56 protein-coding genes, 2 pseudogenes and 1 riboswitch (2 of these 59 only partly in view) are annotated in these 54,101 nt (G+C 71.4%); of the genes and pseudogenes, 32 read left to right on the top strand and 26 right to left on the bottom strand.

What is annotated here, in order from left to right; all coding sequences use genetic code 11:
• Both ACIQZN_RS17585 and ACIQZN_RS17590 read right to left on the bottom strand, forming a co-directional pair.
• Positions 1–651: the 5' portion of an allophanate hydrolase subunit 1 gene (locus ACIQZN_RS17585; RefSeq protein ID WP_403994487.1), read on the bottom strand. Its footprint begins 18 nt before the window's first position; the window shows 651 of its 669 coding nt (coding positions 1–651); the start codon lies at positions 649–651; its stop codon lies off the left edge, out of view.
• Between the two features lie 32 nt (positions 652–683).
• A complete protein-coding gene (locus ACIQZN_RS17590) occupies positions 684–1,433 on the bottom strand; it encodes a LamB/YcsF family protein (protein WP_403994490.1) in 750 nt (249 codons plus the stop codon).
• A 173-nt stretch (positions 1,434–1,606) separates the two neighbouring features.
• Here ACIQZN_RS17590 and ACIQZN_RS17595 point away from each other — a divergent pair, with 173 nt between their 5' ends.
• The 6 genes from ACIQZN_RS17595 (at position 1,607) to ACIQZN_RS17620 (ending at position 7,297) form a co-directional block, all read left to right on the top strand.
• Positions 1,607–2,332 (top strand): GntR family transcriptional regulator, encoded by a 726-nt coding sequence (locus ACIQZN_RS17595; protein ID WP_403994062.1) that lies wholly within the window; start codon positions 1,607–1,609, stop codon positions 2,330–2,332.
• A 157-nt stretch (positions 2,333–2,489) separates the two neighbouring features.
• Complete coding sequence (locus tag ACIQZN_RS17600; protein WP_164629779.1) at positions 2,490–3,221, top strand: DUF969 domain-containing protein; 732 nt, start codon at positions 2,490–2,492, stop codon at positions 3,219–3,221.
• Positions 3,218–4,186, top strand: a complete 969-nt coding sequence (locus tag ACIQZN_RS17605; RefSeq protein WP_403994065.1) for a DUF979 domain-containing protein — start codon at positions 3,218–3,220, stop codon at positions 4,184–4,186. Before ACIQZN_RS17600 ends, ACIQZN_RS17605 begins: the two co-directional genes overlap by 4 nt.
• Before the next feature lie 67 nt (positions 4,187–4,253).
• Positions 4,254–5,282, top strand: coding sequence for a DUF2891 domain-containing protein (locus ACIQZN_RS17610; RefSeq protein WP_403994068.1), 1,029 nt, complete (start codon positions 4,254–4,256; stop codon positions 5,280–5,282).
• A gap of 29 nt (positions 5,283–5,311) precedes the next feature.
• Positions 5,312–5,959: a hypothetical protein gene (locus tag ACIQZN_RS17615; RefSeq protein ID WP_403994071.1), complete on the top strand. Its 648-nt coding sequence runs from the start codon at positions 5,312–5,314 to the stop codon at positions 5,957–5,959.
• Between the two features lie 105 nt (positions 5,960–6,064).
• Positions 6,065–7,297, top strand: coding sequence for a Cmx/CmrA family chloramphenicol efflux MFS transporter (locus ACIQZN_RS17620; protein ID WP_403994074.1), 1,233 nt, complete (start codon positions 6,065–6,067; stop codon positions 7,295–7,297).
• A gap of 12 nt (positions 7,298–7,309) precedes the next feature.
• Here the strand turns inward: ACIQZN_RS17620 and ACIQZN_RS17625 are convergent, their stop codons facing one another.
• Entirely contained in the window at positions 7,310–7,579 is a 270-nt protein-coding gene (locus ACIQZN_RS17625; protein WP_403994077.1) for a DUF4031 domain-containing protein, read from the bottom strand.
• Between the two features lie 4 nt (positions 7,580–7,583).
• On the bottom strand, positions 7,584–7,976 hold the full coding sequence (locus tag ACIQZN_RS17630; protein WP_164629784.1) for a hypothetical protein: 393 nt from the start codon (positions 7,974–7,976) through the stop codon (positions 7,584–7,586).
• A gap of 98 nt (positions 7,977–8,074) precedes the next feature.
• Between ACIQZN_RS17630 and ACIQZN_RS17635 the strand changes: the two genes are divergently transcribed.
• The 4 genes from ACIQZN_RS17635 (at position 8,075) to ACIQZN_RS17650 (ending at position 13,666) form a co-directional block, all read left to right on the top strand.
• On the top strand, positions 8,075–8,992 hold the full coding sequence (locus tag ACIQZN_RS17635) for a MurR/RpiR family transcriptional regulator (RefSeq protein WP_403994080.1): 918 nt from the start codon (positions 8,075–8,077) through the stop codon (positions 8,990–8,992).
• A gap of 81 nt (positions 8,993–9,073) precedes the next feature.
• Positions 9,074–10,030, top strand: a complete 957-nt coding sequence (gene murQ, locus ACIQZN_RS17640) for an N-acetylmuramic acid 6-phosphate etherase (protein ID WP_403994083.1) — start codon at positions 9,074–9,076, stop codon at positions 10,028–10,030.
• Between the two features lie 208 nt (positions 10,031–10,238).
• Positions 10,239–11,765 (top strand): PTS transporter subunit EIIC, encoded by a 1,527-nt coding sequence (locus tag ACIQZN_RS17645; protein ID WP_403994085.1) that lies wholly within the window; start codon positions 10,239–10,241, stop codon positions 11,763–11,765.
• A 329-nt stretch (positions 11,766–12,094) separates the two neighbouring features.
• Entirely contained in the window at positions 12,095–13,666 is a 1,572-nt protein-coding gene (locus ACIQZN_RS17650) for an FG-GAP repeat domain-containing protein (RefSeq protein ID WP_403994088.1), read from the top strand.
• A gap of 158 nt (positions 13,667–13,824) precedes the next feature.
• Here ACIQZN_RS17650 and ACIQZN_RS17655 read toward each other — a convergent pair whose 3' ends face one another.
• From ACIQZN_RS17655 to ACIQZN_RS17670, 4 genes are read right to left on the bottom strand one after another with little or no spacing between them, the layout of a single operon-like run.
• Positions 13,825–14,640, bottom strand: a complete 816-nt coding sequence (locus tag ACIQZN_RS17655; protein WP_403994091.1) for an inositol monophosphatase family protein — start codon at positions 14,638–14,640, stop codon at positions 13,825–13,827.
• A gap of 9 nt (positions 14,641–14,649) precedes the next feature.
• Positions 14,650–15,060, bottom strand: a complete 411-nt coding sequence (locus tag ACIQZN_RS17660; protein WP_403994093.1) for an amidase — start codon at positions 15,058–15,060, stop codon at positions 14,650–14,652.
• 2 nt (positions 15,061–15,062) lie between these two features.
• Entirely contained in the window at positions 15,063–15,302 is a 240-nt protein-coding gene (locus ACIQZN_RS17665) for a hypothetical protein (protein WP_073964713.1), read from the bottom strand.
• The gene (locus ACIQZN_RS17670) at positions 15,299–15,535 is read right to left on the bottom strand and encodes a hypothetical protein (RefSeq protein WP_161212111.1); all 237 of its coding nucleotides are present in this window, start codon (positions 15,533–15,535) and stop codon (positions 15,299–15,301) included. Before ACIQZN_RS17670 ends, ACIQZN_RS17665 begins: the two co-directional genes overlap by 4 nt.
• Before the next feature lie 113 nt (positions 15,536–15,648).
• Between ACIQZN_RS17670 and ACIQZN_RS17675 the strand changes: the two genes are divergently transcribed.
• The 5 genes and pseudogenes from ACIQZN_RS17675 to ACIQZN_RS17695 all read left to right on the top strand — a co-directional run bounded on the left by ACIQZN_RS17675 (position 15,649) and on the right by ACIQZN_RS17695 (position 18,559).
• Positions 15,649–16,491, top strand: a complete 843-nt coding sequence (locus ACIQZN_RS17675; protein ID WP_403994098.1) for a Scr1 family TA system antitoxin-like transcriptional regulator — start codon at positions 15,649–15,651, stop codon at positions 16,489–16,491.
• Positions 16,472–16,738 (top strand): DUF397 domain-containing protein, encoded by a 267-nt coding sequence (locus ACIQZN_RS17680; protein WP_403994101.1) that lies wholly within the window; start codon positions 16,472–16,474, stop codon positions 16,736–16,738. Before ACIQZN_RS17675 ends, ACIQZN_RS17680 begins: the two co-directional genes overlap by 20 nt.
• Positions 16,739–16,822: 84 nt before the next feature.
• Positions 16,823–17,755, top strand: a complete 933-nt coding sequence (locus ACIQZN_RS17685) for an erythromycin esterase family protein (RefSeq protein ID WP_403994104.1) — start codon at positions 16,823–16,825, stop codon at positions 17,753–17,755.
• A gap of 24 nt (positions 17,756–17,779) precedes the next feature.
• Positions 17,780–17,980, top strand: a pseudogene (locus tag ACIQZN_RS17690) (MerR family transcriptional regulator); the annotation flags it as partial.
• 147 nt (positions 17,981–18,127) lie between these two features.
• A complete protein-coding gene (locus ACIQZN_RS17695) occupies positions 18,128–18,559 on the top strand; it encodes a hypothetical protein (protein ID WP_403994107.1) in 432 nt (143 codons plus the stop codon).
• 13 nt (positions 18,560–18,572) lie between these two features.
• On the opposite strand, the gene ACIQZN_RS17700 is transcribed toward ACIQZN_RS17695, so the two are convergent.
• Positions 18,573–19,448 (bottom strand): IS5 family transposase, encoded by an 876-nt coding sequence (locus ACIQZN_RS17700; RefSeq protein ID WP_403994110.1) that lies wholly within the window; start codon positions 19,446–19,448, stop codon positions 18,573–18,575.
• A 118-nt stretch (positions 19,449–19,566) separates the two neighbouring features.
• On the opposite strand from ACIQZN_RS17700, the gene ACIQZN_RS17705 reads away from it, so the two are divergent.
• Complete coding sequence (locus ACIQZN_RS17705) at positions 19,567–20,208, top strand: maleylpyruvate isomerase N-terminal domain-containing protein (protein WP_403994112.1); 642 nt, start codon at positions 19,567–19,569, stop codon at positions 20,206–20,208.
• A gap of 19 nt (positions 20,209–20,227) precedes the next feature.
• On the opposite strand, the gene ACIQZN_RS17710 is transcribed toward ACIQZN_RS17705, so the two are convergent.
• Positions 20,228–21,004 (bottom strand): MBL fold metallo-hydrolase, encoded by a 777-nt coding sequence (locus tag ACIQZN_RS17710; protein WP_403994115.1) that lies wholly within the window; start codon positions 21,002–21,004, stop codon positions 20,228–20,230.
• Positions 21,005–21,074: 70 nt separating this feature from the next.
• Here ACIQZN_RS17710 and ACIQZN_RS17715 point away from each other — a divergent pair, with 70 nt between their 5' ends.
• Both ACIQZN_RS17715 and ACIQZN_RS17720 read left to right on the top strand, forming a co-directional pair.
• Positions 21,075–21,737, top strand: a complete 663-nt coding sequence (locus ACIQZN_RS17715) for a TetR/AcrR family transcriptional regulator (RefSeq protein WP_403994118.1) — start codon at positions 21,075–21,077, stop codon at positions 21,735–21,737.
• Positions 21,738–21,909: 172 nt separating this feature from the next.
• Positions 21,910–23,307 (top strand): MFS transporter, encoded by a 1,398-nt coding sequence (locus ACIQZN_RS17720; RefSeq protein WP_403994121.1) that lies wholly within the window; start codon positions 21,910–21,912, stop codon positions 23,305–23,307.
• A 28-nt stretch (positions 23,308–23,335) separates the two neighbouring features.
• Here the strand turns inward: ACIQZN_RS17720 and ACIQZN_RS17725 are convergent, their stop codons facing one another.
• The gene (locus ACIQZN_RS17725) at positions 23,336–23,968 is read right to left on the bottom strand and encodes a TetR/AcrR family transcriptional regulator (RefSeq protein WP_403994124.1); all 633 of its coding nucleotides are present in this window, start codon (positions 23,966–23,968) and stop codon (positions 23,336–23,338) included.
• Between the two features lie 88 nt (positions 23,969–24,056).
• Here ACIQZN_RS17725 and ACIQZN_RS17730 point away from each other — a divergent pair, with 88 nt between their 5' ends.
• Both ACIQZN_RS17730 and ACIQZN_RS17735 read left to right on the top strand, forming a co-directional pair.
• Positions 24,057–24,734 carry an SGNH/GDSL hydrolase family protein gene (locus tag ACIQZN_RS17730; RefSeq protein ID WP_403994127.1) on the top strand — a complete coding sequence of 226 codons (678 nt, stop codon included), beginning with the start codon at positions 24,057–24,059 and terminating at the stop codon, positions 24,732–24,734.
• A gap of 279 nt (positions 24,735–25,013) precedes the next feature.
• The gene (locus ACIQZN_RS17735) at positions 25,014–25,853 is read left to right on the top strand and encodes a hypothetical protein (protein WP_403994130.1); all 840 of its coding nucleotides are present in this window, start codon (positions 25,014–25,016) and stop codon (positions 25,851–25,853) included.
• 4 nt (positions 25,854–25,857) lie between these two features.
• On the opposite strand, the gene ACIQZN_RS17740 is transcribed toward ACIQZN_RS17735, so the two are convergent.
• Together ACIQZN_RS17740 and ACIQZN_RS17745 are read right to left on the bottom strand one after the other, a co-directional pair.
• Positions 25,858–26,874 (bottom strand): PP2C family protein-serine/threonine phosphatase, encoded by a 1,017-nt coding sequence (locus ACIQZN_RS17740; RefSeq protein ID WP_403994133.1) that lies wholly within the window; start codon positions 26,872–26,874, stop codon positions 25,858–25,860.
• Positions 26,875–27,064: 190 nt separating this feature from the next.
• A pseudogene (locus tag ACIQZN_RS17745) lies at positions 27,065–27,271 on the bottom strand (DUF664 domain-containing protein); the annotation flags it as partial.
• A gap of 36 nt (positions 27,272–27,307) precedes the next feature.
• On the opposite strand from ACIQZN_RS17745, the gene ACIQZN_RS17750 reads away from it, so the two are divergent.
• Positions 27,308–27,550 (top strand): type II toxin-antitoxin system VapB family antitoxin, encoded by a 243-nt coding sequence (locus ACIQZN_RS17750; protein WP_403994136.1) that lies wholly within the window; start codon positions 27,308–27,310, stop codon positions 27,548–27,550.
• Positions 27,550–27,969, top strand: coding sequence for a PIN domain nuclease (locus tag ACIQZN_RS17755; protein WP_403994139.1), 420 nt, complete (start codon positions 27,550–27,552; stop codon positions 27,967–27,969). The genes ACIQZN_RS17750 and ACIQZN_RS17755 overlap by 1 nt, the downstream gene beginning before the upstream one ends.
• A gap of 18 nt (positions 27,970–27,987) precedes the next feature.
• Here ACIQZN_RS17755 and ACIQZN_RS17760 read toward each other — a convergent pair whose 3' ends face one another.
• Positions 27,988–28,311 carry an ArsR/SmtB family transcription factor gene (locus ACIQZN_RS17760; protein ID WP_403994142.1) on the bottom strand — a complete coding sequence of 108 codons (324 nt, stop codon included), beginning with the start codon at positions 28,309–28,311 and terminating at the stop codon, positions 27,988–27,990.
• A 149-nt stretch (positions 28,312–28,460) separates the two neighbouring features.
• Here ACIQZN_RS17760 and ACIQZN_RS17765 point away from each other — a divergent pair, with 149 nt between their 5' ends.
• Positions 28,461–29,867, top strand: a complete 1,407-nt coding sequence (locus ACIQZN_RS17765) for an MFS transporter (protein ID WP_403994145.1) — start codon at positions 28,461–28,463, stop codon at positions 29,865–29,867.
• 33 nt (positions 29,868–29,900) lie between these two features.
• Here the strand turns inward: ACIQZN_RS17765 and ACIQZN_RS17770 are convergent, their stop codons facing one another.
• Both ACIQZN_RS17770 and ACIQZN_RS17775 read right to left on the bottom strand, forming a co-directional pair.
• On the bottom strand, positions 29,901–30,533 hold the full coding sequence (locus ACIQZN_RS17770; RefSeq protein WP_403994148.1) for a 1,4-alpha-glucan branching protein: 633 nt from the start codon (positions 30,531–30,533) through the stop codon (positions 29,901–29,903).
• A gap of 187 nt (positions 30,534–30,720) precedes the next feature.
• Positions 30,721–32,781 carry a glycosyl hydrolase family 28-related protein gene (locus ACIQZN_RS17775; protein ID WP_403994150.1) on the bottom strand — a complete coding sequence of 687 codons (2,061 nt, stop codon included), beginning with the start codon at positions 32,779–32,781 and terminating at the stop codon, positions 30,721–30,723.
• Positions 32,782–33,163: 382 nt separating this feature from the next.
• Between ACIQZN_RS17775 and ACIQZN_RS17780 the strand changes: the two genes are divergently transcribed.
• A complete protein-coding gene (locus ACIQZN_RS17780) occupies positions 33,164–34,084 on the top strand; it encodes an SGNH/GDSL hydrolase family protein (RefSeq protein WP_403994153.1) in 921 nt (306 codons plus the stop codon).
• A 27-nt stretch (positions 34,085–34,111) separates the two neighbouring features.
• Here ACIQZN_RS17780 and ACIQZN_RS17785 read toward each other — a convergent pair whose 3' ends face one another.
• Positions 34,112–35,809 (bottom strand): CocE/NonD family hydrolase, encoded by a 1,698-nt coding sequence (locus ACIQZN_RS17785; protein WP_403994156.1) that lies wholly within the window; start codon positions 35,807–35,809, stop codon positions 34,112–34,114.
• A gap of 125 nt (positions 35,810–35,934) precedes the next feature.
• Between ACIQZN_RS17785 and ACIQZN_RS17790 the strand changes: the two genes are divergently transcribed.
• Positions 35,935–36,645, top strand: coding sequence for a TetR/AcrR family transcriptional regulator C-terminal domain-containing protein (locus ACIQZN_RS17790; RefSeq protein WP_403994158.1), 711 nt, complete (start codon positions 35,935–35,937; stop codon positions 36,643–36,645).
• A 105-nt stretch (positions 36,646–36,750) separates the two neighbouring features.
• Here the strand turns inward: ACIQZN_RS17790 and groL are convergent, their stop codons facing one another.
• The 4 genes from groL to thrC form a co-directional block, all read right to left on the bottom strand.
• Positions 36,751–38,373, bottom strand: coding sequence for a chaperonin GroEL (gene groL, locus ACIQZN_RS17795; protein ID WP_136201462.1), 1,623 nt, complete (start codon positions 38,371–38,373; stop codon positions 36,751–36,753).
• A gap of 309 nt (positions 38,374–38,682) precedes the next feature.
• Entirely contained in the window at positions 38,683–38,889 is a 207-nt protein-coding gene (locus ACIQZN_RS17800; RefSeq protein ID WP_003967346.1) for a cold-shock protein, read from the bottom strand.
• A 367-nt stretch (positions 38,890–39,256) separates the two neighbouring features.
• A complete protein-coding gene (locus tag ACIQZN_RS17805) occupies positions 39,257–39,535 on the bottom strand; it encodes a MoaD/ThiS family protein (RefSeq protein ID WP_360853441.1) in 279 nt (92 codons plus the stop codon).
• A gap of 28 nt (positions 39,536–39,563) precedes the next feature.
• Entirely contained in the window at positions 39,564–40,856 is a 1,293-nt protein-coding gene (gene thrC / locus ACIQZN_RS17810) for a threonine synthase (RefSeq protein WP_403994161.1), read from the bottom strand.
• Between the two features lie 17 nt (positions 40,857–40,873).
• Positions 40,874–41,000, bottom strand: a riboswitch (SAM riboswitch).
• A gap of 460 nt (positions 41,001–41,460) precedes the next feature.
• Between thrC and ACIQZN_RS17815 the strand changes: the two genes are divergently transcribed.
• Complete coding sequence (locus tag ACIQZN_RS17815; RefSeq protein ID WP_403994164.1) at positions 41,461–42,399, top strand: glucosyl-3-phosphoglycerate synthase; 939 nt, start codon at positions 41,461–41,463, stop codon at positions 42,397–42,399.
• 64 nt (positions 42,400–42,463) lie between these two features.
• Positions 42,464–43,855 (top strand): trehalose-6-phosphate synthase, encoded by a 1,392-nt coding sequence (locus tag ACIQZN_RS17820; RefSeq protein WP_403994167.1) that lies wholly within the window; start codon positions 42,464–42,466, stop codon positions 43,853–43,855.
• On the opposite strand, the gene otsB is transcribed toward ACIQZN_RS17820, so the two are convergent.
• The 3 genes from otsB to ACIQZN_RS17835 form a co-directional block, all read right to left on the bottom strand.
• Complete coding sequence (gene otsB / locus ACIQZN_RS17825) at positions 43,852–44,685, bottom strand: trehalose-phosphatase (protein ID WP_403994170.1); 834 nt, start codon at positions 44,683–44,685, stop codon at positions 43,852–43,854. The two genes, ACIQZN_RS17820 and otsB, sit on opposite strands and share 4 nt — an antisense overlap.
• Before the next feature lie 338 nt (positions 44,686–45,023).
• On the bottom strand, positions 45,024–45,284 hold the full coding sequence (locus tag ACIQZN_RS17830) for a DUF3263 domain-containing protein (RefSeq protein WP_403994173.1): 261 nt from the start codon (positions 45,282–45,284) through the stop codon (positions 45,024–45,026).
• Between the two features lie 44 nt (positions 45,285–45,328).
• Positions 45,329–46,546, bottom strand: a complete 1,218-nt coding sequence (locus ACIQZN_RS17835) for an ABC transporter substrate-binding protein (RefSeq protein WP_403994175.1) — start codon at positions 46,544–46,546, stop codon at positions 45,329–45,331.
• 327 nt (positions 46,547–46,873) lie between these two features.
• Here ACIQZN_RS17835 and ACIQZN_RS17840 point away from each other — a divergent pair, with 327 nt between their 5' ends.
• The 5 genes from ACIQZN_RS17840 (at position 46,874) to ACIQZN_RS17860 (ending at position 52,062) form a co-directional block, all read left to right on the top strand.
• Positions 46,874–47,782 carry an SIS domain-containing protein gene (locus ACIQZN_RS17840; protein WP_403994178.1) on the top strand — a complete coding sequence of 303 codons (909 nt, stop codon included), beginning with the start codon at positions 46,874–46,876 and terminating at the stop codon, positions 47,780–47,782.
• Positions 47,783–47,997: 215 nt separating this feature from the next.
• A complete protein-coding gene (locus ACIQZN_RS17845; RefSeq protein ID WP_403994493.1) occupies positions 47,998–48,891 on the top strand; it encodes an ROK family protein in 894 nt (297 codons plus the stop codon).
• Positions 48,891–50,051 (top strand): N-acetylglucosamine-6-phosphate deacetylase, encoded by a 1,161-nt coding sequence (nagA, locus tag ACIQZN_RS17850; RefSeq protein ID WP_403994180.1) that lies wholly within the window; start codon positions 48,891–48,893, stop codon positions 50,049–50,051. The genes ACIQZN_RS17845 and nagA overlap by 1 nt, the downstream gene beginning before the upstream one ends.
• 149 nt (positions 50,052–50,200) lie before the next feature.
• The gene (locus tag ACIQZN_RS17855; RefSeq protein WP_403994183.1) at positions 50,201–51,145 is read left to right on the top strand and encodes a 1-phosphofructokinase family hexose kinase; all 945 of its coding nucleotides are present in this window, start codon (positions 50,201–50,203) and stop codon (positions 51,143–51,145) included.
• A gap of 65 nt (positions 51,146–51,210) precedes the next feature.
• On the top strand, positions 51,211–52,062 hold the full coding sequence (locus tag ACIQZN_RS17860; RefSeq protein WP_403994186.1) for a ketose-bisphosphate aldolase: 852 nt from the start codon (positions 51,211–51,213) through the stop codon (positions 52,060–52,062).
• 68 nt (positions 52,063–52,130) lie between these two features.
• On the opposite strand, the gene ACIQZN_RS17865 is transcribed toward ACIQZN_RS17860, so the two are convergent.
• The gene (locus tag ACIQZN_RS17865; protein ID WP_403994189.1) at positions 52,131–53,108 is read right to left on the bottom strand and encodes a carbohydrate-binding protein; all 978 of its coding nucleotides are present in this window, start codon (positions 53,106–53,108) and stop codon (positions 52,131–52,133) included.
• A 143-nt stretch (positions 53,109–53,251) separates the two neighbouring features.
• Positions 53,252–54,101, bottom strand: partial view of a diguanylate cyclase CdgB gene (cdgB, locus tag ACIQZN_RS17870; protein ID WP_403994192.1) — the 3' portion only. 785 nt of this gene lie beyond the right edge of the window; the window shows 850 of its 1,635 coding nt (coding positions 786–1,635); its start codon lies off the right edge, out of view — the gene reads right to left on this strand; the stop codon is at positions 53,252–53,254.

Consider the following 54,101-nt stretch of genomic DNA (forward strand, 5'->3'; position numbering starts at 1 on the left):
GGCGACGAAACGTACCCGTGTCCCGGGGCTCAGCAGCGCGGCCGGTTCCCGGGCCGGGTTCCACAGCTCCCCCGGGCCGGACATCCGCCCGATGATCTGCCAGCCGCCGGGCGACGCGCGGGGGTAGACCCCGGTGTACGGCCCGGCGAGGGCCAGCGCCCCGGCCGGAACGCGGGTGCGTGGCGTCGCGCGGCGCGGCGTGTCCAGGTGTGCGGGGAGGCCCGTGAGGTAGCCGAAGCCGGGCGCGAACCCGCAGAAGGCGACCCGGAATTCGGTCCCGGCGTGGATGCCGGGCACCTCGGCCGGGGTGACTCCCCAGGCAGCGGCGACGTCCGCGAGGTCCGGGCCGTCATAGGCGACGGGGATCTCGACGGCGTCCACGACATCGCGCCGCAGTGGCGGTACGTCCCAGGAGACGAGCGTGCGGGCGAGCGCGGCGCGCCCGTCCGGGGTGCGGTCCGCGATGCCGTCGAGCAGGACGGTCCGGGCCCCGGGCACGATCTCCCGCAAGGCGGGCAGTTCGCCGCGTGCGCGCCGCCGCAGCAACTCGGCGTGGAATGCCTCGGCGTGCTCACCGGAGGACAGTTCGACGAGCAGCGCGCCGGGCCCGGCGGGAAGGACGCGGAGAACGGCGGGAGTCCCGGCCGGCACGGACGCCTCGTCCACCGCACCCGTCTCCCCGCTCACGCGAACGCCCGTACCGCGACACCCGCCGCTTCCAGCGCCTTCCGCACCCGGTGCGCCAGCGCCGCCGCGCCCGGGGTGTCCCCGTGGACGCACAGCGAGCGTGCCGCGACCGGTATGCGGCTGCCGTCTCCGGCGGTGACGGCCCGGTCCACCGCCATCCCGACGCTGCGGCGCACGACTTCGTCCTCGTCGTGCAGCACCGCACCGGGCTCGCTCCGGGGAACGAGGGTGCCCCCAGGGGTGTACGCGCGGTCGGCGAATGCCTCCTCGACGGTGGCGAGGCGCGCGGCCGCCGCGTGGGCGAGCAGGCGCGAACCGGGGAGCCCGAGGACCGCGAGGTTCCCGCCCGCCAGCGCGACGCCCTCGACCACGGCCGCGGCCTGGCCGTCGTCCCAGACGGCGCGGTTGTACAGGGCGCCGTGCGGTTTGACGTACGCGACCGTGGAACCGGCCGCCTCGGCGAAGACCCGCAGCGCGCCGATCTGGTACGCGATCTCGGCGGTCAGTTCCGCCGGGGGCACGTCCATGGAGCGGCGCCCGAAGCCGGCGAGGTCGCGGTACGAGACCTGGGCCCCGATCCGGACGCCCCGTGCCGCCGCCGCGTCGCAGACCCGCCGCATCACGGACGCGTCGCCCGCATGGAAGCCGCACGCGACATTCGCGCTGGTCACGCAGTCGAGCAACGCCTCGTCGTCGGTGAGGGTCCAGCGCCCGAACCCTTCACCGAGATCGGCGTTGAGATCCATCGGATGCGCTCGGGCCGCCTCGGTCACCGCGTTCGTCAGATCCATCACGGGCGCACGCTAGCGATTGTTCAACAATCTGACAAGACCCGGACGGGAGGCCGGGAGGCCCGTACGGTTCACTGATCACAGGGTGCGCACCCGCACGACGTGCGACGGAAGGCAGGGGTCGGGGCATGGCGGAGACGGTGAACGGCCGGACCGTTCCGGACCTCTCGGATCTTTCGGACACCACCTCGGACGGCGCACCCCCCACCAGGTCCGGCACCGCCGAGCGGGTCGCCGTCGTCCTCCGGGACCGCATCGCCGCGGGCTACTTCCCCCCGGGCAGCCGGCTCTCCGAAGAGAGCATCAGCGGCGCCCTCGCGGTGTCCCGGAACACCCTGCGCGAGGCGTTCCGCCTGCTCTCGCACGAACGCCTCCTGGAACACCGGCTCAACAAGGGCGTCTTCGTCCGCGTCCTCGCCGTCGACGACCTGATCGACATCTACCGGGTCCGGCTCCTCGTCGAGTGCGCCGCCCTGCGGAACCTGGGCGAGCCGCCGTACGACCTGACGGACGTCGAGGCGGCCGTGTCGACGGGCGAGCGGGCGGCACGGGCGGACGACTGGGCGGTCTGCTCGACCGCGAACATCCGCTTCCACCAGGCGCTGACCGGCCTCGCGAACAGCCCCCGCACGGACGAGCTGATGCGCAGCGTCCTCGCGGAACTCCGGCTGGCGTTTCACGTGATGGCCGATCCACGCAGGTTCCACGAGCCCTACCTCTCCCGCAACAGGGAGATCACCAACCGGCTCGCCGCGGGCGACGCGGCGGGCGCGGAGCGGCTGCTCGCCTTCTACCTGGAGGACTCGCGGCGGCAGCTGGCGGAGGCGTACGCGGAGCGCCTGACCGCGCGCTAGCGGAGCCCCGGCCCTCCCGACGGACGGGCGGCGTATTCGTGCACCCCACACCCTTGTGTGTTTGTTGAACAATCGCCTAGGGTCTCGCGCAATACCCCCGACCTGTCAGGACCGCGCAGCCTCGCCTGCACGTCCATGCGCGGAAGAAGGCCGACGCGTGATCGTTCTCCTCGGCGTGCTCGTGGTGATCCTCGGATTCGCCACCCGCCGCAATCCCCTCCTCGTGGTGGGCGTCGCCGGCATCGTCACCGGACTGCTCGGCAAGCTCTCCCCTCAGGAAGTGCTCGCCTCGTTCGGCAACAGCTTCGCCTCCGCGCGTTCGGTGACCGTCTTCGTCATCACCCTGCCCGTCATCGGGCTGCTGGAGCGGTACGGACTCCAGGAGCAGGCCCGTACGCTCATCGGAAAGCTGGGCAGGCTGACCACCGGCCGCTTCCTGGCGCTCTACCTGCTGATCCGGCAGCTCACCGCCTCCGTCGGCCTCACCAGCATCGGCGGACCCGCGCAGAGCGTCCGGCCGCTGATCGCCCCCATGGCCGAGGCCGCGGCCGAGGCGAAGGCCGGGCGCCCGCTGCCGCAGAGGTTGCGTGAGAAGGTCCGCTCGCACGCGTCCGGCGCCGACACCATCGGCGTGTTCTTCGGCGAGGACTGCTTCATCGCCATCGGGTCGATCCTGCTGATCACCGGCTTCGTGAACTCCACGTACGACCAGCACCTCGAGCCCCTGCACCTCGCCCTGTGGGCCATCCCCTCCGCGATCTGCGCCTTCCTGATCCACGGGGCCCGACTGCTCCACCTCGACCGGCAGCTGGAACGCGAACTCGCCGTCGCCGCCGCCGAGAACGACCTGACGGACCTCGCCGAGGTCCGGACGGAGGACGCCAAGTGATCAAGTCCGAGTACTTCTTCTGGCTGGTGGGCGCGGTGTTCCTCGTCATGGCCGCACAGATGGCCACGGACCGCACCAACCCGAAGCGCTTCGGCTCAGCCGGCTTCTGGGGTCTGCTGGGCGCCGCGTTCTTCTACTCGACCGGAGTCGTCGACAAGTCCCTCCCCGCCGAACCGCTGGGCGTCGCCGTCCTCGTCCTGATCGCCCTGGGCGGCTTCGGCCTCACCGGCAAGGGCGCGTCGCACACGCCGTCCCGCGAGAAGCGCGCGGCCTCCGCCGCCCTCCTCGGCAACAAGCTGTTCCTCCCGGCGCTCACCATCCCCGTCGTCGCGATGATCTGCGCGACGCTCGTGAAGAACTGGAAGATCGGCGGCGAACCGGTCCTGGAGCCGGGCTACGAGACCATCCTCGGCCTGGGCGTCGGCGCCGTCGCCGCACTGGCCGTGGGCATGCTGCTGCTGCGCGAGCGGAAGGTCTCCGTACCGCTGCACGCCGGCCGCAACATGCTCGAATCGATGGGCTGGGCGCTGCTCCTGCCGCAACTGCTCTCGGTGCTCGGCTCGATCTTCCAGTCCGCGGGCGTCGGCGAGCAGGTCGGCAGGATCACCGAGGCGATCCTGCCGGACGGCCAGAAGTTCGTCGCCGTCGCCGTGTACTGCTGCGGCATGGCGCTGTTCACCATCGTCATGGGCAACGCCTTCGCGGCGTTCCCGGTGATGACCGCCGCGATCGGCTGGCCCGTCCTCATCCAGCAGATGCACGGCGACATCCCGGCGATCCTCGCCATCGGCATGCTCTGCGGCTTCTGCGGCACCCTCGTCACGCCGATGGCCGCCAATTTCAACCTGGTCCCCGCGGCCCTGCTCGAACTCAAGGACCAGTACGGCCCGATCAAGGCCCAGCTCCCCACGGCCGCGGCCCTGCTGGTCTGCAACATCGCGATCATGGCCCTGTTCGCCTTCTGAACCGACGCTCCCGTCCCCGTACGGCTCCGACCCGAGCGACCCCGCCCACCCCTATGGAGTGACCCCGATGTCCCCCGCGCTCCCCGCCGCGTACGCCGTCCCCTTCGCCGAACTGGCCCTCGCCAACGTCGTACGCGCCTACCCCAACGCCCCGGCCCACCTGTATCGCGGGCCCGAGGAGCTGGTCGAGCCCCGCGTCCTGCACCCGGCGTTCTACGGCGGGTACGACTGGCACTCCACGGTGCACATGCACTGGCTGCTCGTCCGGCTGATGCGCCGCTTCGCGCACACCGGCGACCTCCCCGCCACCCTCACCACCCGTGTCCGGGAGGTGCTGGACACGCACCTGACCCCGGAGAACCTCGCCGTCGAGGCGGCCTACCTGCGCGGGCGCCCGCACTTCGAACGTCCCTACGGCTGGGCGTGGCTGGTGGCGCTGGCGGCCGAGTGCCGCGCGCTCGGCGCCCCGGAGGGCGACCGCTGGGCCGACGCGCTCGCCCCCGCCGTCGAGGCGGTCGGCGAACTGCTCGCCGGCTGGCTGCCCCGGGCCACGTACCCGATCCGGCACGGCGTCCACCCCAACAGCGCCTTCGGCCTGGGGCTCGTCCTGGACGCGGGCGAGCGCGCCGGGCTGTCCGGCGCGGTCCTGGACGCGGTGGCGGACCGGCTCCGGGACTGGTTCTCCGGGGACCACGACGCCCCCGTCCACTGGGAGCCGTCCGGGCAGGACTTCCTGTCCCCGGCCCTGACCGAGGCGGACGCGATGCGCCGCGTCCTGCCCGCCGACGCGTTCCGGAGCTGGCTGGCCGGCTTCCTGCCGGAGCTGACCGCGTCCCCGCTGCTCACCCCGCCCGTCGTCTCCGACCACGCGGACCCGCAGATCGGCCACCTGCTCGGCCTCACGCTCAGCCGGGCGGCGGCGCTCCGCACGATCGGCGACGCCCTGGGCGAGGGACCCGTCCGCGACGCCCTGGCCGCCTCCGCCGAGGCGCACCTCGCCGCGGGGCTGCCCACGGTCTCCTCCGGCGACTTCAGCTCGGACCACTGGCTGGCCACCTTCGCCGCCCTGGCCCTGGACACCCCGCCCGGACACTGACCGGCCGGGTCACCCCCTACCCTCGGGGCATGGACGACACGGCCCAGGCGCTCCGCACCCGCTGGCACGACACCCTCGTCGCGGCTCGGGGCGGAGCGGACGGGCCCGATCCGCTTCCGTATGCCGACAACCTCCTCGCCCGCTGGGCCGAGCCGCAGCGCAAGTACCACACGACCGCCCACCTCGCGGCGGTCCTGGACCGGATCGACACGCTCGCCGGGCACGCCGCCGACGCGGCCGCCGTACGCCTGGCGGCCTGGTTCCACGACGCGGTGTACCGGCCCGACCGGTCGGAGAACGAGGAGCGCAGCGCGGTGCTCGCCGAGCGGGCGCTCCCGGAGGCCGGGGTGCCGGACGCGGTGACCGGGGAGGTCGCGCGGCTCGTCCGGCTCACCGTCACGCACGACCCGGCCGCCGGCGACACCAACGGCGAGGTGCTGTGCGACGCGGACCTGGCGATCCTCGCGGCGCCGCCGAAGGAGTACGCGGAGTACGCGGCGCAGGTCCGCGAGGAGTACGGGTTCGTGCCGGACGAGGCGTTCCGGGAGGGGCGGGCGGCGGTGCTGCGGCAGCTGCTGGGACTGCCGCAGTTGTTCCGTACGCCGTACGGGATGAGGGAGTGGGAGCCGAAGGCGCGGCAGAACCTCCTGACGGAGCTGGAACTGCTCACGCGCTGACCTCCTGGCCGGAAACGGCCGACGCGCGGCGCCCGGGGAATGTCACGAACGTTTCCGCTGTTGCCACCTGTCATGCCTGACTCCGCCGTGCGCACCTCTTCCCGTATGCCTCTGGCCGTATACATCCTCGGCCTCTCGGTCTTCGCTCTGGGCACGAGCGAGTTCATGCTCTCCGGGCTGCTGCCCCCGATCGCGGACGACATGGACGTGTCGATTCCGCGCGCCGGACTCCTCATATCCGCGTTCGCGATCGGCATGGTGGTCGGCGCCCCGCTGCTCGCCGTGGCGACGCTGCGGCTGCCGCGCCGCACGACGCTCATCGCGCTGATCTCGGTCTTCGGCCTCGGCCAGGTCGCGGGTGCGCTGGCGCCGACGTACGAGGTGCTGTTCGCGTCCCGCGTGGTCAGCGCGTTCGCGTGCGCCGGTTTCTGGGCGGTCGGGGCGGCCGTCGCCATCGCGATGGTGCCGGTGAACGCGCGGGCGCGCGCCATGGCGGTGATGATCGGCGGGCTGTCGATCGCGAACGTGCTGGGCGTGCCGCTGGGCGCGTTCCTCGGCGAGAACCTGGGCTGGCGGTCGGCGTTCTGGGCGGTCGGCGCGGCCTCGGCGGTGGCCCTGGTGGGCGTGACGACGCTGATCCCGCGCATCCCGCTGCCCGCCGAGAAGCCGCAGCTCAAGCGGGAGATGGGCATCTACCGGGACCGCCAGGTGTGGCTGTCGATCGTGATCACCGCGCTCGCGGCGGGCGGTGTGTTCTGCGCGTTCAGCTACCTCGCGCCGCTGCTGACGGACGTGGCCGGTCTGGACTCGGGCTGGGTGCCGACCGTCCTGGCGCTGTTCGGCGTGGGCGCCCTGGTCGGTACGACGATCGGTGGCCGGGTCGCCGACGCGCACCTCTTCGGGGTGCTGCTGAGCGGCATCGCGGCGTCCACGGTGTTCTTGGCGGCGCTGGCCATGTTCGCGTCGAACCAGGCGGCCGTGATCACGCTGTCGTTCCTGCTGGGCCTGTCGGCGTTCTACACCGCGCCCGCGCTCAACGCCCGGATGTTCAACGTGGCGGGCGCCGCGCCGACGCTGGCCGGGGCGACGACGACCGCCGCGTTCAACCTGGGCAACACGGGCGGCCCGTGGCTCGGCGGCACGGTGATCGACGCGGACTTCGGCTTCGAGGCGACGGCCTGGGCCGGGGCGGCGATGACCGTGGCGGCGCTGGTGACCGTGGTGTTCTCGCTGCGGCTCCAGCGGGCGCGCGGCTCGGCGGCCTCGCGGCTGGTGGCGCAGGGGGCGGGGGCGCCCAAGGGGGCGCCGGTGGAGTCGACGGAGTGCGCGACGGGCTGAGCCCGGGGGCGGTCAGGGGGCCGGGCGTCCCTTCGGCCGCCGCAGACCGGCCTCGGTCAGCCGCCGGACCAGCTCCTTCGAGCCGATCTCCCGGGCCCCGGCCCGTACCGCGTCCTCGTACCGCGCCTCCGGGATGTCGTAGTGGTCCCGCTCGAACGCCCGCGCCGGGGCGCCGATGGACGACGCGAAGGCGTGCAGTTCCTCGAAGGACACATCGCTGACCAGGTGCGACCAGAGCCGCCCGTGCCCGGGCCAGGTCGGCGGGTCGATGTAGAGCGTCATCGCCTCACCGCCGGAGTATGCCGCTGAGCGCGCCGACCGGCGCGACCGCCACCGCGGCCTTGGTGCAGACCCAGTGCGGGTGCGGCCCGAGCTCCGGCTCGACGTCCAGCGCGTGCGGGTCGCCGGCGTCGCAGACGGGGCAGAGCGGCCAGCGGCCGTACTGCTCCAGGAGCGCGTCCTGGACGTCCTGGGCGACCAGGCCGACGACGAACTCCGCGCCCTCCGGCCACTGCTCCACCCACCAGCGGCGATGCGTCACGGCGTCCTCGACCATCGACACGATCTGCGCCTCGGCGACGTCTCCGGCGGCGAGGTCGGCCATGACGAGGGCCCGGGCGGTGTGCAGCGCCTGCTCCAGGCGGTCGGGCCGGTCGGACTCCGGCGGATTCTGCTCCATGCAGCCATTGTCCACCCGTATGGCGGCGTCAACGGCTTCTGCCAAAGGTCACACCAAAGAGGGTTGACGGGCCCGGGGCTTGAAAATATCTTTCAAGGGTGACCAATGACCTGAAGGAAAGTTTCACGGACTCGCCTCCGGCCCCGGCGGCCCTCGCCGCCAAGGTGCGGACGCTGTCGCCGTCCATGACCCGCTCGATGCAGCGCGTCGCCGAGGCCGTCGCCGGTGACCCGGCGGGCTGCGCCGCCCTGACGGTCACCGGTCTCGCCGAGCTGACGGGCACCAGCGAGGCGACGGTGGTCCGCACCGCCCGCCTCCTGGGGTATCCGGGCTACCGCGACCTGCGCCTCGCGCTCGCCGGTCTCGCCGCCCACCAGGAGTCCGGCCGCGCCCCCGCCGTCACCGCGGACATAGCGGTGGACGACCCCATCGCCGACGTGGTCGCCAAGCTGGCCTACGACGAGCAGCAGACCCTCGCCGACACCGCCGCCGGGCTCGACACGGTGCAGCTGGGCGCCGCGGTCGCCGCCGCCGCCACGGCCCGCCGGATCGACATCTACGGGGTGGGCGCGTCCTCCCTCGTCGGCCAGGACCTGGCCCAGAAGCTGTCCCGGATCGGCCTCATCGCGCACTCCCACACGGACCCGCACCTCGCGGTGACCAACGCCGTGCAGCTCCGCTCCGGCGACATGGCCATCGCGATCACGCACTCCGGCTCGACGGGCGACGTCATAGAGCCGCTGCGCGTCGCCTTCGACCGGGGCGCGACGACGGTCGCGATCACCGGCCGCCCCGACGGCCCCGTCACGCAGTACGCGGACCACGTGCTGACGACGTCCACGGCGCGCGAGAGCGAGCTGCGCCCGGCCGCGATGTCGAGCCGCACCAGCCAGCTCCTGGTCGTGGACTGCCTGTTCATAGGCGTCGCCCAGCGTACGTACGAGACGGCTGCCCCGGCCCTCGCCGCCTCCTACGAGGCGCTGGCCCACCGCCACACCCCGCGCCACACCCGCTGACCGTCACCCGGACGCCCTCCGGCAGCGCCCCGCACCCGCCCCCGCACCCGCACGCCGTACGAGAAAGCAGAGCCGCCCTCCATGACCTCCCTGACCGACGCCACCCCCGACGGCTACGGCGAGCTGCGCGCCGAGCTCGCGACCCTCACCACCGAGGCGTTCCGCCCGGAGCTCGCCGAGATCGACCGGCTGGCCACCGCGGACATCGCCCGGATCATGAACGGCGAGGACCAGACCGTCCCGGCCGCCGTCGCCGAGCGGCTGCCCGAGATCGCCGCCGCGATCGACGCCACCGCCGAGCGCATGGCCCGCGGCGGCCGGCTGATCTACGCGGGCGCGGGCACCGCGGGCCGGCTGGGCGTGCTGGACGCCAGCGAGTGCCCGCCCACGTTCAACACGGACCCGGCCGATGTCGTCGGCCTGATCGCGGGCGGCCCGTCCGCCATGGTCACCGCCGTCGAGGGCGCGGAGGACAGCAAGGAGCTGGCCGCCGCCGACCTGGAGGCGCTGGAGCTCACCGCCGACGACACGGTGGTCGGCATCTCCGCCTCCGGCCGTACGCCGTACGCGATCGGGGCCGTGGAGCACGCCCGCGCGAAGGGCGCCCTGACCCTCGGCCTGTCGTGCAACGCGGACTCCGCGCTGGGCGCCGCCGCCGAGCACCCGATCGAGGTCGTCGTCGGCCCCGAGCTGCTGACCGGCTCCACCCGCCTCAAGGCGGGCACGGCCCAGAAGCTCGTGCTCAACATGATCTCGACCATCACGATGATCCGCCTCGGCAAGACGTACGGGAACCTCATGGTCGACGTGCGTGCCTCCAACGAGAAGCTGCGGGCCCGCTCCCGGCGCATCGTCGCGCTGGCCACGGGCGCGTCCGACGAGGAGATCGAGACGGCCCTCGCCGCCACGGACGGCGAGGTGAAGAACGCCATCCTGACGATCCTCGGCCAGGTCGACGGCCCCACGGCCGCCACGCTCCTGACCGAGTCGAACGGCCACCTCCGCGCCGCGCTCGCCGCCGCCCCCCGCACCACCTGACCTAGGGACCTGTCCGGCGGATCAGGGCCGGGGGCGCGGCGTCTGGCACGGCACCTCGCCGCGTTGCCGAACCGCCCTAATCGCTCCGCGATGAGGACGCCCCGGCGCCTTGCGATGCACCGCACCAGACGCCGCGCCCTACCCGACCCTGATCCGCCGGACAGGCCCTACCGCACCACGTCCCCCGCACAGCAAGGCACCACGCACCATGGCTACAGAAGACAAGAACCGCGCCACTGCCGCCGCGATCCTTCCGCTCGTCGGTGGCGCCGCGAACGTCAGCTCCATCGCCCACTGCATGACCCGGCTCCGGCTCGGGCTGCACGACCGTTCGCTCGTCCAGGACGACGCGCTGAAGGCCGTCCCCGCGGTCATGGGCGTGGTCGAGGACGACACGTACCAGATCGTCCTCGGTCCCGGTACGGTCGCCCGCGTCACGCCGGAATTCGAGAAGCTGGTCGAGGAGGGCAAGGCGGAGGCCCCGGCTCCCGCCCCGGCCCCGGCCGACGCCGCCCCGCTCACGGCGGAGGAGCTGGCCGCGCAGGGCGCCGAGATGAGGGCCGCCCGCAAGGCGAAGAACGCGACCCCGTTCAAGCTGTTCCTGCGCAAGATCGCCAACATCTTCGTGCCGCTGATCCCGGCCCTGATCGGCTGCGGCATCATCGCCGGTCTCAACGGCCTGCTGGTCAACCTCGAATGGCTGCCGTCGGTCACCCCGGCGCTCGCCGCGATGGCCTCCGGCTTCATGGCCCTGATCGCGGTCTTCGTCGGCTACAACACCGCGAAGGAGTTCGGCGGCACGCCGATCCTGGGCGGTGCGGTCGCGGCGATCATCGTCTTCCCGGGCGTCGCGAACATCGAGGCGTTCGGCCAGAAGCTCTCCCCCGGCCAGGGCGGCGTCCTCGGCGCCCTCGGCGCGGCGGTGCTCGCGGTGTACGTGGAGAAGTGGTGCCGCCGCTGGGTGCCGGAGGCGCTGGACGTGCTGGTCACGCCGACGCTGACGGTCCTCATCTCCGGCCTGGTCACGATCTTCGGCCTGATGTACGTGGCCGGTGAGGTCTCCACCGCGATCGGCGACTTCGCCGACTGGCTGCTCTCCAACGGCGGCGCGGGCGCGGGTCTGATCCTCGGCGGCTTCTTCCTCCCGCTCGTCATGCTGGGCCTGCACCAGGCGCTGATCCCCATCCACACCACGCTGATCGAGCAGCAGGGCTACACGGTCCTGCTCCCGATCCTCGCCATGGCCGGTGCCGGCCAGGTCGGCGCGGCCATCGCCACGTACTTCCGCCTCCCGCGCAACGAGTCGATCCGCAAGACCATCAAGTCCGCCCTGCCCGCCGGCTTCCTCGGCGTCGGCGAGCCCCTGATCTACGGCGTCTCGCTCCCGCTGGGCCGCCCGTTCATCACGGCCTGCGTGGGCGGCGCGTTCGGCGGCGCGTTCGTCGGCTTCTTCAACCAGCTGGGTGACGCGGTCGGCTCCACGGCGATCGGCCCCTCCGGCTGGGCCCTGTTCCCCCTCCTCGACGGCAACCACGGCCTGGGCGCCACGATCGCGATCTACGCGGGCGGCCTCGTCGTCGGCTACCTCGCGGGCTTCCTGGCCACGTACTTCTTCGGCTTCAGCAAGGAGCTCCTGGCGGAGTTCAACGTGAGCCAGGAGGAGCCCGCCGCCCCGGCGGCGACTCCGGCCCCGGCCACGCCTTCCGAAACGGCGAAGGCGCCGGCGGCGGTCTGAGACCCACACCGAACGGAGCGGCGGCACCCCTCACCCAGGGGTGCCGCCGCTCCGTCGTCACGGCTCAGTTCTTGCCGGCACCGAGGGACACGGCCGAAACCTTGCACCAGGGATGGCTGGAAATCGCCCCCTCCAATGAGGGGCGGCGCGGGTCGATGTGAACACCAGCTGATTCAAGCCTGAATCACTCCCGTCCCGCTGGTGACACCCATGCGCGGAGAATCCCTGGGGGGACATTGCCTTCCGCTACACCCGGCCGTCTCGGTCTCGCACGCGCGAAGCGCGCGAGACGGATCTCGGCCTGCACCGCACTCGTTCTCGCCGCCGGCATGCTGCTGGCGGCTCCGGCCTCGGCCGACGACGCCTCCAAGGGCTCCGGCGGCCCCGAGACGCCGGCCACGGGCACGAAACCGCGCCTGGACCTGAACGGCAACGGCGACAACGACCTCCTCTACCGAGGTGTGGACGGCGTCCTGTACGTCAAGGCGGGGGGGTTCACCCCCGACTACCCGTTCCGGATCCCCGCCACCGACGAGCGGGAGATGCAGAAGGACATCATCCCGCTGGGCGACCTCGACTCCGACGGCCCGCCCGCGCTCGTCACGCTGTCCGCGACCGGCACGCTCACGCTGTACCCGAGCGCGGGCGAGGAGAGCGCCTCCCCTGCCACATGGTCCGGTGAGGGCTGGCAGAAGTACAACAAGATCCTCTCCCCCGGCGACCTGACCGGTGACGGCCGCAACGACCTCCTCGCGCGCACGCCCTCCGGCGACGTCTACCTCCACGCCTCCACCGGCGCCATCAGGGGCGAGCCCTTCGCGCCCGCGGTCAAGGTGGCCTCCGGCTGGGAGACGTACGACCAGATCGTCGGCCTCAACGACAGCAACGGTGACGGGTTCGGCGATGTCGTCACCCGCACCAGGGCTGGCGACCTGTACTTCTTCGCGGGCACCGGCGACGCGGCGAAGCCCTTCAAGACGCCGACCAAGAGAATCGGCTACGGCTTCGGCATCTACAACCAGCTCGTGGGTGTCGACGACCTCAACGGAGACGGCCACGGCGACCTCATGGGCCGCCTGCCGAACGGCGACACGTACATCTACCGGTCCACCGGTCGGGGCAGCTTCCGCACGCGTGTCGCCGATGCCTTCGGCTGGCAGAAGGCCGCCCTGTTCGTCGGCCAGGGCGGCAACCCCGACTTCGGCAAGCACGAAGCCGTGGGCACCACCGACGACCACCGTTGGTGGTGGTACGACTCCAAGAACAACGGGCAGTTCGCCCCCCGGGGGCTCCGCAACGTCGCCGAGGCCGGGCCGATGAGGCGGCTCGTCTCCTCCCTCGACGCCGACGGCCGACCCGAGGAACTCTGGGTCAAGGACGGCCGGCTGACCATCGGGGACCACTCCTTCGGCAGCGGCTGGGGCGCCTACGACGATCTCGTCGGGCCGGGCGACCTGAGCGGTGACGGCAAGGGCGACCTGCTGGCCCGCGACACCAAGGGCGACCTGTACCTGTATCCGGGCAACGGCCTCACCTCATTCGGCGCCAAGATCAAGGTCGGCTACGGCTACGGCACGTACCGCCACATCGTCGGTGCCGGCGACCTCACCGACGACGGCAGGACCGATGTGGTGGCCATCGCCAAGGACGGCACTCTGTACCTGTACGCGGGCACGGGCCAGGCGTCCGCCCCGCTGAAGGCGCGCGTGAAGATCGGCTCCGGCTTCGACATCTACAACAAGTTCGCCGCGCCCGGCGACATCAACGGGGACGGCAGGGCCGACCTGGTCGGCGTCAACGGCTACGGCGACCTGTACCGCTACACGTCCACCGGGACCGGCACGATCAGCAAGCGCGTACAGATCGGCTACGGCTTCAACATCTACAACGGCCTGTACTGATCACCGCGCCGCCGGCGCCCTCCTCGCGGATGCGCGGGAGGGCGCCTTCGTCGTAGGTCTCAGACCGGAAAGCCGTCCGTGGCCAGCGTGACGTCGAAGGGCGCGGGGCCGCTTGCTTCAGCGTCCCACGTTCGTGTGGGCGACGCACCGAGCGCCGCTCACCGTTGCCCCTGCGCCAGCCCCAGCAGCACCCCGTGCGTCTCCCGGTCCGCAGCCACGACCAGCCCGCCCGCGCCCTCGTCCACCGGCAAGCCGTCGATCCCCGTCACCACGCACCCCGCCGCCTCGCACAGCGCGATGCCCGCCGCGAAGTGGACGCTGTCCAGGCGGAGGCCGGGCCCGCCGTCCGTGAGGTACGCGGCACGGCGCCCCGCCGCCACCCACGCCACGGCCACCGTGCTGGAGACGACGCGCGGCCGGAACCCGGCGACGAACTCCGGCCTGGCCATGAGCTCCACCGCCCGGAACCCCGGCGCATGCGGGAACGGCGGGTCCAGGTTCAGGTCCACCAGCCGGGACCCCGCCGAGGGTATGAGGCGGTCGTCCCGCCCGTCCGCCCCCCGGACCCACGCCCCCGCCCCGTCCGTCCAGAAGACCTCGCCGCTGAACGGGTCGGCGGAGGCCGCCGCCGTGATGCGGGAGGAGGAGGCGTCCCGGAGCGCGACGTTGACCGCGACGAGCATGTTGCCCACCGCGTAGTTGAGCGTCCCGCACAACGGGTCCACCAGCCACCGGCGCGCCGCCCCGGCCGCCCCGCCGGCCCCGCTCTCCTCGCCCGTCACCGCGTCATCGGGCCGCGCCGCGCGCAGCACGTCGAGGACGGCCTCCTCCGCCGCGATGTCGGCGGCCGTGGCGAAGTCACCGCCGCCCTTCTCGTACCGCGTCAGCGACGCCCCGTACATCTCGCGTACGACCGCCGCACCCGCCGACGCGGCCCGAAGGGCCACCTGCGCGTCACTGTCCATGGTCACCATCTCCGCAGGCTAGCGGTCACTCAGTGAAGGCCCGGCGGCCGTGCGCAGGAACCGCACCAGGTCCTCGACCCCGTACCCGAGCTTCGGCCCCCGCTCGGCCGCCATCAGGAGCAACTGGCCCACGATCTCCGCGCCCCACCCGTCGGTGCCGTCCGACGACCACTCCCACAGCTTCTCGATTCCGAGATCGGTCATCAGCAGGCCGTGCCCGGTGCGGATCTCGGCGCACACCTCGGCCACCGCGTCCAGCAGGGTCGCGCCCTGCCGTTCGCAGGCGAGACCGAAGTACGCGCCGAACTCCTCGACCCGGCACCCCTGCGGCGGGGCCTCCCTGATCGCCTCGTACTCCGGGCAGTCCGGGCGCGGCCGCCGCCCCACGGGGCAGTGGATCAACGTGAACCGGTGCCCCCTGGAAGGCACCGTCACCTCGGCAACTGCCCTTCCCGGTTGATCTCCGTCACCCGCGCCCGCAGCACCGCCCCCGGCGGGGCCTGCCGTACGGAGTCGGCCGGGCAGTCCCACACCACCCCGCCGCCCGGCGGCCGCAGCCGCACGTACGGCCCCACGCGCCCCAGCACCCGCCCGATCCGCCCGTCCCGCACGTCCACCGCGAACGACCCCGGCTCCGGCGTACACGCCTCCAGGCCCTCCCCGCCCGTCACGACGCCGCCGCCTTCTCCTCCAGCACCCGGCTGAGCTGCTGCGCCGCCGCGAGATTGCAGCGCCCCAGGTCCACCAGGACCGCCGGGTCCTCACCCGCACACGAAGCCGCGTCGATCCGCAGCGAGGGCAGCTTCACCCCGGCCCGCGCGAAACCCTCCCTCAGCAACGCCACCACCTCCTCCGCCTCCCGAATCTTCGCCACTGCCGCTCTGCGCCGTTCCGTTGTCGTCATGATCCATTCCTTCCACGCTGAGTAATGACGATGCATACCCAGAGTGGTGATTCTCTCGCTAGCCTGAAAGAGGCGCAGGCCCAACAAACGCACGTGTGTAACAGGGAGTTGTCATGCCAGGTCCCAAGAAGCTAGACCCCGCCTCGTCTCCTCGCGCCCTGCTGGGCTCCGAGCTCCGCCACCGAAGAGAACGCGCGAACCTCTCCCAGGTCGATCTGGGCAACCTGCTGTTCGTCAGCGGCTCCTTCATCGGCCAACTGGAGGACGGCAGCCGCCGCATGCAGATGGACCAGGCGCTCAGGCTCGACGAGATCCTGAACGCGGATGGCTTCTTCAAGCGCAACTGTGCGGCTTTGGAGAAGTCGAAGTACCCGGATCACTTCGCGGAAGCGGCGGAGGCGGAAGCCCGCGCGACGGAGATCAAGGAGTACGCGCCGCAGCTCATCCCGGGCCTGTTGCAGACGGAGGCGTACGCGCGGGCGGTGTTCCGGGAGTACCAGCCCACGGCAGTAGACGGCGTGATCGAAGAACTGGTGGCAGCTCGTCTGGAGCGGGCACAGCTCCTCGCCGATCCAACAGTGCCGCTGTTGTGGGTCGTACTGGACGAATCGGTGTTACGCCGGAAGGTCGGCGGGCCCGCGTGCATGGCAGGAGCTCTCCGCCACATCGCCTCCCTGGTCCAACAACGTCGGATCATCGTGCAAGTACTGCCGTTTGACGCTGGCGGTCACGCAGCCATGGGCGGCGGACTCAAGCTCATGGCATTCAGCGACGCTCCCCCACTCGCCTACCTGGACGGCCTCGGAGCAGGCCAACTCCTCGACGACCCAGGAACCGTGAAGGACTACGAACTGACCTACGATCTGGTGGTGGCCAGCGCGCTCTCACCGGCAGCGTCTCTGGCCTTGATCGAGTCGGTGGCGGAGGATTACGACCATGAGGAACAACAGTTCTAACTACGACCTGTCCGCAGCCACTTGGTACAAGTCCAGCTACAGCGGCGCAAGCGGCGGTGACTGCGTGGAGGTCGCCACCTGGCGCAAGTCCACGTACAGCGACGGGAGTGGCGGCAACTGCCTCGAAGTCCTCGACGGCGTCCCGGACGTCGTCCCCGTCCGCGACTCGAAGGTCACCGACGGCCCGGCGGTCGTGTTCGCAACGACCGCCTGGCAGCAGTTCGTCACCGACCTGAAGCACGCCTGACGCGACGACAGCCGGTACCACTGACGGCCACAGTGGTACCGGCCCCTTGACCTCAACCATACTTGAGGCAACACGATCTCGTTCATGCAGACAGCTACGGACTGGATCAGGAAGAACTCCCACGCGCTCACGGCGAAGAAGCCCGACGAGCCCTTGGATGACCTGCGCCCACTCGCCCCACTGGTGCGCGACGCCAAGATCGTGGCGCTGGGGGCCGCCAGTCGGCAGACACGCGAACTGTCGGAGACGGCGCACCGGATCGTGCGCCTGCTGGTGGAGGAAGAGGGGTTCCGGAGCGTCGTCCTGGAGGGCGACGACCCCGGCAAGCTCGGCCTGGCAGCGTACGTCGTTACAGGCGAGGGTGACCCGGCGGCCATGCTGGCGGAGGCCCGGGCGTTCTGGCGGACCGGGGAAATCCTCGAACTCGTACGGTGGCTGCGGGCGTACAACGAACGCCACCCGGACGACCCGGTACGGCTCGCGGAACCACCGACCGCACAGGCGCGCACCCTGGCAGAAGCGGAACGCGCACTCGCAGACGGGGCGGCCTGGTGGCAGCGGCACACGGGGGACAAGGTCGTCTACTGGGGCGGCATGGCGCACACCGCCATCGGCGACCCGCGCACCGTGTCCGTATCCCCCACCGAGCCCCCGCAAACGCACCAGAACATGGGCGGTTACCTGCGTGAGCGCCTGGGTACGGGCTTCCGGTCCATCGGCCTGACCCTGGCGCACGGTTCGATCGGCCAACCCCTGCTCGCGCCGAACCCGGACTTCGTCGACGGCATACTGAGCGCCGCCGCCGGGAAGAGGCCGGCCTACCTCCTGGACCTGACCCTCCCCCGCCCCGAGCCAGTCCGCCGCGTCCTGGACGCCCCGACCCGCACCCGCCTGATCGGCCCGACGTACGACCCCCGACACGACGAGTCCCACCACATGTCCGGCGCCTCACTCACCACCTGGTTCGACGCCGTCATCCACACCGAAGAGGTGACCCCGTACCGGCCGCTGCCCTGAGGGCGGCCGCGCGGGGAGGCTTCCAGAGTCAGCGGTGTGAGCGCGCGGTCGTTACGGCACTACGAGGACGAGGGCCTGATCGTCCCCGGCCGTTTCAGCAACGGATTCCGTGACTACTGCCAGACGACCGTCGACCGGGTGCTCGTCATCCGCTCGCTGCTGGAGTCCGGGCTGCCCGTGCGGCTGATCAGGGAAGTCCTGCCCCGGGGCCCGGCGAGTACCTGATCCGCGTCGGCGCCGCCGGGGTCAACTTCGCTGATCCGGACGTCGGGACTCCGCTGCGGCTCGGCACACACGTGGTCGGGGCCGGACCGGGCGCCCCCTGGCTCTAGGCCGTGTATCGAAAGTGGATCTTGCACATAGGGTGTCGGCATGTCGCTGAGTCACATAGCCCTCACGTCTGGACGTTCGATCGAGCTCACCGAGCTGCGCATGTCTTCGACCTATGGAGGGATGCTGGAGGGCTACCCGTGCAAGGCCGTCAACGAGATGAAGGTCAGGAGCCTCCAGAGGCAGGCTGAACGTGCGTTTACCTCCACGCCGGTCCATCTGGTTCCGCCCTCCCGCGAGTACCGGGACGGGACTGCCGGCGCTTTCGGCCCCGTTGAGGTGCTGCCTTCCGTGGCCTGTATCGGCGCCTTCCGCTCAACAGCGGTCGCCCCTGAACTCGACCCCGTACTGCACCGTTCCGCTCTCACCGTGATCTGGTTCCAGACCGGCTTGGACGTCCCGTCGGGCGAGGACGCCGACCTTTTGCTGCGCAGCCTTCGCTGGGAGGAGCTGGCCCAGGACTACGAGCTCTAGCGACAGGCGCCGATCACAGCCACTCATTGATGGCAGCGATCAGGACGGTCGCCTCGTAACGGACCGCCAGCTTGTCGTATCTCATGGCGACGGCACGGTGTCTCTTGAGGCGATTGATCCCGCACTCGACCGCGTGACGCTTGCGGTAGTCGGCCGGGTCGAAATGTGGCGGTCGGCCGCCGCTGGAGCCGAGCTTCTGGCGGTTGCGGGCCTGGTCAGCCTTGTCCGGGATCGTGCAGCGGATCCCGCGACGGCGGAGGTAAGCACGGTTTCTGCGGGAGGCGTACGCCTTGTCGGCACGCACCCGACGGGGACGGATCCGTGGCCGGCCCGGCCCGATGCGTGGCACGCGGACTTTCTCCAGTACCGGTTCAAACTGCGGCGAGTCCCCTCGCTGTCCGGCCGTGATCACGATCGACATGGGCTTTTGGCCTTGCTCGACGGCCAGGTGCAGCTTGGTGGTGAACCCGCCGCGCGAGCGCCCCAGCCCGTGATCACCGGGCTCAGCAAAGACTCCGCCCGGCGGTTCCTTCTGCAGGTCGCCCTGCCTTCGTGCCCCGGCCGCATGCTGATGGGCACGGCACACGGTGGAGTCGACGCTCAGGTCCCACGTGATCGCACCCTTCGCGTCGCCCAGGGACTGAAGACGGGTGAGGACCCGGTGCCAGGTGCCGTTCCGCTGCCACCGCCGGAAGAGGTCGTAGATCCGGCCCCATGGTCCGTACTCGACGGGGACATCCCGCCACGGAACACCTGTCCGGACTCGAAAACGTATGCCGTCGATCAACTGCCGCCGGGACCAGACAGGCGGCCGCCCCGCCTTCATCCCCTGCGGCAGCAACGGCTCCAACACCGCCCACTGCTCGTCCGTGAGATCACCCCGACCCATGAACTGTGATCATTCACAGCTCAAGATCCACTTTCGATACACGGCCTAGTGCGCGAGGCCGTCGATCGACATGCGGACCGCTTCGCCGCTGTGGTCTTCGCCTGGGCAAGATGCCCGCATGACTACGGAGACACGCAAGGCGTACCTACTGGCCGCCGAACAGGCTGTGCAACTCCTCGCCACCGAAGGGGTGGCGAGGAGTTGGGATGAGGAGTCCGTGCTGCCGGGGATGTCGGTGGGCGGACTCGCCGGACACCTCGCACGCAGCGTTCTGCAGGTCGAGTGGTTCCTCGATGGCCCGGTGGCCGGCGCGGAACCGGTGTCCCCGGTGCACTACTACGCCAGACTCGCGGGCACGACCGTTCCCGGCTCCTCGCTGAACGTCGGCGTGCGGGCACGGGGCGAGGAGACGGCCGCCGCCGGCCCCGCCGCCGTCGCGGAGGAGGCGCATGCCGCGTGGCAACGGTTGGCGGACCGGCTGGGCAAGGAGCCCGCCGACCGGCGGGTCTCCGTCCTCCACCGGCCGGGAGAGGAGATGCTGCTCGACGGCTACCTCCAGACCCGCTGCGTCGAACTGGCGGTTCACCTGGAGGACTTGGCACTGAGCGTGGGCACTCGTTGCTCGGCGCACGAAGCCGCCCTGGCCATCGCGGTCGACGTACTCGTCGCGGCGGCCCGCGAACGGCACGGCGATCAAGCGGTCATGCACGCGCTGGCCAGACGCGAACGCGACGCCGGCCAAGCCCTGCGCGTCCTGTAGGCGGTCCCACGGATCGTGCTCAGCGCGCGCCGGTCCGCCGGGCCCGGCCGGTGGCGGTGCGGACGTCACCGGTGACGGGCAGACCGTGGCCGGGGAGGATCAGGCTCGCCCCGGTGAGTGCGTCCAGCCGGTCGAGCGAGGCCAGGGCGGCGCGGCTGTCGTGCGTGAAGCCGCGACAGACCAGGGAGGGGCCGGTGTGGCCGGTCAGGCCGTCCTGGGTGACCAGGGCATCGCCGGTGAAGAGCAGTCCGCGCTCGGGGAACAGATATCCGGCGCTGCCCGGGGTGTGGCCGGGCAGCAGGACGGCCCTCGGTGCGCCGGGGACCTCCGCCAGCCGCCCATCGGTACCGAAGGTGCGTACGCCGGGCGTGGCGGGAGCGGTGAACGCACCCGCGCGGGCGAGGTGGAGCGGGGTGCCGATCGCGGCGGGCCGACGCAGCAGGTAGGGCAGCATCGAGCGCTCCGGCTTGGCGTGGCGCATGGCACTGCGGGGGCCGTCGCGCAGGATCGCCGCGTCGCCCTCGTGGACCCAGATGTCGGCACCGGCCTCCCGGAGGGCGGGGGCCAGGCCGGTGTGGTCGGGGTGTCCGTGGGTCAGGAGCACGGCGCGGATGTCGGCCATGGAGCGGCCGGAGCCGGCCAGGTGCGCGCGCAGCTGCTTGAGGTGGCCCGGCAGCCCGGCGTCGACCAGGACCAGTCCGTCGACCTCCTCGACCAGGTAGAAGTTGACGACGTCGTCACCGAGCCGGTCCACGCCGGGGGCGACGCGCCGGTCGGGGCGGGTGGGACGGTTCATGCGGTCCTCCGGAGCGAGGGCGGACACATTTCGATACAGTCGACTGTAATGGATTGGGGAGGCGAGCGAGATGCCCAGCGGGACTCCACGCAAACCGTACGATTCGGGGCGCCGACAGGAGGCCGCGCGCCGCAACCGCGCCGCGATCCTGGCGGCGTGCCGTGAGCTGCTGCTCCGCGACGGCTACCAGGCGACCACCATCCGCGCGGTGGCCGAGCGCGCGGGCGTCTCCCCCGAGACCCTCTACAAGACCTTCGGCGGCAAGCCCGGACTGCTCAAGGCGCTGTGGGACGTCACGCTGGCCGGGGACGACGAACCGCTCACCATGGCCGAGCGCCCCCAGCTCCAGGCCGTCCTCACCACGCGCGACGCCCGCACCAAGCTCCGCCTGTACGCCGCCTTCGTCCGAGGCGTCCACGAACGCCTCGCCGCCCTGTCCGCGCTCCTCACCCAGGCGGGCCCCGAGGTCGCCCAGGTCCTCGCCGCGAGCGAGGAGGAACGCCTGACCGGCGTGACGGCCTTCGTCACCCACCTCGCCGGGACGGACGCCCTGCCCCCGGACGCGGACACAGCCCACCTGGCCGACTCCTGGTGGGCCCTGACCGGCCCTCACCTGTACACCCAGCTCACCGTCGCCCGGGGCTGGGACGCCGACACCTACGAGGACTGGCTGACCGACATGCTCACCTCGGCCCTTCCGGGCGGGAGCGGGCCGGCCTCGCAACACGATTGAACTAAACATACGGCCGTGCGTACACTTTCCCCGATGCCGGCCGCCGCCGACTTCGTTGCGCTGCTTCACGGACCGGCATGTCCAGCGCTGAGCGGAAGGACGAGAAGGGGATGCAGCCGTGACGAGTGCCGAAGCAGAAGCCCTCCCAACGGGTCCGGAAACCGCTCCTGCGGTGCCGTGGCCCGCCGTGTCGGTCGTCATGGTCGGGATGTTCATGGCGATCCTCGACTCGTTCATCGTCGTGGTGGCGGGTCCCGCGATCCAGGCCGACCTGGGCGCGTCCGCCGGACGGTTGCAGTGGATCCTCGCGGGCTACCAGCTGAGCTACGCCGTATTCATGATCACCGGCGGCCGGCTCGCCGACCTGTACGGCCGCAAGCGGATCTTCACCACCGGCGCGGCCGTCTTCACCCTCTCCTCCCTGGGCTGCGCCATGGCTCAGAATCCGGGCACCCTCATCGGAGCCCGCATCGTCCAGGGCCTGGGCGCGGCCCTGATGGTGCCCCAGGTCTTCGCCGTCATCACGCTCGTCGTCCCCGAGAAGGCACGGCACCGCGTGTTCGGCACCCTGGGCATCGTGATCGGCCTGGCGACCATGGGCGGCCAACTCGTCGGCGGTCTGCTGATCGGCGCCGACCTCTTCGGCACCGGCTGGCGGTCGGTGTTCTGGGTCAACGTGCCGATCGGAATCGCCACGATCGCCTTCGCGTCGAAGTACGTACCGGAGTCCCGTGCCGAGGGCACCCGCCGGCTGGACCTCCCGGGCATGGCGACCCTGAGCGCCGCCCTCCTGTTGCTCACATTCCCGCTCATCCAGGGACGCGAGGCGGGCTGGCCCTGGTGGACCTGGGCCTGCCTGGCCGCGAGCGTCGCCGCCTTCGCCCTGTTCGTCGCGCTGGAGCGCCGCATCGACGAGGCCGACGGAGACCCGCTGCTGAGGCTGAGCCTCTTCTCGCAGCGCTCGTTCTCCCTCGGGATCATCCTGGTCCTGGCCGTGTACGCACTACTGACCTCGTACTACCTCGCCCTGTCCGTCTCGATGCAGGAAGGGCTCGGCATGTCGGCGCTCCGCGCGGGGCTGGTGTACACCCCTGCCGCGGTGACCTTCTTCGTGTTCAGCAAGATCGCGGGGCGGCTCGTACCGAAGTACGGCCGGCGCGTCCTGGAGATCGGCGCGGTGCTGCTCGCCGTCGGCTATCTGGCCACCGCGGTCACCCTGCTCTCCGGCCCGAGACTGACACCCCTGCTGGTCATTCCCACCCTGATGCTGCAGAGCGTGGGCGGCGGACTGCTCATCACCCCCCTGCTCAACACCGTGCTGACCAGGCTCGCACCGGAGACCGTGGGTATGGCGTCAGGGGCCCTGTCGACCGCCCAGCAGATCGGCGGCGCGCTGGGTGTCGCCGTGATCGGAGCGGTCTTCTTCAACAGCTTCCGCCCCGGGACGGACGGGAGGAGCGAGGCCGCGGGCCACGCTTTCGCCATGTCGTCCCTGGCTACGTTCGCCATCGCGGTACTGGCGGCCGTACTCGTCTTCCTGCTTCCGAAAAAGCAGCCGTCCACCGGCTGACGCCCCGGCATCAGCGGCCCCGGCGTGGTCAGCGGGGTGGAGCGACGAGCAGCCCTTCGATGATGCGGCGGGCCTTGCCTGCCGCATCGGCGTCCCCGAACCGAAGGTCCGTGTTCGCGGCGCACAGCAGCGCATCGATCTGGAAGGCCGTGAGTTCGACGTCGAGACCGGCGATCTCACCGGCCTCCAGGGCGCAGCGCAATTCGGCCGCGATGACCTCGCGCCATTCACGCTGATCGTGGAGGAGCGCATCACGGACCGGACCGGGGTGGCTGTCGAACTCCGCGAGATTCGCGGCCCGAAAACATCCGCCGGGGAAGAGTGGCGTCTCGGCGTACACGATCCAGTGATCGAGCAGGGCGCGCAGCCGGGTGACACCGTGGGGAGCCGATCCGGCTGGACGGATCACGGCGTCGACGAAGAGCTCGCGCGCGAAGGCGACGGTCGCGACCTGAAGGGATTCCTTCGTCTTGAAAAGGGTTTGGATTCCCGCCTTGCTGAGCCCTGTAGCGAGGGCCAGGTGGCCGAAGCTGATGCTGCCGAGACCTTCCAGCGAGGCGACGTCGACCGCCTGACGGAGCACGGCCTTCCGAGTGCGGGCGCCGCGCAGAAGGCGCTTGTCCGTGACTTCCGCATGCTCTGGTGGCGTCACTCTTTCCATACGGTCGATCGTACATCGTTTGACGAGCCCCACTCCGTGCGGACGGCCGACCCTTGCTAATACATACGACCGTACGTATTCTTTCATCATGACTTCCACTCACCGCACCGAGGAGTCCGACCCGTTCTGCCTGTCCCGGCCGGAGGCCGCAGCGCTTCTCTCCGGTGCCCCCTGGCGCCGGTTCGTCGTGATCGGAGACAGCCTGTCGGCCGGAACCGGGGACCCCAGCCCGGGCTACGAGGACAAGGGCTGGCCCGACAGGTTCGCCGACGTCCTCCGCCGCGTACAGCCGGACCTGGAGTACCTGAGCACGGCCGTGGACGGTGCGACGACGGCGCAGACCCTGGAAAACCAGATCGGCCGGGCGCTGGAGTTCCGACCGGACCTCCTCCACCTGCCGTGCGGCGCCAACGACCTGGTACGCCGGAAGCCGGAGTTCGACGAGATCGAGCAGAGACTCCGGCGCATGTACGAACTGGCTTCGCAAACCGGGGCTCAGTTGACGACGTTCACCCTGGGCAAGGCATACGTCATTCCCGTCTTCCCGGACTGGAGCGAGCGCGTATCCACGGTCAACGACATCACTCGCGGCCTGGCCGCCGAATACGAGGCTGTTGTCATAGACATGTGGGATCACCCCGTCAACAGCCGAGAGGACCTGCTGAGCGCGGATCGCATCCACTTCTCGACCTCGGGGCAGGCGGTGATGGCGGCGGAGATGGCCAAGGGTCTGAGCCGCGCGATCAGCCTGAACACGCGCACCTGAAACCGTCCGACCCGTGCGGGCGAAGGGGGCCGGTCCCGGACCCTTCCCGGGGCTCAAGCCCCGAGTTCCGAGCGCTCTTTGAGTGGAATGGTTGGGAGGGTTTGTACCCACCCACCCGCCCCCGTTACCCGCAAGGGTTCACTTTTCGCGATCGAGTTGCGACGGACGGTAGGCACGCTTTAGCTTCAGCGAGGACATAGACCTAAGACGGCCCCCGCCAGTGTTGCCACACCGCCAGGGGCCTGACCACCTCGATCGAAGGCTGACGGAGACGATCAGATGGCTGACGACCAGTCTAGTAGCGCGCCCTTCCCCCACCACCCGATGGCGAACCCCGGTTACGGCAAACGTTCAGCGCCGGACCAACGCCCGCGTACGGGGCAGGACTTCACGCACCTCAACCCCCGTGACGCGGCCATCGCGGCGTACATCGACGGACTGTGCGACGGCGCCGACATCTCCGTAAAGGCGCTGGCCAAAGCGCTTCCGTACGGGCAGTGCGCCGTCCGGACATCGCTGAACCGCCTCCAGGAGGCGGGGCACCTGCGCCGGGGCAGCGAGTGCGTGGCGAGCGGGGACAACCTGCTGTGGGTGACGCGGACGTTCTTTTCCCGCACCGCGCGGGACGACACCTGGTGGGCGGGCTTCAGCCGGGGCGACGTACCCAAGGAGGCCCAACGGGAAACGCGCTCACGGGCGTTCATCCTGCTCGCGGCCCTGGGGCGCCAGGCCCCCGTACTGTCGCTGTCGCACCGGGAGTGCGTGGCGCTGGAACCGCAGGCGTCGGAGTGGCTGCGAAGGGGGGCCACGGAGCCCGAAGTCCTCCGGGCCCTCACCACCGGGCTCCCGAGCCCCATCCACCACCCGGCGGCCTTCGTCGCCAAACGCCTCCAGACGAAACTTCCCCCGGCCCGCGAACCGCACCCGGTCCTGCGCACCCTGGAATGCAGCGAGTGCCGCGTCCCGGGCACCCCCGAAGCCCTCCCCGGCGGCAAGTGCCGCCCCTGCGCGGGCAAACCCACCCGTGCGACCCCGGCCCTCCCCGCCCAACAGGTCCACGCCCAGGCCCGAGCCGTACGCGCGGGCCTGATCCCCAAGTCGGACCGCCCCAAGCGCTGACCGCTCAGGCGGAACCCCGGAACTCCACCAGGAGCAGCGCCGAGTCGTCGTCGGGCGGGCCGCCGGTGAAGGCGGCGACGTCCGCGCGTACGAGACGGAGGACTTCCTCGGGCTCGTCGGCCGTCAACAGCGGTGTGACGCGCTCGCGGACGGGGTAGAAGCGCCTCTCTCCGTCGCGGGCCTCGCTCAGGCCGTCGGTGTAGAAGAACAGCCGGTCGCCGACGTGCAGCGTGGCCCGGGCGACGCTGTCCCGGAGGTCGGCGGGGCCCGTCAGCCCCGTAAGTCCGAAGGGCGGGACCGGTTCGTCCGACGCGACGGACACGACCTCGCCGTCGCGTGTGCGGAGGAGGGGCGGCGGGTGACCGTGGTTGTACACGAGCAGACCGCCGTCCGGCCCGATCTCCGCGAGAATCCCGGTCACGAAACGCCGGCCGTCGGTCCTGCGCTCCAGGGCCGCTTCGATGCGGCGGCCGACGTCGGCCAGCCCCCCAGCCCCGGGCGCGGCCTCCCGGAAGGCGGTCAGGACGACCGAAGCACAGCGCACGGTGTCCAGCCCCTTGCCCTGGACATCCCCGACGATCAGCCGCACACCGCCGGAGCACGGCTCCACGTCGTACAGGTCCCCGCCGAGGCGGGTGGCGCGGCTGGCGGAGACGTACGAGGTCGCGAGCCGGACCGGCCCGATCGCCGGGGGGACCGGGGTGAACAGCACGTCCTCCAGCGTGCGGGCCACATCCCCCACGTCGATGAGCCGCCGCTCGACCTTGAGGCGCGCCCAGGCCGCGTAGGCGGAGGCGAGGGTGACGTACGCGACGGCGAACAGGGCGATCCACATGCGCAGATGGCCGAACCGGTCGGCCTTCCACGCGAAGAGCAGACACAGGAGGACGGCGACGCCACCCATCGCCGCGACGTTGCGCACGGACCCCCGCGCGGAGGCGATCGCGGGGCCTGCGGCGTAAACCGGCAGCAGGTTGTATTCGGGCCCGGTCACCGCGTCCACGACCGCAGTCCCCAGCATGACGGCCAACGGCAACCCCGTCGGCGACCCGACCACCCGCGCCCAGCGCCTTCCCACTGCCACCTCCGCACCACTCGACCCGCCTCAGAATGCCACGAAGCGGACGAAACGGGCTCTTGGTGAACGGCGCGCCCACCTCGTCCCGGCGCGCTTCCCGGTGCGGGACTCGCCTACACCTCGACCGGCGCCGCCGGGGCAGCGGCTCGGGGGAAGGCCGCCCGAAGACCTCACCGAAGTACCGGGCCTCGACGGTGGCCACATGCTTCACGAGACCGAGCAGATTGGTCCCGGTCGCCGTCAGCGGCCGGCGGGCGTCGCACTCGGACAACCCGTCGAGCTTCCAGACCTCACACACAACGAGCCCAGAACGATATCGTGCAATCAGGTGGAGTGATATCGTTTTGTTCTCGGGTCGACAGCGAGGAGCACGCACATGGCCAGGACCGTCATTGACCTCGACGAGGCCATGGTCGCCGAGGCCATGCGCATATTCGGCACCAAGACCAAGGCCCAGGCAGTGCGCCTGGCCATGGAGGACGCGGTCAAGCGGCACCTCCGGCAGGAGGGCTTCGACGCCATGGACGCCGGGGAGCTCGACTTCAGCGAGATCGTCGAGACCACGGGCCCCCGCAACGCCGACGGGAGTCTCAAGCGCGAGGGCGGCCGGGCCGCCTGATGCAGGACCGCTATCTGATCGACAAGTCCGCGCTCGCACGCTGGACGAAGCCTGCCGTCAAGCAGGTGCTGAAGCCGCTGCACGAGCGATATCTGCTCACCGTCTGCCAACCCACCGAGTACGAGATGGTCCACTCGGCCCGGGACAGCTCCGAGGCGACCAGGATCAGCACCTGGCTGCACGCCTTCGACTACCTCCACGTCACGGAGGACACCTTCGCCCGTGCCCTGGAGATCCAGCGCCACGCCCTCCACGCCGGTTCCCACCGGGCCCTGTCACTCCCGGACCTGCTGATCGCCGCGACCGCGGAGCTGAACCGGCTGACCGTCCTGCACTACGACGGCGACTTCGACATGATCGCCTCGCTCACCGGCCAGCCCGCCGAGTGGGTCGTCCCCCCGGGCAGCGCCGACCGCTGAGCGGGGGCCTCCGGGCCACTACGTCACCGGCTCCGCGCTGTCCGCGATGAGTTTCAGGAGGCCCGGGAAGCGGGACTCGATGTCCGCGCGGCGGAGTTGGGCCATGCGGCTGTTGCCGCGGTCCACCTGGCGGACCAGGCCCGCTTCGCGGAGGACACGGAAGTGGTGCGTCCGGGTCGACTTGGAGACGGGCAGGCCGAACGACGTGCAGGAGCGCTCCGTGCCGTCCGGCTGGGCGGCCAGGGTCGCCACGACCAGGTAGCGCATGGGGTCGGACAGGGCCTTCATGACGGCCTGGAGCTCCATCTCCTCAAGGGTCGGATGCCCTTCGGCGTCCGGCATGACGCACCTCCTCCGCTTCGATGACGGGCCCCCGCCACCAAGGTACTACTTGCGTCGTACCTGACGTCGTGCCAGTCTATCCCGCGCCAGGTACGAGATTCCTCGTACCTGGCCGCCCTCGCCTGCCCCCTCACTCCCGGAGCCCTCTCGTGCAACAGACCGCCCCCGCCCGGCAGGGGCTGACGCTCGCGGTCGTCCTGCTCGCCGTCTTCGTGGTGCCGACCTCGATATCCGGCACCGCCGTGGCGCTGCCCGCCATCGGCGCCGACCTCCACGCGGGCTCGGCATCCCTTCAGTGGGTGGTGAACGCGTTCAACCTGGCCTTCGCCTGCTGCACCCTCGTCTGGGGCTCGCTCGCCGACCTCGTCGGCCGCCTCCGCGCCTTCACCACAGGCGCCGCGATCTTCACCGCCGCGTCCGTCGCCTGCGCCGTCACGCCCAATGTGTACGTGCTCGACGCGGCCCGCGCGGTCGCCGGCATCGGAGGGGCGGCGCTCTTCGCCTGCGGGAGCGCGATCATCTCCACGGCCTTCGACGGAGCCGCCCGCGCCAAGGCGTTCGCGCTGTTCGGCACGGTCGCCGGGATCGGCGTCGCGCTCGGCCCCACCGTCTCGGGACCGGCCGTGGACGGCCTCGGCTGGCGTTGGATCTTCGGGCTGCACGCCCTGGCCCTGGCGCTCGTGCTCCTCTGCCTGCCCGCCGTGGCGCGTACGGTCGAAGAACCGCGCGGCGCCGGCGCACCCCGGCTCGACCTGCGCGGCGCCGCCGTCTTCGTCCTCGCGATGCTCGCGCTCACGTACGCCATCGTGCAGGGCTCGCAGTGGGGCTGGACCGCGCCCGGCACGCTCGGCCTGCTCGCCGTCGCCCTCGTCCTGCTCTCGCTGTTCACCGCGCACTCACGGCGGACCGAGGCCCCGCTGCTCGACCTGTCCGTCCTGCGGGACAAGGCGTTCCTCGCGTACTGCCTGGTGCCCGTGGCTGCCTCGTTCGGCTTCGTCACGCAGCTCACGTACCGGCCGACGTATCTGACGACCGTCGCCGGAGACAGCCCGTCCACGGCAGGGGCGACGATGCTGCTGCTGACGCTGCCCGTCCTGGCCCTGCCCCTCGCCGGCGCGCGACTGGTGCAACGCGGCACCCCCGCGACCACCGTGGTCCTGGCATCGCTGGGCTTCCTCGTGATCGGCGACCTCGCCCTGCTGCTGCTCGGCCCGGACACCTCCACGCTCGCCATGGCCGTGCCCATGCTGCTCACCGGGGCGGGGATGGGTCTCTCGGCCGGGCTGGTGGACGCCCAGGCCCTCGCCCTGGTCGACCCCGCGAAGGCCGGCATGGCGGCCGGCTTCCTCAACACCCTCCGCCTGGGCAGCGAGGCCGTCGCCGTGGCCGTCTTCGGCTCGGCGGTCGCCGGCCTCGCCACCGGACGGCAGGGCACCGGAACGTACCCCGCCGCCTACGACTCCGCTTTCCATACGCTGCTCTGGGCGATGGCGGCCGTCTGCGCGGCCCTCTTGGCGGCCGTCGTCACGCTGTCCCGCAGGGAACGACGGGCCTGAGGGGAACGACGGGCCTGAGGGGCCCGCCGAGCCCTACGCCGTACGCAGCTCCGCGAACACGCCGCGCACCTCCGCGTCCTCCGGCGTACGCCAGGGGCCCGACACATGCCCGTTCGCGCCCTCCGGACCGGCCACGGCGGGTCGCAGGAGGCGATTCACGCGAAGGGTCGCGTCCCTGGTCGACAGATACGTACCCGTGGGGTTGTCCGTGGCCCTCGCGGCCGCGTCGCCGAGGGAGCCGCCGGCTCCGGAATGGGTGATCGTCCGGTCCGGGGTGTCGCTTTCGCTCTGCGCCTGCGGCTCGGCGCGGCCGTCGAGGAGGGCGAACAGCCGCTCCACCAGGACCGGGTCGTGGCAGCCGTCGTACACCCAGCGCTTCCCGAGCACGCCGTGCGTGGTCATGCCGATGAGGGCGTCCTCCGCCCCGGCGAGCGCGGCGCCCCGGTAGGTGAGCGGCACGAAGTACGGCACCGGCTCGTCGCCCGAGGTGTCGGTGACCACCATGAACTCGATGCCCACCTCACCCTGCGGGTCGTCCAGCCGGAAGCCGCCGGACTTGACGAGGGAGGGGCGCGCGGGGCCCACGTACCAAGGGCGGGTGGGAAGCCAGGCGGTGAGCAGTTCGAGCTTGGTCGGCGACAGGGTGGTGCGGTGGATGACGGCCATGCCGAAGGTCTCCCGTGGGTCGCGTGGACGGCTGGTTGCCCTGCGCGTGGGGGCGCTGTCAGACCCGCGCGCTAGGTTGAGCCTATGACCTCTGGGGACAGCACCACGGTACGTATCCGGCCGCAGCGGTCTCACGGATCCGGGGTGGCCGGTCCGCCCGGACCGGCCACCGACTAGGACCTGCGCGTCACCACCCGGAGGGAGCGGGAGGCGGGACCACCGCCGGGCGGTCGTCGCAGGTGATCGTGTTGGGCAGCAGCCACGGCGCGAGCCAGCCGCCGTCATTGCCGCCCAGGTCCGTGAGGCCGAACTCCGACCCCGTGGAAGGGAAGTTGAACGAGCCGCAGTTGTTGACGCCCACCGCGCCCACGTTGCGCGCGTCCACGTTCTCGAAGGTGGCGCCGCCCGCCGCGCGGGCGCTCAGCACCGAGGTGCCCGTGCCGTCCACCCTGATGTCCTTGAAGTGGATGTTCTTGATGACGTACTGGTCCTTCACCCCCCAGTCCGAGACCAGCATGACCGCGTTGTACGTGCTGTCCAGGAAGTCGTTGCCGGTGACCCGGATATCGGCGCCGTCGATGCTCCGGTCCAGGGCGTAGACCCACAGCGCGCCGAGCCCGATCTTCCAGTTCAGCTCGAACGTGCCCGCGCGGACCGTGGTGTTCCGGGCGAGCTCCACCTTCCCGGCGAAGGGCTCGGCGCCGAAGCGGGAGCCGAGGTGCAGCGCGCTGCCCTCGCGGACCGGGTCGGCGACGAGGTTGTCGGAGACGGTGATGTCGCTGCCGCCGTAAACCGCGATGCCGTTGGCGAGGACCGGGGTCTGCACGGTGTTGTGGTCGAAGGTGTTGCGGGCGTTGGTGGTCTTCTCGGCCCACATGGCGAGGCCGTCGTCGCCCGAGTTGCGTACGAAGGTGTTCGTGACGCGCGAATCGGTCACGCCCGTGTGGAAGTTGATGGCGTCCGCGATCTGGTCCACGATCACGGTGTCGGAGACCTTCAGGTTCTTCATCGGGCCGTCGAACCACATGCCGACCTTGGTGTGGCTGATATGCAGGCCCGAGATGGTCGAATCGCTCATCGCGCCGCCGATCGCGTTGACCTGGTCGGTGTCGATGCGCTCGCGCACGTCGCCCTCGATGGCGAAGCCGGACAGATGCACGTTACGGCTGCCGCCCTCGGCCGCCGGCTTCCCGTAGAAGCCGACGCCGGTGTGCGTGGACCCGTCGGCGGCGGGCTCGTCGAGCGCCACCTCACGGCCCTTGATCGTCGTGTACCAGCTGCCGGCGCCGGTGATCGTGACGTCGTCCACGACGATGTGCCGGTCGACGCGGTACGTCCCCGGCGGGATGTACACCTTCAGATGGGTGCGCCGGGCGAAGGCGATCGCCTTCTCGATCGCCCCCGCCGCGTCACGCCGCCCGGTCGGATCGGCGCCGAACGCCAGGACGTTGGCGGCGAGGAGTTCGACGTGCGGCAGCCCGACGCGCTCGGAGTCCAGTAGGTCGATCGCCGTCCACGCGGCCCGGCTCCCGGCCGGCACGGTCAGCCGTACGGTGTCGCCCGCGCGGTACGTACGGCCGAGCAGGAGGCGCTGCTCGTCGTAGAAGTGGCTCGGCCGGAACGGCTTGTCCACGACCGGGGCGGGCGTCGTGTCGGCGGGGACGCAGCCGCACTCGGTGATCCACCAGTCGGGGTGGAGGAGCCCGGCGCCCGGGTCGTTGGAGAACGGGTACTGGTTGTACAGCCAGGAGTACTGCGAGGTCAGCGTCATCGTGGACCGCTTGGAGCCGTTCACCGAGACGTCCAGCGGCGCCGTGATCCCGCCGCCGCCCGGCGCGTCCGGGATGCTGTAGCGCACGGTGATCGCGTTGGCCGCCTCGGGCAGCGTGAACTCCACGTGCTGCCCGGGCGCCAGCTTGACCGCCTTGCGCCCCGACGCCTCGGACGGCAGCGTGTACGCGTCCCGGTCGGGGCCGATGACCGTGCCGTTCGTGGCCGCGTTCTCGGCCTCCTGCTCCGCGAACGCCACCTTGGCGCCCCGCCCCTGCACCAGCGCGGGGTCGAGCGCGGCGCGCGTGACGACCGGGGCCGGAGCGGCGGCGGGCCGGGGGCCGGCGAGCGCGGGCGCACCGGCCAGCACCCCGAACCCGACGGCGGCCGCGGTCACCGAGGCGACCGTGGACGCGTACAGCCCGGCCCGACGCGGTCTTCGCACCGCCGCCGCGACAGCGGCGATCTTCCGTGACATCGCATGCCCGTTTCTCTGAGGGAACGACGGAGCTCAACGGCCGTGCGCGCGTGGGGAGTCGCCGCCGTCATGAGTGAGCCGACAGTAGGGCGGACACCCACGCGCCCACAAGCTCCGTGCAGCCATTTTTCCGAGCAAGTGCAGAGCAAGTGCGTTGCGCTGTCATTTTTTTGCGCAAGAAGCGCAAGGTTCTGTCGGGCGCCCGAGCCTGTCCGGACCTTGTCCGTCCGATCACTGGTCTCACGGCCTACTGGCCGGTATACAGGCGAGGTTGGGTCCGCCGGGCACGAGCCGCCGAGCGGCCGGGTGGCTTCTGACGCCCCGTGCGCCCCGGTCGCCGCCGCCCGTCCGCGGACTGTCGGAATTTCTGGGGAGGGCATTGATGATGCATCGGACGCGTCCGGGCCGGGCCGTATCCAAGCGACGCACCGCCGTCGCACTGGCCGCGCTGAGCAGCTGCGCGCTCACCGCCGGCTTCACCGGCACGGCCTCGGCCGCGACAGGAGGGACGCACGGAACGCCCCGCACCTCCTACGTGGCGCTGGGCGACTCCTACACGTCCGGCCCCCTGATACCCACGCAGGTCGACGCCAACTGCGCCCGGTCCGACCACAACTACCCGTCGATCACCGCGCGCGAGCGCCACGTCGCCTCGTTCACCGACGTGAGCTGCGGCGGTGCGACGACCGCCGAGATGTGGCAGGCCCAGGGCACCAACGGACCGCAGCTGGACGCGGTGAAGAAGGACACGGACCTCGTGACCCTTCAGATCGGCGGCAACGACGTCGGCTTCGGCTCCATCATCGGCACCTGCGCCACCCTCAGCGCCAAGGACCTCGCCGGCAGCCCCTGCAAGCAGTACTACGGGGCCAAGGGGTACGACCAGTTGACGCTGAAGATCCTTGAGACGGCCCCCAAGGTCGCCCGCGTACTGCGGGAGGTGCACCGCAAGGCGCCCCACGCGCGCGTGGTCGTCGTCGGCTACCCGGACCTCCTTCCCGAGGACGGCACCGGCTGCTACCCGCAGGTCCCGTTCGCCGCGAAGGACTTCCCGTACCTGCGGGACACGGAGAAGCGCCTCAACCTGATGCTGCGCGCGGTGGCGCTGCTGAACCGGGCCGACTACGTGGACACCTACGGGCCGACGGTGGGCCACGACATGTGCAAGGCGCCCGCCGACCGGTGGATCGAGCCGCTGAGCCCGGCGGCGCCCGCCGCTCCGGCCCACCCCAACGCGAAGGGCGAGGAGGTCATGGCACAGGCCCTCCTGAAGACCCTCGGCAGGGGCGCCGGGCGCCACTGATCGCGGGCGCCCGCGCGGGCGCGCCCCCTACCCGGTCGGCCCCACCGGCAGCGTCAACTCCGAGTCCGCGTGCACCGTCACCCGTACGGGTACGAACTCCATCGCGTCGATCCGGGCCTCCCCCGTGCCCGGGTTCAGCGCGTAGCGCGGATGGGGCGCGGGGCCGAGCTGCCAGCGGATGCGGTGGCCCGGGGCGAAGCGGTGGGCGGCGGGGGTCATCGGGACCGTGACGTGGACCGGGTCCGTGCCCGTGGTGCGGACCCGGACCAGGCCGTCGCAGACGTTGACCGACCGGCCCTCCGGGTCCACGTCGCACAGCCGCACGAACACCTCGCCGTGCCCCGTGTCCGTGGCGGCGCTGATCCGGGCGGAGACCGGTCCGAGGACGGTCAGCGGTTCGGCCAGGGCGGGCCCGGTGAACGTGAGGACGTCCGCGCGCGCCTCCAGCGACGCGTTGTCCCGCGCCCCGGCGGTACGGGAGAGCAGCGCGCCGCCCAGCGTGGGCACCGGGTCGTCCGGGTCGTGGCGGAAGGCGGCGACGGGGGCGGTGTCCGTGGGGGCCTCGCGGGTGAGGTGGCCGTCGGCGGTCGGGTACCAGGAGGCCGTGGCCGCGACCGGAGGCCACGCGTCCAGGTCCCGGGCGCCCGCCCCCGCGCCGCCCACGTGCACACGTACCGGCGTCGGGCGCAGACCGGACGGGTCCTCGCACAGGTGGGCCCGGAGCCAGGCCAGGGATTCGGTGAACACCTCGGCCCAGCCCGCCTGGAGCGCGGAGGTGTGGGTCCACGGGCCGACGAGCAGGGCCGCCTCGCCGCCCGCCCGGCGCAGCCGGCCGTACTGCGCGAAGGTCTGGTCCACGAGGGCGTCGTGCCATCCGGTGACGAGGGCGGTGGGCACGGGGGCCCGGCCGGCCGCCCCTTCCGCCGCCCCGGCCAGGGACGCGCCCTCCCAGTACGGGTCGTCCGCGTCCGGGTGGGCCATCACCTCGTCCAGCCAGGGGATCTCACCGCCGAGCGCGTCCGCGTACGCCCCGCGCAGCGGACGCGCGGTGACGGCGGAGCGCAGCCGGCGCTGGAGGCGCAGGGTCGCCCGGACGAAGGCGCCCATACCCCGGTGCTGGTACGTCATGCCGGCGCCCACGGCGAGCGCGGTCTCCAGGTTGAGGACGCCGTCCGTGTGGAAGAGGGCGTACGGATCGTGCAGCCCCACCTGCACCACCATGGCCTTCAGCTCCGGCGGCGGATCGAGGGCCAGAGCCCACTGGACGTACCCGAGGTAGCTGGGGCCCACGGTGCCCAACCGCCCGTCGAACCATGGCTGTTCGCGCAGCCAGGCGACCGCCGCGAGGCCGTCGGCGGGCTCGTTGCGCCAGAGGTGGAAGTCGCCGCCCGAGCCTCCGGTGCCCCGGCAGCTCTGAAGGACGACATGGAAGCCCTGCTCGGCGAAGAGGACGCCGTACTGCGGGGACCACGGCACTCCCCGCCCGTACGGCGTACGGACCAGGAGGGTCGGGAAGTCGCCCTCGGCGCGCGGGAAGTAGTGGTCGGTGAGCAGAGGGCTGCCATCGGCGGCGGGAACCGTCAGGCCGCGCTCGACGCCCACCTGGTGGCGCGCGGCGGGCAGGCCGCGCCAGGAGGCGCGCATCAGCCGGGAGGCGAGCGGCGGCTTCGCGGACGACGGCGTCCATGCGGCCCGGGGGCGGGCGTCGTGCGTCGGTCGGGTCATCTTCGCCTCCATCGGTACGTCATGCGGCGGCGCGGGAGACCCGCGCTCTATTCTCGTACTAAGTACGAGAATACTGGATGCTTGGATGGCCTGTGGAGGCGACCCGGGTGAGAGAGGCTGAGCACGTGACCCGCACCGAAGGTGCCGGAGGCATCGATCCACGCGTTCTCTGGCGGGAAGAGGACCGGCCCCGGCGAGGCCGCAGACCCGCCTTCAGCCGCGAAACGATCACGGCCGCCGCCGTCGCCGTCGCGGACGCCGAGGGCATCGACGCGGTCACCATGCGGCGGGTCGCCGCGGAGGTGGGCGCCGGCGTCATGTCGCTGTACAGCTACGCCCCCGACAAGGAGACGCTGCTCGACCTGATGATCGACCACGTCTCCGGCGAGCTGCCGACGTCCGGCCCGCTCACCGGCGACTGGCGCGCGGACCTCAAGACCATCGGCCGCCACCAGCGCGCGAACATGCTCCGCCACCCCTGGCTGCCCACCGCCGTGCAGACCCGCCGCACCCTGGGCCCCCGCACGCTCGCCTTCGTGGAGCACGCGCTGACCGCCCTGCGGCCCAGCGGGCTCGACGGTGCGGCACGCCTAGAGGTCTTCGCCCAGCTCACCTCGTTCGTGGCGGCCCAGGTGGGCTACGAGGTCGGCCAGGCCCGGAGCGCCCAGAACCCCGGCCGCGCGGCCGCCGAGGCGCGGTACCTGGCGGAGGTCGCGGCGGACGGCGACCATCCGGAACTGGCGGAGGCCCTGGCGACGGCCGGCCGGCCCGTCACCCCGGACGCCATGTTCGACCGCTTCCTCACCCGCCTCGTGGACGGCCTCGACGCGGGCTGAGCTCCCACTCGTACACGTACGCGGACACACAACGACACCGGCCCCCGGGGACGAATCCCCGGGGGCCGGTGTCTTGGTACTGCTGGAACTACCGATCCGTCAGGATCAGAAGTCCATGTCACCGCCCGGCATGCCGCCCGGAGCGGCCGCGGCGGCCTTCTCCGGCTTGTCGGCGATGACGGCCTCGGTGGTGAGGAACAGCGCGGCGATCGACGCGGCGTTCTGCAGGGCGGAGCGCGTGACCTTCGCCGGGTCGAGAATGCCCTCGGCGATCATGTCGACGTACTCGCCGGTCGCGGCGTTGAGGCCGTGACCGATCGGCAGGTTGCGGACCTTCTCCACGACGACGCCACCCTCAAGACCACCGTTGACGGCGATCTGCTTCAGCGGGGCCTCAAGCGCGAGCTTGACGGCGTTGGCGCCGGTCGCCTCGTCGCCCGAGAGCTCCAGCTTCTCGAAGACGGCCGAAGCCTGGAGCAGAGCCACGCCACCACCGGCGACGATGCCCTCCTCGACGGCGGCCTTGGCGTTGCGCACCGCGTCCTCGATGCGGTGCTTGCGCTCCTTCAGCTCGACCTCGGTCGCGGCACCGGCCTTGATGACGGCCACGCCGCCGGCCAGCTTCGCCAGGCGCTCCTGGAGCTTCTCGCGGTCGTAGTCCGAGTCGGAGTTCTCGATCTCGGCACGGATCTGGTTGACGCGGCCCTGGACCTGGTCGCTGTCACCGGCGCCGTCGACGATGGTCGTCTCGTCCTTGGTGATGACGACCTTGCGGGCGCGGCCGAGCAGGTCCAGACCGGCGTTCTCCAGCTTGAGGCCGACCTCCTCGGAGATGACGGTGCCGCCCGTGAGGATGGCGATGTCACCGAGCATGGCCTTGCGGCGGTCGCCGAAGCCCGGGGCCTTGACGGCGACGGACTTGAAGGTGCCGCGGATCTTGTTGACCACCAGGGTCGACAGGGCCTCGCCCTCGACGTCCTCGGCGATGATCAGCAGCGGCTTGCCGGACTGCATGACCTTCTCCAGCAGCGGAAGGAGGTCCTTCACGTTGCTGACCTTGGAGTTCACGATCAGGATGTACGGGTCGTCCAGGGACGACTCCATGCGCTCCATGTCGGTGGCGAAGTACGCCGAGATGTAGCCCTTGTCGAAGCGCATACCCTCGGTGAGTTCCAGCTCCAGACCGAAGGTCTGGGACTCCTCGACGGTGATGACGCCTTCCTTGCCGACCTTGTCCATGGCCTCGGCGATGAGCTCGCCGATCTGGGTGTCGGCGGCGGAGATGGAGGCGGTCGAAGCGATCTGCTCCTTGGTCTCCACGTCCTTGGCCTGCTCCAGGAGGGCGGCGGAGACGGCCTCGACGGCCTTCTCGATGCCCCGCTTGAGAGCCATCGGGTTCGCACCCGCGGCCACGTTGCGCAGGCCCTCGCGGACGAGCGCCTGGGCGAGAACGGTGGCGGTGGTCGTACCGTCGCCGGCGACGTCGTCCGTCTTCTTGGCGACCTCCTTGACCAGCTCCGCACCGATCTTCTCGTACGGGTCCTCCAGCTCGATCTCCTTGGCGATGGAAACACCATCGTTGGTGATCGTGGGGGCGCCCCACTTCTTCTCGAGGACGACGTTGCGACCCTTGGGGCCAAGGGTGACCTTGACGGCGTCGGCGAGCTGGTTCATGCCGCGCTCGAGACCGCGCCGGGCCTCCTCGTCGAACGCGATGATCTTGGCCATGTGAAGTGGTCCTCCCGGACAGGGGTGGATTGCTCCGGACCGAGTGGCGCCCGCGACGGACGGCCTGCGTGCCCTGCGGTTCCTTCCCGCCTGGCCTGCGGGCCTCACCGGCCCGGTCCAAAATTCTGTCACTCTCACCTGGAGAGTGCTAAGCCCAATGATTAGCACTCGACCCCGTCGAGTGCAAGCGTCGCCTTCGGCATGTGGACAACCCCGGGGGCGCGCCCGGGCAGCGCGAAGGGTCCGTACCCCTATAGGTACGGACCCTTCGTACGTGCGTGGCGTCGCGGCCGACGTGCCGTGCCGGGCTCAGCCGACGGCGAGCTTGACCATGTCCGCCTGCGGCCCCTTCTGGCCCTGCGAGATCTCGAACTCGACCCGCTGACCTTCTTCGAGGGTGCGGTAACCGTCCATCTGGATCGCGCTGTAGTGGACGAATACATCCGCACCACCGTCGACCGCGATGAAGCCGTACCCCTTCTCCGCGTTGAACCACTTGACGGTGCCCTGAGCCATGCCCAACTCCCCTGTAACGTGTGTGCGCCGAAGCGCGTCGACCGCGGCTGAATGTATCTGCCCAACTGCCCTCTGCAACAGGTCAATTGGACGACAATTCTGCGCGGCACCGATCGCCCGAATATGAGGAATTCATGAGATTGCGGGGCAAGTCGGGCCCGGCAAAGGCGACTTAAGGCGCAAGAGGCGCAGGCACATTGGCTGCTTCTGATCGTGGCGCGGCGCATTCTCATATGCGAGGGGCACGGGCAGCGAAGGGGACTTCCCACACTCTACCCCGCTCAACCATGCAGAATTGCCCCCTCCGCTTCTCTCGCGGAGGGGGCAATTACGGTGACGCTACGGAGTCTTGGGCGAAGCCTCGGGCTCAGCAGCCGCCGGCCACTGCGGGGATGATCGAGACGCCGGCACCGTCCGGGGTGACCGCGTCGAGGCCGCCTTCAAAGCGCACGTCGTCGTCGTTGACGTACACGTTGACGAAGCGGCGCAGCTTGCCCTGGTCGTCCAGCACGCGGGCGGCGATGCCCGGGTGGTCCTTCTCCAGCGAGGCGATGACCTCGGAGAGGGTCGCGCCCTCGGCCGGAACCTCGGCCTGGCCGCCGGTGTAGGTGCGGAGGATGGTGGGAATGCGGACCTTGACGCTCATGGCGGTGCCTTCCTGAAGTCTCGGGTGGTCAGCTGGTGGCGAGTCCGGCGGCGCGGAAGGCGTCGAGGCTCGGGCGGATCGTGGCGGTCGCCTGCGAGGTGTCGGCCACCGCGTCCAGCGTCTTGAGGCCGTCACCCGTGTTCAGGACGACGGTGGTGAGCGCCGGGTCGAGCAGGCCGGCGTCGATCAGCTTCTTCGTCACGCCGACCGTCACCCCGCCCGCCGTCTCGGCGAAGATGCCCTCGGTGCGGGCCAGCAGCTTGATCGCGTCCACGACCTGCTCGTCGTTGACGTCCTCGACGGCACCGCCGGTGCGGCGGGCGATGTCCAGGACGTACGGGCCGTCGGCCGGGTTGCCGATCGCGAGGGACTTGGCGATCGTGTTCGGCTTCTGCGGGCGGACCACGTCGTGACCGGCCTTGAAGGCGGTGGAGACCGGGGAGCAGCCCTCGGCCTGGGCACCGAAGATCTTGTACGGCTTGTCCTCGACCAGGCCGAGCTTGATCAGCTCCTGGAGGCCCTTGTCGATCTTCGTGAGCTGCGAGCCGGACGCGATCGGGATGACGATCTGGTCGGGCAGCTGCCAGCCGAGCTGCTCGCAGATCTCGTACGCGAGCGTCTTGGAACCCTCGCCGTAGTACGGACGCAGGTTCACGTTGACGAACCCCCAGCCCTCGCCGAGCGGGTCGCCGATGAGCTCGGAGCAGAAGCGGTTGACGTCGTCGTAATTGCCCTCGATGCCGACCAGCTCACCGCCGTACACCGCGGCCATGACGACCTTGCCCTGCTCCAGGTCGTGCGGGATGAACACGCAGGAGCGCAGGCCCGCCCGCGAGGCGGCGGCGCCGACCGCACCGGCGAGGTTGCCGGTCGAGGAGCAGGAGAGCGTGGTGAAACCGAAGGCGCGGGCGGCCTCGACGGCGATGGCCACGACGCGGTCCTTGAAGGAGTGCGTCGGGTTGCCGGAGTCGTCCTTCACGTACAGGCCGCCGGTCACACCCAGCTCGCGGGCGAGGTTGTCGGCCTTGACCAGCTTGGTGAAGCCGGGGTTGAGATTGGGCTTGTCGGCCACATCGGCGGGCACCGGCAGCAGCGGCGCGTAGCGCCAGATGTTGTTCGGGCCGGCCTCGATGCGCTTCTTCAGCTCGTCGGAGGAGCCGCTCGGCAGGTCGTACGCCACTTCGAGCGGCCCGAAACAGGACGCGCAGGCGAAAATGGGACCGAGTGCGAACCGCTCACCGCATTCGCGACAGGAAAGAGCCGCGGCGGGACCGAGGTCCACGGAAGATTCGGTGTTTGCTGCAATGGTTTCAACAGCCATGATGGCGAGGCCCTTTCTCCTCATCTTCCTCACGGCGCGTTTCGCCGCGAGACGGAATTGGCACCTTCCCCACCTGACCTCGCGGTCGGCAGGAGGGTTGCCGGGACTTCAACGGGCCGTTCCCTCTGTCCCTCTGGATGAGCGCTGTGGCAACGGATCATGGATCCGCGCATTTGTCGGCGGACCGACCCCGGCATGCGATAGCCGTCCGCGTTGTTCAAGACTGTAACCGAAGGACCGGACGGGTGAGATAGCCGTCCGTACCGCGAGATGGATCACAGAGCCGCCCCGGATGCCCGGACCGGGGAGGAATTGGGCCCCTGCGAAGCAGGGCAGGAAACGGCCTTCACACCAGAACGAAAGACGCCCACATGATCGGGTACGCTGGCCAGCGTGCGGTGCGAGAACCAAGCTCCGCACGCGTGCTGATCGAGAACCAAGACGGCACACTCACCACCAAGCTTTGCCGTACCAAACCGGGCAGGTTTCGTCCCGGCTGGCGTTGATCGTGGAAGACCTGCCGGGTCGCTGACCCGCAGGCGGCGTGAGCCAGGAATCCCCCTGCGTCAGCTGGGGGAGGATTCAAATACAGGGAGTATCGACCGTGCTCGAAGAGGTCGAAAGCTGGCTGACCAGGCGTTCCTGGTCGGCCGCCGACCATCCGCCGGAGAGCGTGCGGGCCGCCGCCGGCGGTACGGGCGTGAGCGTCGTTCTACCGGCACTCAACGAGGCCGCGACCGTCGGCGACATCGTCGCCACGATCCGGCACGAGCTGATGGAGCGCATTCCGTTGGTCGACGAGCTGGTCGTGATCGACTCGGGCTCCACGGACGCCACCGCCGAGGTCGCCCGCCGCGCGGGCGCCCGGGTGGTCCACCGCGACGTGATCCTGCCCCGCCTCCCGGCCGTCCCCGGCAAGGGCGAGGTGCTGTGGCGGTCGCTCCTGGTGACCAGCGGCGACATCCTGTGCTTCATCGACGCGGACCTGAAGGACTTCTCGGCCGACTTCGTCTCCGGCATCGTCGGCCCGCTGCTCGCCCACCCCGAGGTGCAGTTCGTCAAGGCGATGTACGACCGCCCGCTCGGCGAGGCGGCCGGCCAGGGCGGCCGCGTCACCGAGCTGGTGGCCCGGCCCCTGCTGAACCTGCACTGGCCGCTCCTCGCGGGCTTCGTCCAGCCGCTCGGCGGCGAGTACGCCGTACGCCGCTCGCTCCTGGAGCGGCTGCCGTTCCCGGTCGGCTACGGGGTCGAGCTCGGCCTGCTCGTGGACGCGCTGCACACCGTGGGCCTCGACGCCCTCGCCCAGGTGGACGTCGGCGTCCGCGTCCACCGCCACCAGGACGGCCGGGCGCTCGGCCGGATGGCCGCCGCGATCTACCGCACCGCGCAGGTGCGGCTCTCCCGGGGCCATCTGGTGCGCCCCTCGCTGACCCAGTACGAACGCGGACCGGACGGGTTCGTTCCCCGCACGTACCCCGTCGACACGCAGGAGAGGCCGCCCATGTGCGAGATCGAGGAGTACGTGGCACGCCGCGCGGCCTGATCACGACCCCACGCCGTCCGGCTTCGTACGTTTGGACGGATCAGGTTCGGGCTAGATTCCGGCCATGGTCTCCGAGCACGCCCCCCAGCCCGCTGCCCAGGTCCTCGTCGCCTCCAACCGCGGCCCCGTCACGTACGCCGTGGGCGACGACGGCACCCTCGAAGCGAAACGGGGCGGGGGCGGACTCGTCTCCGGCCTCAGCGCCGTGGACGACAAGATGTGGGTCTGCGCCGCCCTCGGCGACGGCGACCGCGAGGCGGTGCGGCGGGGGGTCGGCGAGCCGGGTGTCCGGATGCTCGACATCGACGCCGCGGTGCACGCCGACGCGTACAACGGCATCGCCAACTCCGTGCTGTGGTTCGTCCACCACATGCTGTACCAGACGCCCGTCGAGCCCGTCTTCGACGCGGAGTTCCGCAGGCAGTGGGCCTCCTTCGAGACGTACAACCGGGCCTTCGCCGAGGCGCTGGCCGAGGAGGCGGGCGAGGGCGCGGCCGTCCTCGTGCAGGACTACCACCTCTCGCTGGTCCCCGGCATGCTCCGCGAGCTCCGCCCCGATCTGCGGATCGGCCACTTCTCGCACACCCCGTGGGCGCCCGTCGACTACTTCCGGCTGCTCCCCGACGACATCGCCGAACAGCTGCTGCGCGGCATCCTCGGCGCCGACCGCGCCGCCTTCCTGACCCGCCGCTGGGCGGACGCCTTCATCGGCTGCTGTACGGAGATCCTGGGCGGCACCGGCCGCACCCGCATCGGCGTCCACGGCCTGGGCGCCGACGCCGGATTCCTGCGCGGCCGCGCGCACGAGGCGGACGTGGACGAGCGGATGGCGGCCCTGCGCGAGCAGATCGGGCCCGACCGGAAGACCGTCGTCCGGGTCGACCGGACGGAGCTGTCCAAGAACATCGTCCGGGGCCTCCACGCCTACCGCACGCTGCTGGACGAGCGCCCCGAGTGGCGCGAACGCGTCGTGCACGTCGCCTTCGCCTACCCCTCGCGCCAGGACCTCGCGGTCTACCGGGAGTACACCGCGGAGGTCCAGCGGGTCGCCGACGCGATCAACAAGACGTACGGCACGGACGGCTGGACCCCGGTCGTCCTGCACGTCAAGGACGACTTCGCCCGCTCGCTCGCCGCGTACCGGCTGGCCGACGTCGCCCTCGTCAACCCGATCCGGGACGGCATGAACCTGGTCGCCAAGGAGGTCCCGGTCGTCTCCGACGAGGGCTGCGCGCTGGTCCTGTCGCGGGAGGCCGGTGCGTACGAGGAGCTGGGCGAGCACGCCTTCACGGTCAACCCGTACGACGTCTCGGCCACGGCCGACGCGCTGCACGAGGCGCTGACGCTCCCGGACGACGTGCGGGCCGCGCGCACGGAGCGCCTGGCCGAGGCGGCGACCGCGCTGCCGCCGCAGCAGTGGTTCCTGGACCAGCTGGACGCGCTGCGGCGCGATTAGGACGGGGCCTGGGCGATCCGGGCGGCGAGGTCCCGCAGGTACGCGACGACCTCGCCGGGCCCGGACAGGGCCAGGTCGGCGCGGGCGGCGAGCTCCGGCACCTCGGCGCTGCCGCTGCAGACGAGCAGCCCCGGGACGGCGTCCTCGTCCTGTGTCCGGAGCTTCTCCACGGCCGCGTACGCGGCGAGGTCGCCCAGGTCGTCGCCCGCGTACAGCACGGACGTCGCGCCGATCTCGCGCACGTACTCGGTGAGCGCGACACCCTTGTCCATGCCCGGCGGGCGCAACTCCAGGACCAGCCGCCCCGGTTCCACGATCAGCCCGTGGCGCGCGGCCAGCTCGCCGAGGGGCCCGCGCAGCGCGTCGAACGCGGCCTGCGGGTCGGCTGCGCGGCGGGTGTGCACGGCGAGGGCGTGGCCCTTGTCCTCGATCCAGGTCTCGTACTCCCCCAATACGCCGGGGAGTTCGGCGCGCACGGCCGCGACACCCGGGTGTGGGTCGGGGGCGTGCACGGCCCCGGTCACGGCGTCCCAGCGCTCGGCCCCGTAGTGCCCGAGCACGACGAGGTGGTCGAGCCCTTCCACTCCGGCGACCCCGGCAAACCGCACGGCGACGTCGGCGGGGCGCCCGGTGATCACGGCCACGGCCGCGACCTTCGGCGCGAGGGCGGCGAGCGCCGCCACGGCACCGGGGTGCGCCCGGGCCTGCTCCGGGTCCGGCACGATGTCCGCCAGCGTCCCGTCGAAGTCGAGCGCGACGAGGGCCTCGGCCGGCCGGGCGAGGATGGCGTCGAGTCCGGCACGGCCTGCGGTTGTCTGTGGGCTGCCCATGCGCCTGAGCGTATCCCCGCACCCCCTCGTCACGGGGGCGCTGCCCCCGTACCCCCGCTGCTCAATCGCCGCAGGGGCTTGATTTTCGCCTCCGCCGCCGCACATCTGCGGCGACGAGGGGCAAAAATCAGCCCCGCCGGCGCTTGAGGCGCGGGGCCCGGGGCGGCGCCCCGAAACCCACCCCGGCGCAAAACCAAGCCCCGCCGGCGCTTGAGGCGCGGGGCCCGGGGCGGAGCCCCGCAATCCAGCCCCTGCGGCGTTTGAGCAGCGGGGTCCGGGGCAGAGCCCCGGTTTCGGGAAGGGGCGGGGTGGGGAACAGGCCCGCCGCAGGCGCTGCGCTACCGCCGCCCCCGCCTGGCATCCCGGACGCGCCGAAGGCGGTTCACCGTCACCGGGTCCTCCTCGAGCGCCCGCCGGTCATCCAGCAACGCGTTCAGCAGCTGGTAATACCGCGTAGGCGACAACCCGAGCCGCTCCCGGATCGCCCGCTCCTTCACCCCCGCCCCCGCCCACGACTGCCGCTCCACCGCAAGCACCGCCCGATCGCGATCGGACAGCGGCGCGGACTCGGCAGGGCCGTTCGGGGGGTGGGCGGTCATATCAGCCAATATATGGCGCGCCCCGCCAACACGGAACGCGGAGGCTACTCCGCCGCCTCCGCCTGCGACGCATCCCGCGCGATCCGCTCCAGCACGCTCTGCGGGCTCGACCCCGGCTCCACCGCCTTGCCGATGTTCTCCTTGATCGACTCGCTCGCCGCCGCCCAGGACGTCTTGCCGAACGGGTAGAACTCCGACTCCGGCAGCGCCGCCAGGAACTGGTGCAGCGGCTTGTACTTCGCGTCGTCCTCCATCGCCGCCGACGCGCTGTTCGTGGGCGGCAGCAGGTCGTACATGTCGGCGAACTCGATCACGTTCTTGTCGGTGAACAGGTAGTCGAAGAACTTGCCGATCTCGACCCGGTGATCGTTCTGCTTGAAGCCCATGATCCAGTCGGCGACACCCATCGACCCCTCGGTGGGACCGTTCTCTCCGGGCAGCGGGACCATGCCGACCTGGACGCCCTGCTTCTGGGCCTCCTCCATCAGCGTGGGGTGGCCGTTGAGCATGCCGACCTTCCCCTTCGAGAACTCCTCGAACGCCTTGGCACGGTTCAGCTTGCCGGGGGCGACGGGACCGACGAGGCCCTTGTCCACGAGGTGCGCCTTCAGCCAGTCGAACGTCTTGACGTTCCCCTCGGAGGCGATGTCGTACGAGCCGACCTCATCGGTGTAGCCGCCGCCCCCGCTGAGCATCCACATCAGGGTCTCGGCCTGGGACTCCTCCGGCCCGAGCGGCAGCGCGAAGGGGTAGGACACCCCGCGCTGCTTGAGCGCGGCGGCGTCGGAGGCTATGTCGCTCCAGGTCTTGGGGGCGTCGAGGCCGGCCTGCGAGAAGAGCTTCTTGTTGTAGAAGAGCAGCCGGGTGGAGGCGACGAACGGCAGCCCGTACTGAATGCGGTTGACCTGCCCCGCGTCGATCAGCTTCGGCAGGAAGTTGGCCTGGGTGGGGATGCTCAGCATCTCGTCGGCGGAGTAGAGCTTCCCGGCCTTCGCATAGTCGGCGTAGGCGCCGATCTGCGCGATGTCGGGGGCCTTGCCGTCCTTGACCATCTTGGCGACCTCGCGGTCGATGTCGGTCCAGGGCAGGACGGTCACGTCGACCTTGATGCCGGGGTGGGACGACTCGAAGCCGCGGGCGACGTCGTCCCAGTACTTGTCGGACTTGTTCGCCGCGCTCGTGCCGTAGTCGGCCGCCACCAGCTTCAGTGTCACATCGCCGGAGCCGCCGCTCGTGCCGCAGCCCGACAGCGTCGCCGTCATCCCCAGTACGGCGACAGCCGCCGTCAGTCCCAAGTAACGCCGCTGCACAGCTCAGTCCGTCCTCGTCGATTGCCCTGCCCTCGGCTCCCGCATCCGCGCGGAGCACTCCGGGTGAGCTGCGATTTTCCCCGCCACCGGCATAGAGGTCTACACCACGGAGGTATCGCTTCCACAACGCAGCAGCATTGCACGGGGCCCTCGGCGGCTGCTAAGTAGGTCTCGACGCACGGGCCTTATTGGTCCAGACCTTTAACCGACGGTACGTCAGTTCTCGTACCGGTCCGCCCCGTCGCCCCGACCGCGCCCAGCCGCAAGGAGCCGCTCCGCATGTCGCGTACCGCATCTGAGATTGCCACCCAGCCCAGCTGCTGGCGGCGTGCCGCACAGGCGGGCGCGGAGTTCGAGGGGCTGCCGAAGCCGGGCGAGCGCGTCGCCGTCACGGGCTGCGGCACCTCGTGGTTCATGGCCATCGCGTACGCCGCCCTGCGGGAGGCCTCGGGACAGGGCGAGACGGACGCGTACGCCTCCTCGGAATTCCCGGCGGGGCGGCCGTACGACCGGGTCGTCGCGATCACCCGCTCCGGTACGACGAGCGAGGTGCTGGCGCTCCTCGGCGAGCTGCGCGGGCGGATCCCCACCGTCGCGCTGACCGGCGACCCGAAGACGCCCGTCATGGAGGCCGCCGACGCGGTCGCGGTGCTGGACTGGGCGGACGAGGAGTCCGTGGTCCAGACCCGGTTCGCGACGACCGCCCTCGCCTTCCTGCGGGCGGGCCTGGAGGCGGCCGGTCCGCTTCCGGCCGGCGTGAAGACCGTGGCCGAGGCGGCGGTCGACGCGGAGCTGGCGGTGACCGAGCCGCTGGCCGAGGCGGTGGTCGCGGCCGAGCAGTGGACGTTCCTGGGGCGCGGCTGGACCTACGGGCTCGCCCAGGAGGCCGGGCTGAAGATGCGCGAGGCGGCGGGCGCCTGGACCGAGTCGTACCCGGCGATGGAGTACCGCCACGGCCCGATCGCGATCACCGGTCCGAACCGGGTGGCCTGGGTCTTCGGCGCTCTGCCCGAGGGGCTGGCCGGCGAGGTCGCGGCGGTCGGCGGGACGCTCGTCGCCCACCGGACGGCGGACCCGATGGCCGACCTCATCCGCGCACAGCGGCTCGCGGTGGTCCTGGCCGAGTCGAAGGGGTACGACCCCGACCACCCGCGCAACCTCTCGCGCAGCGTGATCCTGCCGGAGTAGGGCCCGCACGGAAGGGGAACGGGCCCGGTATCGGGCAGGCGCCGGGCCCTTCCCGGGCGGCCTTCTCGACAAACCGGGCCCTTCCCCGTAACCGGTACCGGGATTTTGTATGGATGCGCAACAAACAGCACTAGTGGACTAGACCTTTTGGGGTCGCTCGGGCGAAACTGTTCCACGTGAAACACGTCATCGCCCTCGATGTGGGCGGCACCGGGATGAAGGCCGCACTGGTCGGGGCCGACGGCGCCCTGCTCCACGAGGCACGGCGCGCGACCGGCAGAGAGCGCGGACCCGACGCCGTCGTGGAGTCGATCCTCGCCTTCGCCGCCGACCTGCGCGCGTACGGCGAGGAGCACTTCGGCGAGAGCGCCCTCGCGGCCGGTGTCGCCGTGCCCGGCATCGTGGACGCGGAGAAGGGCATCGCCGTCTACGCGGCGAACCTGGGCTGGCGCGACGTACCCATGCGGCAGCTGCTCGGCGAGCGGCTCGGCGGTGTGCCCGTGGCGCTCGGCCACGACGTCCGCACCGGCGGGCTCGCCGAGGGCCGGATCGGCGCGGGCCAGGGCGCCGACCGCTTCCTCTTCATCCCGCTCGGCACCGGGATCGCCGGAGCCATCGGCATCGCCGGCGCGATCGAGGAGGGCGCCCACGGCTACGCGGGCGAGATCGGCCACATCGTGATCCGGCCGGACGGCCCGGACTGCGGCTGCGGCCAGCGCGGCTGCCTGGAGACCCTGGCCTCCGCCTCCGCCGTCAGCCGCGCCTGGGCGGCCGCGTCCGGCGACCCGAAGGCGGACGCCGCCGACTGCGCCAAGGCCGTCGAGTCCGGCGACCCGAAGGCCGTCGAGGTCTGGCAGAACGCCGTCGACGCGCTCGCCGCCGGACTCGTCACCGCGCTCACCCTGCTGGACCCGCGCACGCTCATCATCGGTGGCGGGCTCGCCGAGGCCGGGGAAACCTTGTTCACACCACTCCGTGCGGCCGTCGAGGAACGCGTCACGTTCCAGAAGCTGCCCCACATCGTTCCGGCGGCCCTCGGGGACACCGCCGGATGCCTGGGCGCAGGGCTGCTCGCCTGGGATCTACTCTCCACGGAGGTATCCGCCTGATGGCCGGACGCGCAGACAGCACCGTTCTCGCAGGGGCCCGGGTGGTACTGCCCACCGGCACCGTCGAGAACGGCCGGGTGACCGTCGAAGGCACCCGCATCTCCGGCACCCAGGCCGAGAACGCCCCGGTCCTGGACCTCTCCGGCCACTGGATCGTCCCCGGCTTCGTGGACATGCACATCCACGGCGGCGGCGGCGCGTCCTTCACCTCCGGCACCGTGGACGAGGTCCTCACCGGCGTCCGCACCCACCGCGAGCACGGCACCACCACGCTCGTCGCCTCCACGGTCACCGGCGAGATGGACTTCCTCGCCGAGCGCGCCGGCATCCTCTCGGAACTGGTCGAACAGGGCGACCTGGCCGGCATCCACTTCGAGGGCCCCTTCATCTCCCCCTGCCGCAAGGGCGCCCACAGCGAGGCCCTGCTGCGCCACCCGGACCCGGCCGAGGTCCGCAAGCTGATGGACGCGGCGCGCGGCACCGCCAAGATGTTCACCCTCGCCACGGAGCTGCCCGGCGGCATCGAGTCCGTACGGCTGCTCGCCGAGCACGGCGTCATCGCGGCCATCGGCCACACCGACGCCACGTACGAGCAGACCGTCGAGGCGATCGACGCGGGCGCCACCGTCGCCACGCACCTCTACAACGCGATGCCGGCCATCGGCCACCGCGCACCCGGCCCGATCGCCGCCCTCCTGGAGGACGAGCGGGTCACCGTCGAGCTGATCAACGACGGCACGCACCTGCACCCGGCCGCGCTCGAACTGGCCTACCACCACGCGGGCGCCGACCGTGTCGCCCTCATCACCGACGCCATGGACGCGGCCGGCTTCGGCGACGGCCGCTACCAGCTCGGCCCGCTCGCCGTGAACGTCGAGAACGGCGTCGCCCGGCTGGTCGAGGGCAACTCCATCGCGGGCTCCACCCTCACCCTGGACACCGCCTTCCACCGCGCCGTGACCATCGACCGCATCCCGGTCGAGGACGTGGTCACGTCCATCTCCGCCAACCCGGCGCGGCTCCTCGGCGTGTACGACAAGGTCGGCTCGCTGGAGCCCGGCAAGGACGCCGACCTGGTCGTTCTGGACGAGGAGTTCCGCCTCAAGGGCGTCATGCGCAAGGGCGAGTGGATCGTCCGCCCCGAGACCGCGACGAGCTGACTCCCACGTAACGAAGAGACGGCGGTTGGCCCCGAGGTCTGGGCCGACCGCCCCCTCTTTGGCATGATCGCCTGGGAAACCAGCACGGAAAGCGCGTTCCGGCAAGGAATCAGCGCGCAGCACGGAACGAACGCGAAGGGGCGGCCGCGGTGATCCTCACGGTCACGCTGAACACGGCACTCGACCTGACCTACTCCGTCCCCGCCCTCGTGCCGCACTCCAGCCACCGGGTCACCGACCTCTCCGAGCGCCCCGGCGGCAAGGGCCTCAACGTCGCCCGCGTCCTCACCGCCCTCGGTCACGACACCGTCGTCACCGGCTTCGCCGGCGGGGCCACCGGGACCGTCCTGCGCGACCTGCTCGCCGCGCTCCCCCGGCAGAAGGCCACCCTGACCGACGCGCTCGTCCCCGTCTCCGGCGACACCCGCCGCACCCTCGCCGTGGCCGACGCGGCCACCGGCGACACCACCCAGTTCAACGAGGCGGGACCGCACGTCACCGCCGACGAGTGGGCCGTCTTCCTCGACGCGTACGCCGGACTGCTGAAGACCGCCGACGCCGTCGCCCTGTGCGGCAGCCTCCCGCCCGGCATCCACGTCGGCGCGTACGGCGAACTCGTCCGGCTCGCCCGCACCGCCGGCGTCCCCGTCCTCCTGGACACCAGCGGCGAACCGCTGCGCCGGGGCATCGCCGCCCGCCCCGACCTGATCAAGCCGAACGCCGACGAGCTCGCCCAGCTCACCGGCTCCCGCGAGCCCCTGCGCGCCACCCGCGACGCCCGCCGCCGGGGCGCCCACGGCGTCATCGCCTCGCTCGGCCCGGACGGCATGCTCGCCGTCACCCCGGACGGCGTCTGGCGGGCCTCGCCGCCCGCGCCCGTCAAGGGCAACCCGACCGGAGCGGGCGACTCCGCCGTGGCCGGGCTGCTCTCCGGGCTCGTGGAGTCCCTGAGCTGGCCGGACCGGCTGCGCCGGGCGGTGGCACTGTCGACGGCGACCGTGCTGGCCCCCACCGCGGGCGACTTCGACCGCACGGCGTACGAGGAGCTGCTGCCGCGCGTCGCCATCGAGGAACACGCAGCGGGGGCGGCCTGAGCGCCGAGCCCCGCCCCGCACACCGGGCCCGCCCGCCGGGCCCGGAGAAACAACAGAGGTCAGCAATGCCGCTCGTCAGCACCGGTGAACTCGTCTCGGCCGCCCAGGCCCAGGGACGCGGGATCGCCGCCTTCAACGTCATCACCCTGGAACACGCGGAGGCCATCGCCACCGGCGCCGAACGCGCCGGCGCGCCCGCCATCCTCCAGATCTCCGAGAACGCCGTGAAGTTCCACGGCGGCCGGCTCACCGCCGTCGCCGCGGCCGCCGCCGCCGTCGCCCGGACCTCCTCCGCGCCGCTCGCCCTGCACCTCGACCACGTCGAGTCCGTGGACCTGCTCCACCAGGCCCACGACGAGGGCTTCGGCTCCGTGATGTTCGACGCGTCCAAGCTCACCTACGAGGACAACGTCCGGGCCACCGCCGAGGCCGTCGCCTGGGGTCACAAGCGCGGCATCTGGATCGAGGCCGAGCTCGGCAAGGTCGGCGGCAAGGAGGGCGAGGCCCCGCTCGACGCCCACGCCCCCGGCGTCCGCACCGACCCGGACGAGGCCGCCGCGTACGTCGCCGCGACCGGCGTGGACGCCCTCGCCGTCGCGGTCGGCTCCTCGCACGCCATGACCGAGCGCACCGCCGCCCTCGACCACGAGCTGATCGGCCGGCTCCGCGCCGCCGTCCCCGTCCCGCTCGTCCTGCACGGCTCCAGCGGCGTCCCGGACGACGAGATCCGCCAGGCCGTCGCCGCCTCCGGCATGGTCAAGATCAACGTCGGCACCGCCCTGAACACCGCGTTCACCGGCGCCGTCCGCGCCCACCTGGCCGAGAACACCACGGGCGTCGACCCCCGCAAGTACATCGCCCCCGGCCGCGAGGCCATGGCCGCCACAGTGGCCGGCTTCCTCGCCCTGATGGGCTGAGCGCACCGGGAAACGCGCTGGCCCCCTCGCCCGGAGGCGAGGGGGCCGGTAAGTCGTACGCCGTACGGTCAGCGGGTCTGGTGACCTGCCTTCAGCGACAGCTGGTCCAGGTTGGCGTCGCACTGATCGCCCTCGTTGCACGAGATCATCAGCGTGTTCTGGCCCTTGACGAGATTGACGTACGCGTACGTCGTGGTCCAGCCCTTCTCCAGATCGCCCTCGGGGGCGTTGGCGAAGTTCTTCATGTTGATGTCGCGCGGGTCCTCGGAGTTGACCGTGAGCGAGGTCTTGGCGTCCTTGCCCGGCACGCCGTACGTCACGAACAGCGTGTACTCGCCGTCCTCCGGCACGTCCACCGTCCAGGTCGCGGAACGGCCCACCTCGTTGAGGTTGATGTACTGCCCGTTCGCGCTCTTGGCGCCCTTCACGGAGTTGTCGAGCTGCGCCGTGCCGCCCAGATGCAGCGAGGCCGCGTCCTGCTTCGGGAGCTCCGCCGGGGCCGAGGCGGACGGGGACGTCTCCGGTGTGGGGGACTCCTCGACCTCCGAGCCGGGCTCCTGCGAGGAGTTCGCCTCGGCCTTCTTGTCCTTGTCGCCGTCGCCCGTCATCAGCGCCGCGCCGATGCCGACGAGCACCACCGCGACGACCGCGACCGCCGCGATCAGCAGGCCCTTGGTGTTCGGGCCGCCCTTGCCGGAACCGCCGCCGCGACCGCCCTGCTGCGGCACCTGCGTGGTGGCCGCGCCGCCGGGATACGTCTCCGGAGCGGCGTACTGCGGGCTGGGCTGACCGTACTGGCCCTGGGGCGGCGCCTGCGGCGGGTAGCCGTACCCCTGCTGCGGCGGCCCCTGCTGCCCGTACTGGCGCTCGCCGACGGTCCGCACCTGGTTGTACGAGGTCCGGGGCACACCCGGCTGGGCGGCGGGACCCGGGTAGCCGTAGCCGCCCTGCCCCGGCGGCTGCGCACCGGCCGCCTGCCCGTCCGCGTAGAGGTAGCCGAACGGATCGTCGTCCTCGGGTGTGCTCGCGCCGTTGTTCCCGGCCATCCCTGGGTCACTCCTCACCATGTCGTCAGCCGTCGCCGAATAGCGCCGGCCGTCGCCGACCGGCCGAGCCTACCTCGGATGGCCGATGTCAAGAATTGACGAGGACCTCGACGGGAACCCGGACGGGGACGCGCGGAAGAACGTCAGCCGGCTCTGCGGTGAACCTTCGACCGCGACCGCTTCTCCACGTACATCCGCTGGTCGGCGGAGCGCAGCACCTCTTCCGCGGTCATCCCGCAGGCCGCCCAGCCGATGCCGAAACTCGCCCCCACTCGCACCGCGCGCCCATCGACCCGAATGGGCGGAATGATGGCATTTCGCAGGCGAACGGCCAGGTCAGCGGCGTCCGCCGCGCCCAGGCCGTCCGCGAGGACGACGAATTCGTCACCCCCGAGCCGGGCGACGGTGTCCCCGTCCCGGACGCAGGTGGTCAGCCGGCGGGCCACCTCGATGAGCACCGCGTCACCGGTGTGGTGCCCGAAGCGGTCGTTGATCGACTTGAAGCCGTCCAGGTCGCAGAAGAGGACCGCGAGTCCCTTCGCCCCGTCGTCCCGCGATGTGTCCGGCGCCACGGCGTGCACATGGTGGTCGAAGGGGTGCGCACCCGGACCGCCGACCGGGTAGTGCCCCCGCGTCTCGTCCACGTCCCCGTACGCCGCGTCCACCGCCTCCACGTCCGTCGTCGCCGCCGCGTCCGGGCGGGCGCACAGCCGGGCGCCGAGCCGGGTCCGCAGCTCCGCGCTGTTGGGCAGCCCGGTGAGCGCGTCGTGCGAGGCGCGGTGCGCGAGGTTCAGCTCATGGCGCTTGCGCTCCTCGATGTCCTCCACGTGCGTCAGCAGGAAGCGCGGCCCGTCCGCCGTGTCCGCGACGACGGAGTTCCGCAGCGACACCCACAGATAGGAGCCGTCCCGCCGGCCCAGCCGCAGCTCGGCCCGGCCGCCCTCGGCGGAGGTACGGAGCAGGGTGCCGATGTCCTCGGGGTGGACCAGATCG

The organism is Streptomyces sp. NPDC097595 (genome assembly GCF_044761525.1).
In the GTDB taxonomy this organism is placed as follows: domain Bacteria; phylum Actinomycetota; class Actinomycetes; order Streptomycetales; family Streptomycetaceae; genus Streptomyces; species Streptomyces drozdowiczii_A.

Excerpts from the sequence above, each read along its gene's own strand:
- ACIQZN_RS17590 (WP_403994490.1), bottom strand. The coding sequence starts at position 1,433 with ATGGATCTCAACGCCGATCTCGGTGAAGGGTTCGGGCGCTGGACCCTC.
- ACIQZN_RS17595 (WP_403994062.1), top strand. The coding sequence starts at position 1,607 with ATGGCGGAGACGGTGAACGGCCGGACCGTTCCGGACCTCTCGGATCTT.
- ACIQZN_RS17610 (WP_403994068.1), top strand. The coding sequence starts at position 4,254 with ATGTCCCCCGCGCTCCCCGCCGCGTACGCCGTCCCCTTCGCCGAACTG.
- ACIQZN_RS17615 (WP_403994071.1), top strand. The coding sequence starts at position 5,312 with ATGGACGACACGGCCCAGGCGCTCCGCACCCGCTGGCACGACACCCTC.
- ACIQZN_RS17620 (WP_403994074.1), top strand. The coding sequence starts at position 6,065 with ATGCCTCTGGCCGTATACATCCTCGGCCTCTCGGTCTTCGCTCTGGGC.
- ACIQZN_RS17625 (WP_403994077.1), bottom strand. The coding sequence starts at position 7,579 with ATGACGCTCTACATCGACCCGCCGACCTGGCCCGGGCACGGGCGGCTC.
- ACIQZN_RS17630 (WP_164629784.1), bottom strand. The coding sequence starts at position 7,976 with ATGGAGCAGAATCCGCCGGAGTCCGACCGGCCCGACCGCCTGGAGCAG.
- murQ (WP_403994083.1), top strand. The coding sequence starts at position 9,074 with ATGACCTCCCTGACCGACGCCACCCCCGACGGCTACGGCGAGCTGCGC.
- ACIQZN_RS17645 (WP_403994085.1), top strand. The coding sequence starts at position 10,239 with ATGGCTACAGAAGACAAGAACCGCGCCACTGCCGCCGCGATCCTTCCG.
- ACIQZN_RS17650 (WP_403994088.1), top strand. The coding sequence starts at position 12,095 with ATGCTGCTGGCGGCTCCGGCCTCGGCCGACGACGCCTCCAAGGGCTCC.
- ACIQZN_RS17655 (WP_403994091.1), bottom strand. The coding sequence starts at position 14,640 with ATGGTGACCATGGACAGTGACGCGCAGGTGGCCCTTCGGGCCGCGTCG.
- ACIQZN_RS17670 (WP_161212111.1), bottom strand. The coding sequence starts at position 15,535 with ATGACGACAACGGAACGGCGCAGAGCGGCAGTGGCGAAGATTCGGGAG.
- ACIQZN_RS17675 (WP_403994098.1), top strand. The coding sequence starts at position 15,649 with ATGCCAGGTCCCAAGAAGCTAGACCCCGCCTCGTCTCCTCGCGCCCTG.
- ACIQZN_RS17680 (WP_403994101.1), top strand. The coding sequence starts at position 16,472 with ATGAGGAACAACAGTTCTAACTACGACCTGTCCGCAGCCACTTGGTAC.
- ACIQZN_RS17685 (WP_403994104.1), top strand. The coding sequence starts at position 16,823 with ATGCAGACAGCTACGGACTGGATCAGGAAGAACTCCCACGCGCTCACG.
- ACIQZN_RS17695 (WP_403994107.1), top strand. The coding sequence starts at position 18,128 with ATGTCGCTGAGTCACATAGCCCTCACGTCTGGACGTTCGATCGAGCTC.
- ACIQZN_RS17700 (WP_403994110.1), bottom strand. The coding sequence starts at position 19,448 with ATGGGTCGGGGTGATCTCACGGACGAGCAGTGGGCGGTGTTGGAGCCG.
- ACIQZN_RS17705 (WP_403994112.1), top strand. The coding sequence starts at position 19,567 with ATGACTACGGAGACACGCAAGGCGTACCTACTGGCCGCCGAACAGGCT.
- ACIQZN_RS17710 (WP_403994115.1), bottom strand. The coding sequence starts at position 21,004 with ATGAACCGTCCCACCCGCCCCGACCGGCGCGTCGCCCCCGGCGTGGAC.
- ACIQZN_RS17715 (WP_403994118.1), top strand. The coding sequence starts at position 21,075 with ATGCCCAGCGGGACTCCACGCAAACCGTACGATTCGGGGCGCCGACAG.
- ACIQZN_RS17725 (WP_403994124.1), bottom strand. The coding sequence starts at position 23,968 with ATGGAAAGAGTGACGCCACCAGAGCATGCGGAAGTCACGGACAAGCGC.
- ACIQZN_RS17730 (WP_403994127.1), top strand. The coding sequence starts at position 24,057 with ATGACTTCCACTCACCGCACCGAGGAGTCCGACCCGTTCTGCCTGTCC.
- ACIQZN_RS17735 (WP_403994130.1), top strand. The coding sequence starts at position 25,014 with ATGGCTGACGACCAGTCTAGTAGCGCGCCCTTCCCCCACCACCCGATG.
- ACIQZN_RS17740 (WP_403994133.1), bottom strand. The coding sequence starts at position 26,874 with ATGCTGGGGACTGCGGTCGTGGACGCGGTGACCGGGCCCGAATACAAC.
- ACIQZN_RS17750 (WP_403994136.1), top strand. The coding sequence starts at position 27,308 with ATGGCCAGGACCGTCATTGACCTCGACGAGGCCATGGTCGCCGAGGCC.
- ACIQZN_RS17755 (WP_403994139.1), top strand. The coding sequence starts at position 27,550 with ATGCAGGACCGCTATCTGATCGACAAGTCCGCGCTCGCACGCTGGACG.
- ACIQZN_RS17760 (WP_403994142.1), bottom strand. The coding sequence starts at position 28,311 with ATGCCGGACGCCGAAGGGCATCCGACCCTTGAGGAGATGGAGCTCCAG.
- ACIQZN_RS17770 (WP_403994148.1), bottom strand. The coding sequence starts at position 30,533 with ATGGCCGTCATCCACCGCACCACCCTGTCGCCGACCAAGCTCGAACTG.
- ACIQZN_RS17775 (WP_403994150.1), bottom strand. The coding sequence starts at position 32,781 with ATGTCACGGAAGATCGCCGCTGTCGCGGCGGCGGTGCGAAGACCGCGT.
- ACIQZN_RS17780 (WP_403994153.1), top strand. The coding sequence starts at position 33,164 with ATGATGCATCGGACGCGTCCGGGCCGGGCCGTATCCAAGCGACGCACC.
- ACIQZN_RS17785 (WP_403994156.1), bottom strand. The coding sequence starts at position 35,809 with ATGACCCGACCGACGCACGACGCCCGCCCCCGGGCCGCATGGACGCCG.
- groL (WP_136201462.1), bottom strand. The coding sequence starts at position 38,373 with ATGGCCAAGATCATCGCGTTCGACGAGGAGGCCCGGCGCGGTCTCGAG.
- ACIQZN_RS17800 (WP_003967346.1), bottom strand. The coding sequence starts at position 38,889 with ATGGCTCAGGGCACCGTCAAGTGGTTCAACGCGGAGAAGGGGTACGGC.
- ACIQZN_RS17805 (WP_360853441.1), bottom strand. The coding sequence starts at position 39,535 with ATGAGCGTCAAGGTCCGCATTCCCACCATCCTCCGCACCTACACCGGC.
- thrC (WP_403994161.1), bottom strand. The coding sequence starts at position 40,856 with ATGGCTGTTGAAACCATTGCAGCAAACACCGAATCTTCCGTGGACCTC.
- ACIQZN_RS17820 (WP_403994167.1), top strand. The coding sequence starts at position 42,464 with ATGGTCTCCGAGCACGCCCCCCAGCCCGCTGCCCAGGTCCTCGTCGCC.
- otsB (WP_403994170.1), bottom strand. The coding sequence starts at position 44,685 with ATGGGCAGCCCACAGACAACCGCAGGCCGTGCCGGACTCGACGCCATC.
- ACIQZN_RS17830 (WP_403994173.1), bottom strand. The coding sequence starts at position 45,284 with ATGACCGCCCACCCCCCGAACGGCCCTGCCGAGTCCGCGCCGCTGTCC.
- ACIQZN_RS17835 (WP_403994175.1), bottom strand. The coding sequence starts at position 46,546 with ATGACGGCGACGCTGTCGGGCTGCGGCACGAGCGGCGGCTCCGGCGAT.
- ACIQZN_RS17840 (WP_403994178.1), top strand. The coding sequence starts at position 46,874 with ATGTCGCGTACCGCATCTGAGATTGCCACCCAGCCCAGCTGCTGGCGG.
- ACIQZN_RS17845 (WP_403994493.1), top strand. The coding sequence starts at position 47,998 with ATGAAGGCCGCACTGGTCGGGGCCGACGGCGCCCTGCTCCACGAGGCA.
- nagA (WP_403994180.1), top strand. The coding sequence starts at position 48,891 with ATGGCCGGACGCGCAGACAGCACCGTTCTCGCAGGGGCCCGGGTGGTA.
- ACIQZN_RS17860 (WP_403994186.1), top strand. The coding sequence starts at position 51,211 with ATGCCGCTCGTCAGCACCGGTGAACTCGTCTCGGCCGCCCAGGCCCAG.
- ACIQZN_RS17865 (WP_403994189.1), bottom strand. The coding sequence starts at position 53,108 with ATGGCCGGGAACAACGGCGCGAGCACACCCGAGGACGACGATCCGTTC.